This window comes from Pseudomonas sp. SA233 (assembly GCF_054792385.1).
This window is the reverse complement of record NZ_CP096449.1, coordinates 400,575-457,462: the sequence shown is the minus strand read 5'-3', so window position 1 is coordinate 457,462 and position 56,888 is coordinate 400,575. Positions and strand designations below refer to the sequence as shown.

Annotated in this window: 50 protein-coding genes and 1 tRNA gene (1 of these 51 only partly in view); 25 read left to right on the top strand and 26 right to left on the bottom strand. The window is 63.3% G+C overall.

Annotated features, from left to right (window positions below):
* Positions 1-24: 24 nt before the first annotated feature.
* The 5 genes from M1D87_RS02075 to M1D87_RS02055 all read right to left on the bottom strand — a co-directional run bounded on the left by M1D87_RS02075 (position 25) and on the right by M1D87_RS02055 (position 4,797).
* On the bottom strand, positions 25-1,296 hold the full coding sequence (locus M1D87_RS02075) for a site-specific integrase (protein ID WP_421091533.1): 1,272 nt from the start codon (positions 1,294-1,296) through the stop codon (positions 25-27).
* 69 nt (positions 1,297-1,365) lie between these two features.
* Positions 1,366-1,809 carry a hypothetical protein gene (locus M1D87_RS02070; protein ID WP_421091532.1) on the bottom strand — a complete coding sequence of 148 codons (444 nt, stop codon included), beginning with the start codon at positions 1,807-1,809 and terminating at the stop codon, positions 1,366-1,368.
* Positions 1,810-2,121: 312 nt separating this feature from the next.
* Positions 2,122-2,487 carry a hypothetical protein gene (locus tag M1D87_RS02065; protein ID WP_421091531.1) on the bottom strand — a complete coding sequence of 122 codons (366 nt, stop codon included), beginning with the start codon at positions 2,485-2,487 and terminating at the stop codon, positions 2,122-2,124.
* A gap of 517 nt (positions 2,488-3,004) precedes the next feature.
* The gene (locus M1D87_RS02060; RefSeq protein ID WP_421091530.1) at positions 3,005-3,433 is read right to left on the bottom strand and encodes a hypothetical protein; all 429 of its coding nucleotides are present in this window, start codon (positions 3,431-3,433) and stop codon (positions 3,005-3,007) included.
* Positions 3,430-4,797, bottom strand: coding sequence for a tyrosine-type recombinase/integrase (locus M1D87_RS02055; RefSeq protein ID WP_421091529.1), 1,368 nt, complete (start codon positions 4,795-4,797; stop codon positions 3,430-3,432). The genes M1D87_RS02060 and M1D87_RS02055 overlap by 4 nt, the downstream gene beginning before the upstream one ends.
* A 75-nt stretch (positions 4,798-4,872) precedes the next feature.
* Here M1D87_RS02055 and M1D87_RS02050 point away from each other — a divergent pair.
* Positions 4,873-4,947 (top strand) — tRNA-Ser (locus M1D87_RS02050).
* A 70-nt stretch (positions 4,948-5,017) separates the two neighbouring features.
* Here M1D87_RS02050 and nicB read toward each other — a convergent pair.
* Positions 5,018-5,956: a 6-hydroxy-3-succinoylpyridine 3-monooxygenase gene (gene nicB, locus M1D87_RS02045; RefSeq protein WP_123084606.1), complete on the bottom strand. Its 939-nt coding sequence runs from the start codon at positions 5,954-5,956 to the stop codon at positions 5,018-5,020.
* Positions 5,957-6,414: 458 nt separating this feature from the next.
* On the opposite strand from nicB, the gene M1D87_RS02040 reads away from it, so the two are divergent.
* On the top strand, positions 6,415-6,876 hold the full coding sequence (locus tag M1D87_RS02040; protein ID WP_013970574.1) for an Lrp/AsnC family transcriptional regulator: 462 nt from the start codon (positions 6,415-6,417) through the stop codon (positions 6,874-6,876).
* Between the two features lie 13 nt (positions 6,877-6,889).
* Here the strand turns inward: M1D87_RS02040 and M1D87_RS02035 are convergent, their stop codons facing one another.
* On the bottom strand, positions 6,890-7,321 hold the full coding sequence (locus M1D87_RS02035; RefSeq protein WP_232880970.1) for a hypothetical protein: 432 nt from the start codon (positions 7,319-7,321) through the stop codon (positions 6,890-6,892).
* 460 nt (positions 7,322-7,781) lie between these two features.
* Between M1D87_RS02035 and M1D87_RS02030 the strand changes: the two genes are divergently transcribed.
* The 9 genes from M1D87_RS02030 (at position 7,782) to M1D87_RS01990 (ending at position 18,053) form a co-directional block, all read left to right on the top strand.
* On the top strand, positions 7,782-9,464 hold the full coding sequence (locus M1D87_RS02030; RefSeq protein ID WP_123084607.1) for a flavin monoamine oxidase family protein: 1,683 nt from the start codon (positions 7,782-7,784) through the stop codon (positions 9,462-9,464).
* Positions 9,465-9,478: 14 nt separating this feature from the next.
* Positions 9,479-10,273 carry a carbon-nitrogen hydrolase family protein gene (locus M1D87_RS02025; RefSeq protein WP_123084608.1) on the top strand — a complete coding sequence of 265 codons (795 nt, stop codon included), beginning with the start codon at positions 9,479-9,481 and terminating at the stop codon, positions 10,271-10,273.
* 157 nt (positions 10,274-10,430) lie between these two features.
* Complete coding sequence (gene pqqF, locus M1D87_RS02020) at positions 10,431-12,731, top strand: pyrroloquinoline quinone biosynthesis protein PqqF (RefSeq protein WP_123084609.1); 2,301 nt, start codon at positions 10,431-10,433, stop codon at positions 12,729-12,731.
* A 158-nt stretch (positions 12,732-12,889) separates the two neighbouring features.
* A complete protein-coding gene (pqqA, locus tag M1D87_RS02015; RefSeq protein ID WP_003243383.1) occupies positions 12,890-12,961 on the top strand; it encodes a pyrroloquinoline quinone precursor peptide PqqA in 72 nt (23 codons plus the stop codon).
* 78 nt (positions 12,962-13,039) lie between these two features.
* Positions 13,040-13,951 (top strand): pyrroloquinoline quinone biosynthesis protein PqqB, encoded by a 912-nt coding sequence (gene pqqB, locus M1D87_RS02010; RefSeq protein ID WP_024086143.1) that lies wholly within the window; start codon positions 13,040-13,042, stop codon positions 13,949-13,951.
* A gap of 153 nt (positions 13,952-14,104) precedes the next feature.
* Positions 14,105-14,860 carry a pyrroloquinoline-quinone synthase PqqC gene (pqqC, locus tag M1D87_RS02005; protein ID WP_003255592.1) on the top strand — a complete coding sequence of 252 codons (756 nt, stop codon included), beginning with the start codon at positions 14,105-14,107 and terminating at the stop codon, positions 14,858-14,860.
* Positions 14,857-15,132: a pyrroloquinoline quinone biosynthesis peptide chaperone PqqD gene (gene pqqD / locus M1D87_RS02000; protein ID WP_004375207.1), complete on the top strand. Its 276-nt coding sequence runs from the start codon at positions 14,857-14,859 to the stop codon at positions 15,130-15,132. The genes pqqC and pqqD overlap by 4 nt, the downstream gene beginning before the upstream one ends.
* A complete protein-coding gene (gene pqqE, locus M1D87_RS01995) occupies positions 15,104-16,264 on the top strand; it encodes a pyrroloquinoline quinone biosynthesis protein PqqE (protein WP_039613237.1) in 1,161 nt (386 codons plus the stop codon). Before pqqD ends, pqqE begins: the two co-directional genes overlap by 29 nt.
* Positions 16,230-18,053: a S9 family peptidase gene (locus M1D87_RS01990; protein WP_123084610.1), complete on the top strand. Its 1,824-nt coding sequence runs from the start codon at positions 16,230-16,232 to the stop codon at positions 18,051-18,053. The genes pqqE and M1D87_RS01990 overlap by 35 nt, the downstream gene beginning before the upstream one ends.
* A 132-nt stretch (positions 18,054-18,185) precedes the next feature.
* On the opposite strand, the gene M1D87_RS01985 is transcribed toward M1D87_RS01990, so the two are convergent.
* Both M1D87_RS01985 and M1D87_RS01980 read right to left on the bottom strand, forming a co-directional pair.
* Positions 18,186-18,344: a YqaE/Pmp3 family membrane protein gene (locus M1D87_RS01985; RefSeq protein WP_009681539.1), complete on the bottom strand. Its 159-nt coding sequence runs from the start codon at positions 18,342-18,344 to the stop codon at positions 18,186-18,188.
* 152 nt (positions 18,345-18,496) lie between these two features.
* Positions 18,497-19,777, bottom strand: coding sequence for an aspartate aminotransferase family protein (locus M1D87_RS01980; protein WP_039613235.1), 1,281 nt, complete (start codon positions 19,775-19,777; stop codon positions 18,497-18,499).
* 208 nt (positions 19,778-19,985) lie between these two features.
* On the opposite strand from M1D87_RS01980, the gene M1D87_RS01975 reads away from it, so the two are divergent.
* A complete protein-coding gene (locus M1D87_RS01975) occupies positions 19,986-20,909 on the top strand; it encodes a LysR family transcriptional regulator (RefSeq protein WP_004375209.1) in 924 nt (307 codons plus the stop codon).
* Positions 20,910-21,161: 252 nt separating this feature from the next.
* Here the strand turns inward: M1D87_RS01975 and M1D87_RS01970 are convergent, their stop codons facing one another.
* The 9 genes from M1D87_RS01970 to bioB all read right to left on the bottom strand — a co-directional run bounded on the left by M1D87_RS01970 (position 21,162) and on the right by bioB (position 31,699).
* Complete coding sequence (locus tag M1D87_RS01970) at positions 21,162-22,940, bottom strand: acyl-CoA dehydrogenase C-terminal domain-containing protein (protein ID WP_123084612.1); 1,779 nt, start codon at positions 22,938-22,940, stop codon at positions 21,162-21,164.
* A 123-nt stretch (positions 22,941-23,063) separates the two neighbouring features.
* Entirely contained in the window at positions 23,064-24,347 is a 1,284-nt protein-coding gene (locus M1D87_RS01965; RefSeq protein ID WP_039613233.1) for a GGDEF domain-containing protein, read from the bottom strand.
* A gap of 269 nt (positions 24,348-24,616) precedes the next feature.
* Entirely contained in the window at positions 24,617-26,422 is a 1,806-nt protein-coding gene (locus tag M1D87_RS01960; RefSeq protein WP_102083373.1) for a phenylacyl-CoA dehydrogenase, read from the bottom strand.
* Between the two features lie 291 nt (positions 26,423-26,713).
* On the bottom strand, positions 26,714-27,010 hold the full coding sequence (locus M1D87_RS01955; RefSeq protein WP_003258614.1) for a hypothetical protein: 297 nt from the start codon (positions 27,008-27,010) through the stop codon (positions 26,714-26,716).
* 230 nt (positions 27,011-27,240) lie between these two features.
* Entirely contained in the window at positions 27,241-27,921 is a 681-nt protein-coding gene (gene bioD, locus M1D87_RS01950; RefSeq protein ID WP_039613231.1) for a dethiobiotin synthase, read from the bottom strand.
* A gap of 10 nt (positions 27,922-27,931) precedes the next feature.
* Complete coding sequence (gene bioC, locus M1D87_RS01945; RefSeq protein ID WP_015268699.1) at positions 27,932-28,750, bottom strand: malonyl-ACP O-methyltransferase BioC; 819 nt, start codon at positions 28,748-28,750, stop codon at positions 27,932-27,934.
* Positions 28,743-29,474: an alpha/beta fold hydrolase gene (locus M1D87_RS01940; protein WP_039613229.1), complete on the bottom strand. Its 732-nt coding sequence runs from the start codon at positions 29,472-29,474 to the stop codon at positions 28,743-28,745. Before M1D87_RS01940 ends, bioC begins: the two co-directional genes overlap by 8 nt.
* Positions 29,467-30,639, bottom strand: coding sequence for an 8-amino-7-oxononanoate synthase (gene bioF / locus M1D87_RS01935; RefSeq protein ID WP_123084614.1), 1,173 nt, complete (start codon positions 30,637-30,639; stop codon positions 29,467-29,469). Before bioF ends, M1D87_RS01940 begins: the two co-directional genes overlap by 8 nt.
* A gap of 1 nt (position 30,640) precedes the next feature.
* The gene (gene bioB / locus M1D87_RS01930; RefSeq protein WP_013970556.1) at positions 30,641-31,699 is read right to left on the bottom strand and encodes a biotin synthase BioB; all 1,059 of its coding nucleotides are present in this window, start codon (positions 31,697-31,699) and stop codon (positions 30,641-30,643) included.
* Between the two features lie 89 nt (positions 31,700-31,788).
* Between bioB and M1D87_RS01925 the strand changes: the two genes are divergently transcribed.
* The 4 genes from M1D87_RS01925 to rarD all read left to right on the top strand — a co-directional run bounded on the left by M1D87_RS01925 (position 31,789) and on the right by rarD (position 35,531).
* A complete protein-coding gene (locus M1D87_RS01925) occupies positions 31,789-32,520 on the top strand; it encodes a ComF family protein (RefSeq protein WP_421091528.1) in 732 nt (243 codons plus the stop codon).
* 157 nt (positions 32,521-32,677) lie between these two features.
* Positions 32,678-33,442 (top strand): TOBE domain-containing protein, encoded by a 765-nt coding sequence (locus M1D87_RS01920; RefSeq protein ID WP_123084616.1) that lies wholly within the window; start codon positions 32,678-32,680, stop codon positions 33,440-33,442.
* Positions 33,443-33,604: 162 nt separating this feature from the next.
* Positions 33,605-34,579 (top strand): serine/threonine protein kinase, encoded by a 975-nt coding sequence (locus tag M1D87_RS01915; protein WP_013970553.1) that lies wholly within the window; start codon positions 33,605-33,607, stop codon positions 34,577-34,579.
* A 64-nt stretch (positions 34,580-34,643) separates the two neighbouring features.
* On the top strand, positions 34,644-35,531 hold the full coding sequence (gene rarD / locus M1D87_RS01910) for an EamA family transporter RarD (protein ID WP_123084617.1): 888 nt from the start codon (positions 34,644-34,646) through the stop codon (positions 35,529-35,531).
* A 333-nt stretch (positions 35,532-35,864) separates the two neighbouring features.
* On the opposite strand, the gene M1D87_RS01905 is transcribed toward rarD, so the two are convergent.
* Positions 35,865-36,383: a glycine cleavage system transcriptional repressor gene (locus tag M1D87_RS01905; protein WP_061550883.1), complete on the bottom strand. Its 519-nt coding sequence runs from the start codon at positions 36,381-36,383 to the stop codon at positions 35,865-35,867.
* A gap of 451 nt (positions 36,384-36,834) precedes the next feature.
* Here M1D87_RS01905 and M1D87_RS01900 point away from each other — a divergent pair, with 451 nt between their 5' ends.
* Positions 36,835-39,012: a malate synthase G gene (locus M1D87_RS01900; RefSeq protein ID WP_123084618.1), complete on the top strand. Its 2,178-nt coding sequence runs from the start codon at positions 36,835-36,837 to the stop codon at positions 39,010-39,012.
* A 147-nt stretch (positions 39,013-39,159) separates the two neighbouring features.
* On the opposite strand, the gene M1D87_RS01895 is transcribed toward M1D87_RS01900, so the two are convergent.
* The gene (locus tag M1D87_RS01895) at positions 39,160-39,699 is read right to left on the bottom strand and encodes a response regulator (RefSeq protein ID WP_123084619.1); all 540 of its coding nucleotides are present in this window, start codon (positions 39,697-39,699) and stop codon (positions 39,160-39,162) included.
* A 116-nt stretch (positions 39,700-39,815) separates the two neighbouring features.
* Here M1D87_RS01895 and M1D87_RS01890 point away from each other — a divergent pair, with 116 nt between their 5' ends.
* From M1D87_RS01890 to M1D87_RS01855, 8 genes are all read left to right on the top strand, one after another.
* A complete protein-coding gene (locus tag M1D87_RS01890; protein ID WP_123084620.1) occupies positions 39,816-41,753 on the top strand; it encodes a DUF294 nucleotidyltransferase-like domain-containing protein in 1,938 nt (645 codons plus the stop codon).
* The gene (locus M1D87_RS01885) at positions 41,750-42,460 is read left to right on the top strand and encodes a 3'-5' exonuclease (protein ID WP_039613220.1); all 711 of its coding nucleotides are present in this window, start codon (positions 41,750-41,752) and stop codon (positions 42,458-42,460) included. Before M1D87_RS01890 ends, M1D87_RS01885 begins: the two co-directional genes overlap by 4 nt.
* Positions 42,461-42,856: 396 nt before the next feature.
* The gene (locus M1D87_RS01880; RefSeq protein ID WP_061303854.1) at positions 42,857-43,375 is read left to right on the top strand and encodes an RNA polymerase sigma factor; all 519 of its coding nucleotides are present in this window, start codon (positions 42,857-42,859) and stop codon (positions 43,373-43,375) included.
* Entirely contained in the window at positions 43,372-44,328 is a 957-nt protein-coding gene (locus M1D87_RS01875) for a FecR domain-containing protein (protein WP_123084622.1), read from the top strand. Before M1D87_RS01880 ends, M1D87_RS01875 begins: the two co-directional genes overlap by 4 nt.
* Before the next feature lie 219 nt (positions 44,329-44,547).
* A complete protein-coding gene (locus tag M1D87_RS01870) occupies positions 44,548-46,983 on the top strand; it encodes a TonB-dependent siderophore receptor (protein ID WP_123084623.1) in 2,436 nt (811 codons plus the stop codon).
* A gap of 141 nt (positions 46,984-47,124) precedes the next feature.
* Complete coding sequence (locus tag M1D87_RS01865; protein WP_123084624.1) at positions 47,125-48,237, top strand: PepSY-associated TM helix domain-containing protein; 1,113 nt, start codon at positions 47,125-47,127, stop codon at positions 48,235-48,237.
* A complete protein-coding gene (locus M1D87_RS01860; RefSeq protein WP_039613215.1) occupies positions 48,234-48,419 on the top strand; it encodes a hypothetical protein in 186 nt (61 codons plus the stop codon). The genes M1D87_RS01865 and M1D87_RS01860 overlap by 4 nt, the downstream gene beginning before the upstream one ends.
* Before the next feature lie 66 nt (positions 48,420-48,485).
* Complete coding sequence (locus M1D87_RS01855) at positions 48,486-51,305, top strand: dermonecrotic toxin domain-containing protein (RefSeq protein WP_123084625.1); 2,820 nt, start codon at positions 48,486-48,488, stop codon at positions 51,303-51,305.
* Here the strand turns inward: M1D87_RS01855 and M1D87_RS01850 are convergent.
* The 6 genes in view from M1D87_RS01850 to waaC are tightly spaced (each overlapping or abutting the next) and all read right to left on the bottom strand, a layout consistent with a single transcriptional unit that may run on beyond the window.
* Positions 51,266-52,708, bottom strand: coding sequence for a lipopolysaccharide kinase InaA family protein (locus M1D87_RS01850; protein ID WP_123084626.1), 1,443 nt, complete (start codon positions 52,706-52,708; stop codon positions 51,266-51,268). The two genes, M1D87_RS01855 and M1D87_RS01850, sit on opposite strands and share 40 nt — an antisense overlap.
* Positions 52,708-53,460: a lipopolysaccharide kinase InaA family protein gene (locus M1D87_RS01845; RefSeq protein WP_123084627.1), complete on the bottom strand. Its 753-nt coding sequence runs from the start codon at positions 53,458-53,460 to the stop codon at positions 52,708-52,710. Before M1D87_RS01845 ends, M1D87_RS01850 begins: the two co-directional genes overlap by 1 nt.
* Positions 53,457-54,191, bottom strand: a complete 735-nt coding sequence (locus M1D87_RS01840; protein ID WP_123084628.1) for a lipopolysaccharide kinase InaA family protein — start codon at positions 54,189-54,191, stop codon at positions 53,457-53,459. The genes M1D87_RS01845 and M1D87_RS01840 overlap by 4 nt, the downstream gene beginning before the upstream one ends.
* The gene (gene rfaP, locus M1D87_RS01835) at positions 54,191-54,997 is read right to left on the bottom strand and encodes a lipopolysaccharide core heptose(I) kinase RfaP (RefSeq protein ID WP_421091527.1); all 807 of its coding nucleotides are present in this window, start codon (positions 54,995-54,997) and stop codon (positions 54,191-54,193) included. The genes M1D87_RS01840 and rfaP overlap by 1 nt, the downstream gene beginning before the upstream one ends.
* Complete coding sequence (locus tag M1D87_RS01830) at positions 54,994-56,118, bottom strand: glycosyltransferase family 4 protein (RefSeq protein ID WP_013970538.1); 1,125 nt, start codon at positions 56,116-56,118, stop codon at positions 54,994-54,996. The genes rfaP and M1D87_RS01830 overlap by 4 nt, the downstream gene beginning before the upstream one ends.
* Positions 56,118-56,888 carry the 3' portion of a lipopolysaccharide heptosyltransferase I gene (gene waaC, locus M1D87_RS01825; protein ID WP_015268679.1) on the bottom strand. The gene runs 288 nt beyond the window's last position, so the window shows 771 of its 1,059 coding nt (coding positions 289-1,059); its start codon lies off the right edge, out of view; it ends in the stop codon at positions 56,118-56,120. The genes M1D87_RS01830 and waaC overlap by 1 nt, the downstream gene beginning before the upstream one ends.

Here is a 56,888-nt window from a genome sequence, read left to right as displayed (position 1 = left end):
TCACGCTTTTTTTGCGCTATCCCTCTAGAATGCCCCTCTCGGGAGCCGATTCGAAAGGTTCAAACCGGGACAATTGGCAGTACCCTGACCATGCCATACCTCCAGCACCGCCCGCATCTGCTCAAGCGGCTTTTCTTGCATATACGCCTTGAGCAAGGCTGATTGAGCGTGGTTCAACAGCGCTTCAGCTGCATCGGTATTGGCACCTTGGAACGTCCAGCAGACGCGCACCAGCTTGCGCAGGTCGTGACTTGACCATCTACCCGTGGGCAACCCCGCCGAGCGCGCCGCCGCCGCCACCCATGCCCGCGCCAGGCTATCCGACAATGGCCGCCCTCGCTTGTCGCAAAACAACCATGGTCCCTCAAGCCCATTGCGGAACAGCCAGCGGCGATAGTCGCTTAGGCATTGCACCAGCGCATCAGTTAGCGGCAGAACGTGGCGCGTGCGCGTTTTCGTCGTTTCCGCTGGAATGATCCACACACGCGCCTCTAGATCGAAGTTCTCCCACCGCGCCTGCCGCGTCTCTCCTATGCGGACGCCAAAGGACAGCATCAGCATTAACAGCATGCCAAGCATCGGCTCGCGCTCGACAGTAGCCACCATATGATCGGCCACCTGACCAACCTGGTGCGCGTGTAATCGCGCCTCTTTCGGTTCGATATCGCGTATCGGGAGGTCAGCCAGGCGCAGTAACAGGAAATCACCGCCCCCCGTCAGACCTGCATCACGCGCCGCCCCCACCGCCGCCCGCAGGGTTTTGAAAATAGCGCCCTGTGTCGAAGGTTCCAGACCAGCAGCGCGCATGCGTTCGAATAGATGGTGCTCCAGCACCCTGCGCGACAGGTCATTGACCCTAACCACATCCAGCGACGGCAGCAGCCAGCATTTTAGGTGCGACCTGATAGCCGCCTTGCGTGCCGGCGACACCTGGCTATCAGCACTCCCCGCCTGCCGTTCACCATACCAACGCAGCACATCACCGCAGGTCGGCAGCACCACCCCGCCGCCTCGATCTGCTCGCCTCTGCCAGGCCTCGACCAATAAGCCCGGCAGCATTGACCACACATCGTCCGCGCTTAGGTCAGGGTAATAACCCAGATGCACCCAGGCCGCACCATTCCACAACTCCCATGTGCCGCGTACCTTGATCCTGCCACACCCAGGTAGCCGGTAACGTAAACGCACCTTTGATCGTATACCGTTGCTGCCTTCGCGTATGCAATTGCCATGGCCAATCACGCGGTTTGCCGCGATTGTGTAAACGTTGATTTGCTCGACTCGACGCGTATGCATACAGCCTCCAAAGCCGGCGAGGCTGGCCGGCTCGTTCAGGTAGTTAGGGAACGCTCCGCCCTGTTGTCGTCACTCAATCGCCCTAGCCGCTGCAATGGGCGGCAGGCATAACGCCCAAGCCCGGTCCCGCACAATCTCGATGGCCCCGATTGGCACCAATAACCCTTCGTCGATTGTCTCTATGGTTCGCCGCTGGGTGCCGGCAGCAACAGGTGTGGCCAGCACCATGCAGCCCATTGCACCTGCCCGTACCGCTTGCACATCAACACGCCACAAGTCACAGGTGGCAGGATGGGGCAGGCCCAGCATCAGCCATGTAGCGCCATCGACGTACCGCATCAAGTCACGCCAAACCAGCAAGTAGCGATCACCACGCCCATTGCTGGCACTGCTCGATAGACGCTTGTCAGCCAAGGGGGCCTGTAGCCGGTCGAATAGCTCGACAGCTTGAACGTTCGGCGTGATCGTATAGCTGTTGATCGACTTGTAAACACTCGCATCTATTGCGTTCATACACTCACCCTCAGGGCGTTACGCTAGGTATGCCTGCGCGGTCACTTATCCCCCGTTTTTACAATGCTCAGTACAGGAGGCGCTGCGCGCCTCCCGGCGCCGAAAGGCGCCGAACCTCAAGAGCCGCCCTCAACCCCGCAAGCGGGGCCCCTTTCGGGCAAGATCAAACGCCCCGGTCTTTGACCGTTACGCGATCAAGAGCAAAAGCCAAAAGCAGAGCGAAGCGAATGCTTTGGCTTTTGCTCTTCTTCTGTTTCTCTTCTCTTTCTCTTCTCTGGTAACGCTCGCAGCGTGACTCCTGAGTGATGAGTGTCACGCTCCGTGCGTTACGCTTTTCTCCCGGTATTTTTGCTGACGGCGAGCATCTACAAGACGCTTTTTGGCGCACTTCCCGTTGTGCCGGTCAAAATTCGGAAGGGTAATCCCTTCCTTTTCTTCTCTCAGCCAACCCACCTTTTCCAAAGCCTCTGCGAAGCCCACATGACACACGTAACGATCAACCCAGCTTTTCGTCACGCCACTAGCATGACCGTCGCGTGACTGCGCATCAGCCCAAGACCAGAGGCGATGCAGCATTCCAACCACCGCGCAATCAGTAACATTGAGAATTGTGCTCATCTTGATAACAGCTGGGTCTCTATCCAAATCAGAGCGCATCTTTATCCAATCCCCAGCCATGACTCAGCCATCCGGCATTTGAATTGCGAGAATGGCTCGACAGTCAGCGGACCAATGCATGGTGCCTGCCATTGCAGTTCCCATTGGTTTAGCTCCTAGTCGGGTTGAAATTGATTGCTGTTAATCTGCGTTCAACCGGGCCCTTGCAGCCCGGTTTTCTTGTTGCCCAACGCTTGAGCTCAAGACTCCACTTACAACAGCATACTCAGCCTCAGCGCTAGCCAACATGGCTTTGATTGCGACAGTCGGCCATGCCAGACGCCCCGCAATGCGAACGCACTTCACTGGACCGCTATTCATCTGCGCCCAATTTCGTAGCGTTTGCGGCTTACGATTCAGAAAATACGCGGCCTCAGCTGTCGTCAGAAACTTACGGTCAATTGAGTCAAGTGAATTAGGGGTAATTAAGTTAGTCATTGTATAGACTCCCGATAGGTATTTTTTTGCCCTTCGGTTACCTATTATTCATACAAACAAAGCCATGTCATGGACAGCCACTGCCGCGAGTGACTGTCCCCTATATGCTTTTCTTAAGTCGCGCTTTCTTACGATTGAATGTTCGAAGTACAGTGTCAGGGTCTCGATCTTCGTCGCCACCTCTCTCCCCTTTCACTTCGTCATAATCCTCCAGCCGCTTGGCGAGCTTCTGTCTGGATCTGCGACGAAATTCGCGCAGCGCAGACAACAAGTCAGGGCCCGTGGGGTCGTCTACCAATAGGCTCAACAGTGTCTGCATGCCCTCGCTATCGTCTCGGTTGATAGGTACTACCTCGTCGATCAGCTGCCCACAGAACCTATCCCACAAGTCGTTCAGACTTTCGATTGACCGGAACGGCTCAAGCCTTGGGTGCAGCGTTCCGTCAGCCTGGAGTGGTAGCCTGAACTCATCAATTCCAGCACGCGCAACTTTCAGCCGCACAATGATGTATTGCTGTTCCTCACTCATTGCACAGCCCTCAAGCGCGGGCTTTCAGTGACAGGCATCGGCACCCCTGCCTGTTCCAACATCCACGCCTCGAAACGCTCGTGATGCATGCGCAACAGGTCCAAGGGGCGCACCTTGTAATGCCGTTCCTGTGTCGCGCTGGGCTTGTGCCCGCCGATCTGCGCGATCACACCGGAGGGCAGTTCCAGCCATTCCGACAGGCTCACAAACGAGCGGCGCAAATCATGGGGAGTGACTGAGACACCCGCAACAGCACAGGCGCGATCTAGGGCATGGTTGGCTTCGGAAATGCGCCCATTGGCGCTGGCAGGGCTTGAGAACACCCATTGATTACGGCGCGGCAGATCATCCAGCAGCCGCTGCACATATGGCGTCAACGGAATGGTCCGCATGCCATCGCGCCCGCCCTTGCTGGCATCCTTGTCACGGATAGTTAGCGCCGACCACTTCCAATCAATGTCCGCCCACTTGAGTTCCAGCAGTTCGCCAGGCCGCGAACCAATCAGCAGCAGCGTTTGCAGGTAGGCAGCAATCACTGGGTTATCCAGACCGCGCACCGCTGCGAACCATGCCGGCAATTGTTCCTTGAGCAAGCAGCCTTGCTTGGCCTCAGACCGGCCCAGGCGCTCGCGGGCGCGCTTGGTTATGGCCTGGTCGCCTGGTACGACAGACCGATAGCGTGGCTCGACAGCAGCCCAGCGCAGGAAGGCTTTCAGGCAGCGCATGGCCAAGCGCGCACGGGTTGGCCGTGCCGCACCCTCGGTTGCCGCCCAGCGCTCGACCTGATCCGCGCTCAGCGATGAAAGCGGTAACGTCATCAAGGCATGCAGCGGCCCCGCCACCGTCTCACCCTTACCGCGCTTGCGCTTCTCGCCGCCCGCTTGGGACAAGCTCAGATGGTCTTGGTAATGCATATCGCCCCAGTGCGGGCGACGGTCGGCCAAGTAGTCAGCCCAGGCACCGGCCACCGTGACGGCCTCAAGCCTGGCCCGCTCACTGGCAGCAACAGCCGCCGCCTGGTTGTCCTTTTTCAACTGGCGTGGGTCGCGCCCGGCGTCAATCTCGGCTTGGAACGTGCGCGCCACCTTCTCGGCATCGCCAATGCTTTTGCCTGGCCAATCACCAATGGTTATCCGCACCACCTTGCCCAGATAGCGGCCTTGCCAGATGAACGCCTTTTTGCCCGCCGTCACTCGCACGGCCAAGCCGGCCTGGTCGGCGCTCCAGTAGAAATCCTGGCCTCCGATCTCAGCGGGCGGCAACAGGTCATTGATGCGTTTCACCGTTAACGACAGCCGGCTTTTCTGCCCCATACCACCCCCAAATCTTTGTAAGCACTTTGTAAGCATTTGGCGATGATACATCGGTAAACCAATGGATACTACGGGAGGCCGACAGCCCGTACTTATTGGCTTACAGGCCAGCTAAATCAACGCTTCGGGATATTTTTGGAGCACTGTTTGCCAGGACTCATAATCCTTTGGTCCACGGTTCGAGTCCGTGTGGGCCCACCAGATAATCAAAGGCTTACGTTGCAGAACGTAGGCCTTTGTCTTTTCGGGGACTGCAGTCATGTTCTCCTGACTAGGGCAACTCCTCTTGCTGGGCTATCCAGCTGTGTATGTACTGAAGAACCCGTGTCGCACCTTCGGCAGTTTCCACCAGCTCTATCGGCCGCTCACCACTGAGGAACTGATTGGGCTGCTCCATCCACTTGAACGCTGCCGCCCTGCTTCCGCGTACAGGAATGGCCAGATCCAGAATTTCCTGCAGCAGTTCAGGTTGCCCATACCAGGACTCCGACTTGATGGTTGGTTTCCTCCCTGGAATCACTCTCGGTAGCTGACAGGCCGCAAGCTCGCCTGAATTGATGTGCTCTCGCTTCCAGTGCGCAAACTTGATCAGGTCGGTATTCGCCGAGCGGTTTTGCCCCGACGTCGGCACAACCACGCCAATCCGCACATCTGTGTGAGCACGAATCATCTGAAGTGCAGGAGCGATGTCAGTATCGTTGGTAACGATGACGGCATGGTCAACCTGCCCCGTGATCGAATCATGGTAAGCCTGGAGGGCCAGATTCACGTCGCTCTGTTTCTCCTCCACCTTCCAGGCCTGGATTTCCCGGCACTCACGCGGAGCCTTGTCCGGATTTTCAGGGTCGACGATCTTCACCTTCATTTTATTGACGGCGTAATAACCTTCGATGAGCTCTATTCGACCGTCATGCAGCTTGCGCAAAGCGGTGTGGTAGCGAGCTTGTGACGACACCGAATCGCCAGCACGGGCGACCGACTCGATGATCTTTGCCGTGAAATATTTGATCGAGGGGGATTCCAGGAGCCGCGATGCCCTGATCTGGCCATGGTTGTCCGTGACCAGTATGGAAGGCAAGATGTGCTTTTCAAAGAGAGGCAACAGGTCGAGCCACTTGTACGGTGTGCCGCGCAAGCAGCCGTAGTAGAAGTTGTAGCCGTCGATATAGATACGAGTGCGCAGAGGCTCAGAATCAAGCTTTCTCTGCATTTTTTGCACTCCAGAAACGAAAAAACCGGCTTAAGCCGGCTTTTTCCCCCTCCAACCAGATGGTCATGCCACGCCGGTCGTGAGGGTTAGTTGTTGTCGGCAGTATTGCGCAATGAGGGAGCTGATGCAAGGTGGTAGGCTGGCATCCTCGTCCTCCGAAACACAACGTTCGTGAGAGGGCCATTCTCTGCTCAGGCATGGCTATCTAAACAGCTATAAATCGTTAGATTTTGTGAGTTCCTATTCCACTCTAGACCGCACCTCGACCTGCCGGACCAATCGAGCAGTTCTGTCATTGCGCCCGATGCTTACATGCCGGCGCAGCAGCTGTAGGAGCGGCCTTGTGTCGCGAAGCGGCCCCGGGATTGCAGCACTGATGCAAAGCATGGACAACTGTCTACCCTTGCCCTGCTTACCGCAGGCTAGCTAGGCTAGCGGGTCAACCGTAGAGACTCGCCATGTCGGATTCCCGCTCCATCACGCTGGATGAAATCGATCGCCAGCTGATCGCCCTGTTGCAGATAAACGCACGCGAAAGCGTCGCCACCCTCGCCCGCCAGCTGGGCATCGCTCGTACTACCGTCAACTCGCGTCTGGAGCGGCTGGAGAAGAACAAGGTCATCTCCGGCTATGGCGTGCGCCTGGGCCAGCGGGTGATGGGTGGGGGGCTGCAGGCGTATGTGGGGATCAAGGTGCAGCCGCGCTCAGGCAAGGAGGTGGTGCGGCGCCTGAGTGCCATGGGCCAGGTGCAACAGCTGTGCGCAGTGAGCGGCGAGTTCGATTATGTGGCTTGGCTGCGTACGGATTCGCCCGAGCAACTGGACCAGTTGCTCGACCAGATCGGCAGCGTCGACGGGGTGGAGAAGACCACCACGTCGATCATTCTCAGCAGCAAGGTGGACCGCGGGCAGCCGTTCTGAACCTGGCTGGCGGTCAGGCCTCCTGGCCGTCGAGCAGGCCTTCCAGAATCGCCGAAAGGCTTTCGGCGGAATGCTGCATCGACCAGACGATGTCACGGCTGCGCTCGGGGGCGTGATGCTGGGCGTAGTCGGTGGCGATCTGATTGAGGCCACGGGCCAGCAGGCAGGCGTGGACCAAGGCGTCTGCAGCGTCGATGCCGGGGCGTATGGCGAATAATGGCGGATGGCTGGATTCGCAGTTGCAAAAGGTTTTTTCTGCGGTGGGTTTCAGTTTTTCGGGTTGGTCGGAATAAGTCTTCTTCATGATGCAATTTCCAAATTGAGTCTTGAGGAAACCGCCTACCAACTCCTTCTCACGGGAAATAGGTGGCAGCCATGCACGGGGTGAGAACCGGCCAACTTGGAAATCCGGCCAGGCGAAAGCCTGCCCGCGCACAGCTGCCATGACATAAGCCTTGGTGCGAAGTTGGAGATGGGTTCTCACACCCAGTCGACCGAACAGCGGCGACCCAGTGAAGTTAACGATGAGGCGTTTCCCACGCAGCCAGACCGAGGCTATAGCGGGCGTAGGGTAATTCTTTAATTCATGGCATGGGTGTAGGAACTGTCTGATCACACCCTGTGGGAGCGGGCGTGCCCGCGAACACGGGCGCAGCCCGTGCCATACACCGCGGGGGCTTCTTCGCGGGCTCGCCCGCTCCCACAGAGGGCAGATGCTGTGCTTGAGATTGGCAGGCTTCCTTTTCGTCATAAATCTATCTTGCTTATACATTTCGACGATAGAAGCTACATTCAGACAACAATCTGCACCTTAATAACGAACACCCCACTCCCTAAAATGGCCTCCAGGCATCTCCTATACTCAGGCTCCGCCCGCTGCGCAGCCTCTTTGGCAAGGTCACTTCATGAACAAGAAAAACCGCCACCCCGCCGATGGTAAAAAACCCGTCACCATCTTCGGCCCGGATTTCCCCTTCGCCTTCGACGACTGGCTGGAACACCCCGCAGGCCTGGGCAGCATCCCGGCCGGGCGCCATGGTGAGGAAGTGGCAATCGTGGGCGCCGGTATCGCCGGCCTGGTGGCGGCCTACGAGCTGATGAAGCTGGGCCTCAAGCCGGTGGTGTACGAAGCATCCAAGCTGGGTGGCCGGCTGCGCTCGCAAACCTTCAACGGCACCGACGGGATCATCGCCGAACTGGGTGGCATGCGCTTCCCGGTGTCATCCACTGCCTTCTACCACTACGTGGACAAGCTGGGCCTGGAGACCAAACCGTTCCCCAACCCGCTGACCCCGGCCTCGGGCAGCACGGTGATCGACCTGGAAGGCCAGACCTACTACGCCGAAAAACCCACCGACCTGCCCAAGCTGTTCCACGAAGTGGCCGATGCCTGGGCCGACGCGCTGGAAAGCGGTGCGCAGTTCGCCGACATCCAGCAGGCCATCCGCGACCGTGACGTACCGCGCCTGAAAGAGCTGTGGAACAAGCTGGTACCGCTGTGGGACGACCGCACGTTCTACGACTTCGTCGCCACCTCGCGCTCGTTCGCCCAGCTGAGCTTCCAGCACCGCGAAGTGTTCGGCCAGGTCGGCTTCGGCACCGGCGGCTGGGACTCGGACTTCCCCAACTCGATGCTGGAAATCTTCCGCGTGGTGATGACCAACTGCGACGACCACCAGCACCTGGTAGTCGGCGGTGTAGAGCAGGTACCGCAAGGCATCTGGCGCCATGTACCGGAGCGCTGCGTGCATTGGCCGGAAGGCACCAGCCTGAGCGGGCTGCATGGCGGCGCACCGCGTACCGGGGTCAAGCGCATCGCCCGCGCTGCCGATGGCCGCCTGGCGGTCACCGACAACTGGGGCGACACCCGTCACTACAGTGCCGTGCTCGCCACCTGCCAGACCTGGCTGCTGACCACCCAGATCGACTGCGAGGAATCGCTGTTCTCGCAAAAGATGTGGATGGCCCTGGACCGCACCCGCTACATGCAGTCGTCGAAGACCTTCGTCATGGTCGACCGGCCGTTCTGGAAGGACAAGGACCCGGAAACCGGCCGCGACCTGATGAGCATGACCCTCACCGATCGCCTCACCCGTGGCACCTACTTGTTCGATAACGGTGACGACAAGCCGGGGGTGATCTGCCTGTCCTACTCGTGGATGAGCGACGCGCTGAAGATGCTGCCGCACCCGGTGGAAAAACGCGTGCAACTGGCTCTGGATGCACTGAAGAAGATCTACCCGAAGACCGACATCGCCGGGCACATCATCGGCGACCCGATCACCGTTTCCTGGGAAGCCGACCCGCACTTCCTCGGCGCCTTCAAGGGCGCGTTGCCTGGGCACTACCGCTACAACCAGCGCATGTACGCGCACTTCATGCAGCAGGACATGCCTGCCGAGCAGCGCGGCATGTTCATCGCCGGTGACGATGTGTCGTGGACGCCGGCCTGGGTGGAAGGCGCGGTACAAACATCGCTGAATGCGGTGTGGGGTATCATGAATCACTTCGGTGGCCGCACCCACCCGGACAACCCCGGCCCAGGCGATGTGTTCGACGAAATCGGCCCGATCGCCCTGCCGGACTGAGACAAGGAGGCAGCATGCGCATCGCTCTGTTCCAGGGCGCACCCAAGCCACTGGACGTGCCCGGCAACCTGCAACGGTTGCGCCACCAGGCGCAACTGGCGGCCGAACGCGGGGCCAGTTTGCTGGTGTGCCCGGAGATGTTCCTGACCGGCTACAACATCGGCCTGGCCCAGGTCGAGCGCCTGGCCGAGGCCGCCGATGGCCCGGCGGCCATGGAGGTGGTGGAAATCGCCCAGGCGCACCGCATCGCCATCGTCTACGGGTATCCGGAGCGTGGCGATGATGGCGCGATCTACAACAGCGTGCAGTTGATCGATGCGCACGGCCGCAGCCTGAGCAACTATCGCAAGACCCACCTGTTCGGCGAGCTGGACCGCTCGATGTTCAGCGCAGGTGCCGATCACTTCCCGGTGGTGGAGCTGGATGGCTGGAAGGTCGGCCTGCTGATCTGCTACGACATCGAGTTCCCGGAAAACGCGCGACGCCTGGCGCTGGACGGTGCCGAGCTGATCCTAGTGCCGACTGCGAACATGTCGCCGTACGACTTCATCTGCCAAGTGACCGTGAGGGCGCGGGCGCAGGAGAATCAGTGCTACCTGGTGTATGCCAACTACTGCGGCTCGGAAGACGAGATCCAGTATTGCGGGCAGAGCAGCATCGTCGGCCCGGATGGCAGCCTGCTGGCCATGGCCGGGCGAGACGAATGCCAGTTGCTGGCGGAGCTGGAGCATGAGCGGGTGGTACAGGGGCGGGCGGCGTTTCCTTACCTGAGCGATCTGCGCCAGGAGCTGCACCTGCGTAAGGGCTGACTGGGGCCGCTGTGCGGCCCATTCGCGGGTAAACCCGCTCCCACAGGGTAAATCACAGGCCTGAAAGCTATGCAGTGCCTGTGGGAGCGGGTTTACCCGCGAAGAGGCCGGCCCTGCAAACAAATGGGTTAGCATGAACACCTGCCCTGGAGTTTCCATGCCTGACGCCACCCGCCACCTCACCCTCGCCAACGGCCTGCAGCTGACCCTGCGCCACGCCCCGCGCCTGAAGCGCTCGGCCGCGGCCCTGCGGGTGCACGCGGGTAGCCACGACGCGCCGACCAGATGGCCCGGCCTGGCCCACTTCCTGGAGCACCTGTTCTTCCTCGGCACCTCGCGCTTCCCTCTCGACGACGGCCTGATGCGCTATGTGCAGGCCCTCGGCGGCCAGGTCAATGCCAGCACCCGCGAACGCACCACCGACTTCTTCTTCGAGGTCCCGCCCAGCGCCCTGGCCGGCGGGCTGGAGCGCCTGTGCCAGATGTTGGCCGAACCAGACCTGGGCATCGAGCGCCAACGCCGCGAACGCGAAGTAATCCATGCCGAGTTCATTGCCTGGTCGCGCAACCCTCAGGCCCAGCAGCAGTTCGCCTTGCTGCAATCGGCAGCGCCCGGCCATCCATTGGGCGCTTTTCATGCCGGTAACCGGCATACCCTGGCCTTGCAAGATCCTGCCTTCCAGCAAGCGCTCGGTGGCTTTCACCAGCGCTTCTACCAAGGCGGCCAGGTCACCCTGAGCCTGTGCGGCCCGCAATCGCTGGATGAACTGGAATTGCTGGGCCGGCAGCATGCCAAGCTGTTCGCAACAGGTGAACGGGTGCCACAAGCTCTGCCACCGCCTTTATCGACGTCCGATACGCACCTGCTGTTCAGCCACGAAAACCTGCCGGCAGGTGCCGAGCAGGCCCTTGAGTTGCTCATCGCCTGCCTCGGCGATAGCCGCCCAGGCACCTGGCTGCATGCACTTCGCCAGCGTGGCTGGCTGCAAAGCTTCAAGGCCGAGGCGCTGTATGCCTTCGCCGGGCAGTTGCTGTGGCACATTGACCTGAAGCTGGGCGAGGACGCCTGCCCAGAAGAAGCCGATGCCCTGTTGCAAGGCTGGTTCGGCTTCATCCGCCAGGCCGCCCCTGAGCAATTGAGTGCCGAATTCGAGCTGCTGCAGCAAAGCCGCGAACGCAGTGCCAGCGCGCTTGAGCTGGCCCGCCGGGACTGCGCCGGCCAGCCGTTCAGCGGTTTGGACACACAAGGCTTGCAGGCGCTCCGTGCCCTGCTGGAAGGCCTGCCGGGCCGCGCACATGGGCATTGGCAACTGCCCGCAGTCGACCCCTTGCTTCTGGCCGACTTGCCTGATGCCAGTCCGCACCCACTGCCAGCGGCACTGAAAGTCAGCGACCAGCTGCCTGGTGCTCGTCAGTACGCGGCGCTGTACCTGCGCTGGCAGGTCCCTTCGCCGTTGCGCCAACGCCTGCATGCGCTGCTCGAACGCGCCTTGCACCCCCTGCAGGAGCGCTGCGAGCGCGTATCGGTGCAGTTGCAGTTCAGTGCCGCTGGCGAATACTGGCAACTGCGCTGCACCGGGCTGCCGGCAGCGGTACTGCGCACTGTGGACCAAGCCTTGGCGCTGATGCGCAAGCCCCGGGCAGGCAGCTGGCTGCCCAGTTCGACGCAGCCTCCGGCACTGATTCCCATCCGGGCCCTGCTCAAGCAGCTGCCCGACGCCGTGCTGGGCGCCATGCCTGCACCTGCTGCGGCCTGCACCCTGGCACAGACGCATCTCGACAAACTGTGGCAGCAAGCACGCTGGCACGGCCTGGCTACTGGCTTCGACGATGCCGCCCTGAACGCATTGGGCACCGTGCTGCAGCACTGCCCTGGCCAAGGCTCGGCGCCTGGCCCTCTGCCCGCCTGGGCCAACCACCGTTGGCAACATGCCGAAGTACCTGGCAGTGAGCATGCCCTGCTGCTGTTCTGCCCACTGCCAGCGGCCATGGAAGCCGCTGGCCGCCTGCTCGCGCAATTGCTGCAAGGGCCGGTTTACCAACGGCTGCGGGTAGAACTGCAACTCGGCTATGCGGTATTCAGTACCTTTCGTCAGGTAGAGGGTGTCGGCGGCCTGCTGTTCGGGGTCCAGTCGCCTCATGCCAGCCAGGTACAGATCCTCGACCACCTGCTCACCTTGCTGCGCCAGGGCGTTACCCTGGCCCCTGCCGCTCGTCAGGCCCTGGCCGGGCAATTCGATGAACCGGCGATGGGCAACGCCGAAGTCGCCGAATGGGCGTGGCAGACATTCCTGGCCACACAACCCGGCAGGCTGGATGCGCTGCGCAGGTCTATCCTGAAAACGCGGCAGACGGATCTGGACCAGTTGCTGAACCACTTGCTCGATAAAGATTCCACTTGGCTATGCCTTGCCAACGCAGTCGCACCAGATACTTCCTGGCTGGGTTCAAACCCATGATTGTTACGAAAAACGCAACGGAGTTTTCGAATAATTAACCTTTCGGTACAAATTTTTCTTGTAAGATAGCGCAATCCCAACCTTGGGAACCTCCAGCCAATGGCGGTACCCAAGTAGTAGCTGACAAACCCACCCCCTCATCCGGAAGGAGTAATTCCATGTGGACCAAACCTGCATACACTGATCTGCGCATCGGCTTCGAAGTCACCATGTACTTCGCCAACCGCTAAGCCCGGCTTACGGTTCAACGCCTCGGCCTGCCGGGGCGTTTTCGTTTTTTCGCTACGGTTTCTGCAGAGAGAGTGGCCATGTACATCCAGGTTCTCGGTTCCGCCGCCGGCGGCGGGTTCCCCCAGTGGAACTGCAACTGCGTCAACTGCAAGGGCTTGCGTGACGGCACCTTGCGGGCCACGCCGCGCACCCAGTCCTCCATCGCCCTGTCCGACGATGGCGTGCACTGGGTGCTGTGCAATGCCTCGCCCGATATTCGCGCCCAGCTCCAGGCCTTTGCGCCGATGCAGCCGGCCCGCGCCCTGCGCGACACCGGCATCAACGCCATCATCCTGCTGGACAGCCAGATCGACCACACCACCGGCCTGCTCAGCCTGCGCGAAGGCTGCCCGCACCAGGTGTGGTGCACCGACATGGTCCACCAGGACCTGACCACGGGCTTTCCGCTGTTCAACATGCTCAGCCACTGGAACGGCGGCCTGCAGTGGAACCGCATCGAGCTGGAAGGCAGCTTCGTCATCGACGCCTGCCCCAACCTGCGCTTCACCCCGTTCCCCCTGCGCAGCGCCGCGCCGCCCTACTCGCCGCACCGCTTCGACCCGCACCCGGGCGACAACCTTGGCCTGCTGGTCGAGGACACCCGCACCGGCGGCAAGCTGTTCTACGCCCCGGGCCTGGGCCAGGTGGACGACAAGCTGCTGACGATGATGCACGGCGCCGACTGCCTGCTGGTCGACGGCACCCTGTGGGAAGATGACGAGATGCAACGCCGTGGCGTGGGCACCCGCACCGGCCGCGAAATGGGCCACCTGGCGCAGAACGGCCCAGGCGGCATGCTGGAGGTGCTGGATGGCTTCCCGCGCCAGCGCAAGGTACTTATCCACATCAACAACACCAACCCGATTCTCGACGAAGACTCGCCCGAGCGTGCTGAAGTGCTGCGCCGGGGTGTGGAAGTGGCCTTCGATGGCATGAGTATCGAGTTGTAACAGCCAGATCGCACAAGCAACACAGGCCCTGTGGGAGCGGGTTCACCCGCGAAGAATCCCACACAGTGTATGGCACCGGCTTCGCCGGTGTTCGCGGGTAAACCCGCTCCCACAGGGATCGCGCCGAGACTCAGCTATACAGGAGCCAGCCGAATGAGCGACGCACTGCCAATGTCCCCTGCCGAATTCGAGCAGGCCCTGCGCGCCAAGGGCGCCTACTACCACATCCATCACCCGTACCACGTGGCGATGTACCAGGGTCGCGCCACCCGCGAACAGATCCAGGGCTGGGTAGCCAACCGCTTCTACTACCAGGTCAACATCCCGATGAAGGATGCCGCGATTCTGGCCAACTGCCCGGACCGCGAAGTACGCCGCGAGTGGATCCAGCGCCTGCTCGACCACGATGGCGCGCCCGGCGAAGACGGTGGTATCGAAGCCTGGCTGCGCCTGGGCCAGGCCGTGGGGCTGGACCCGGACCAGTTGCGTTCCCAGGAGCTGGTACTGCCCGGTGTGCGCTTTGCCGTGGACGCCTACGTCAACTTCGCCCGCCGGGCCAGTTGGCAGGAAGCGGCCAGCAGCTCGCTGACCGAGCTGTTCGCCCCGCAGATCCACCAGTCGCGCCTGGACAGCTGGCCGCAGCACTACCCGTGGATCGACCCGGCCGGCTACGAATACTTCCGCACCCGCCTGGGCCAGGCCCGGCGTGACGTGGAGCATGGCCTGGCGATTACCTTGCAGCACTACACCACCCGCGCGGGCCAGGAGCGTATGCTGGAGATACTGCAGTTCAAGCTGGATATTCTCTGGAGCATGCTCGACGCCATGAGCATGGCTTACGAGCTGAACCGCCCGCCCTATCACTCCGTCACCCAGGAACGGGTGTGGCACAAAGGGATCACCCTATGAGTTTCGACCGTAATCAAGTGCCAGCCTGGCGCCCCGGCTACCGCTTCCAGTACGAGCCGGCGCAAAAGGGCCATGTGCTGCTGTACCCAGAGGGCATGATCAAGCTCAACGACAGCGCAGCCCTGATTGGTGGCCTGATCGACGGCCAACGCGACGTTGCCGCGATCATCAGCGAACTCGAACAACAGTTCCCCGGTGTCCCGGAAGTGGCCGATGACATCGAGCAGTTCATGGAGGTGGCCCGTGCCGAACACTGGATCGTCCTCGCCTGAGTTACCGCCCACGCCTGCAGTCGGCCTGCCGCTGTGGCTGCTGGCCGAGCTGACCTACCGCTGCCCGCTGCAGTGCCCGTACTGCTCCAACCCGCTGGACTTCGCAGCCCAGGGCCAGGAGCTGAGCACCGAGCAGTGGTTCAAGGTGATGGCCGAAGCCCGGGAAATGGGTGCCGCGCAAATCGGTTTCTCCGGCGGAGAGCCGCTGGTACGCCAGGACCTCGCCGAACTGATCGGCGAGGCCCGCCGGCTGGGCTACTACACCAACCTGATCACCTCGGGCATCGGCCTGACCGAAGCGCGCATCGCCGACTTCAAGAAGGCCGGCCTGGACCATATCCAGATCAGCTTCCAGGCCAGCGACGAGCAGGTCAACAACCTGCTGGCCGGCTCGAAGAAGGCCTTTGCGCAAAAGCTGGAAATGGCCCGTGCGGTGAAGGCCCATGGCTACCCGATGGTGCTCAACTTCGTCACCCACCGGCACAACATCGACAAGATCGACCGCATCATCGAGCTGTGCATCGCCCTGGAGGCCGACTTCGTCGAGCTTGCCACCTGCCAGTTCTACGGCTGGGCCCACCTCAACCGGCTGGGCCTGCTGCCAACCCGCGCGCAGCTGGAACGGGCCGAACGCATCACCAACGAGTATCGGGAAAAGCTCAAGGCCGAGGGCAACCCGTGCAAGCTGATCTTCGTCACCCCGGACTACTACGAGGAGCGCCCCAAGGCCTGCATGAATGGCTGGGGCAGCCTGTTCCTCACCATCACCCCGGACGGCACCGCCCTGCCCTGCCACGGTGCGCGCCAGTTGCCGGTGCAGTTCCCCAACGTGCGCGACCACGACCTGCACCACATCTGGTACGACTCGTTCGGCTTCAACCGCTTCCGCGGCTATGAGTGGATGCCCGAACCCTGCCGTTCCTGCGACGAGAAGGAAAATGACTTCGGCGGCTGCCGCTGCCAGGCCTTCATGCTCACCGGCGATGCCAGCAACGCCGACCCGGTGTGCGCCAAGTCGGCCGACCACGGCATCATCCTCAAGGCCCGCGAGGAGGCGGAAAGCGCCCAGCTCACCATTGAAGAGATGACCTTCCGCAATGAACGAAACTCCCGTGTTATCGTCCGCGGCTGAGTTCAGCGCGGCCCAGGCAGTTGCCGCCGGCACCGACTTCGCCGAACTCAAGGTCAGCGCCGCGGGGCTGTTCTGGAACGAGTTTCGCCCGGCCGATGGTGCCTGTCGCATCTGGCACTGGCAGCACCAGCAGGCCCGCTGCCTGACACCTGATGGCTTCAGCGTACGTAGCCGGGTGTACGAATACGGCGGTGGCAGTTTTTGCCTGGGTGGTGATGGGCTGCTGTTCGTCAATGAAAAGGACCAGCAGGTCTATACCCAGACCCTGGAAGGCGCGGTACCGCGCGCCCTGACTGATGATGCCAGCTGCCGCTACGGCGATGTGCAGTGGCACGACGGCCTGGTGCTGGCGGTCGAGGAGCAGCATGGCGAACGGGTCGAGCATCGCTTGGTCGCCCTGGGTGAACAAGCCCGCGAAGTGCTCGCCGAGGGGGCCGACTTCTATGCATCGCCTACGGTAAGTATCGACGGCCAGCGCCTGGCGTGGGTCGAATGGGACCGCCCGGCACAACCCTGGACCATCACCAGGCTAATGTGCCGCACACGTGATGCAAGTGGCCACTGGGGGCCCGCGCAATGTGTGGCCGGCGCTGACGAATCGCTGCAGCAGCCGCGCTTCGATAGCGAAGGCCGACTTTACTGCCTGTCTGACCGCAATGGCTTCTGGCAACCCTGGGGCGAGGTCGATGGCTGCTGGCAGGCCCTGCCTGCCGAACCGGCGGACCACGCCGCAGCCCCCTGGCAACTGGGCGCCAGTACCTGGTTGGCGCTGGGGCCGCGAAGCTATCTGGCCAGCTGGTTCGAAGAGGGCTTCGGGCAACTGGGGCTGCGCACAGCCGAAGGCCGCCTGGAGCGTTTCGCCAGCGCCTACACGCGTTTTCGCAGCCTGGCCATGGATGCCGAACACCTGTTTGCCATTGCCGCCTCGCCGATCAGCCCGCCGGCGGTCATCGCCATCGCCCGCAGCAACCACGAGGTCAGCGTATTGGCTGGTGGCGCCGAAGTGCTGCCGGCAAGGCATATCAGCCTGCCGCAGTCGATCCACTACGGCAGTGACGGCCAGCGCGCCCATGGCTTCTTCTACCCAGCAGCCCGCTCGCAAGGTGCCGCGCCGTTGGTGGTGTTCATCCATGGCGGGCCGACTTCGGCCTGTTATCCCGTGCTCGACCCGCGCATCCAGTATTGGACCCAACGCGGCTTCGCCGTCGCCGACCTGAACTACCGGGGCAGCACCGGCTATGGCCGTGAATACCGCCAGGCCTTGCATCTGCGCTGGGGCGAAAGCGATGTGGCCGATGCTTGCGCGGCGGTGGAATACCTGGCCGGACGTGGGCTGATCGACAGCCGCAAGGCGTTCATCCGCGGCGGTAGCGCAGGCGGCTACACCACCCTGTGCGCCCTGGCGTTCCATGATGTGTTCCGCGCCGGCGCCAGCCTGTACGGGGTCAGCGACCCGGTTGCCCTGGGCCGGGCCACCCACAAGTTCGAAGGGGACTACCTGGACTGGCTGATCGGCGACCCGCTGCAGGATGCCGAGCGCTATCGCCAGCGTACGCCGCTGCTGCATGCGGGGCAGATCAAGGTACCGGTGATTTTCTTCCAGGGCGAACTGGATGCGGTGGTGGTGCCGGAGCAGACGCGGTCGATGCTGGCGGCACTGCAGGCTAACGGGATCGAGGCTGAAGGGCACTTCTACGCGGGGGAGCGGCACGGGTTCCGCAAGGCGGAGAACCTGGCGCATGCGCTGGAAGAAGAATGGAAATTCTATTGCCGGGTGTTGGGGAGCTGAGATTTTGGGGCCGCTTTGCGGCCCATCGCGACACAAGGCCGCTCCTACAGGGATCGCACAAGCCCGAATGTGGCGCTGTACCTGTAGGAGCGGCCTTGTGTCGCGATGGGCTGCAAAGCAGCCCCAAAAATCTCAGCGCTTGGCGATGATGTACACCGCATGCACGATCCCCGGAATGTACCCCAGCAAGGTAAGCAAGATATTCAGCCAGAACGCCCCGCCAAACCCCACCTGCAGGAACACGCCCAGCGGTGGCAGGATGATGGCGATGATGATGCGTATAAAGTCCATGCGAGTCTCTCCTGAAGGGGTTACATCAGAGACTAGCCGCCCGCCACAGAGGTTCAACAGGCAAAAAAAACGCCCCGGGCCGAATGAAACAGGCCAAGGGCGATGCGCAGGAACGCCAGACGGTTCGTAGAATTCTCGATGTCACCAGGCCGCTAGGCTGGCATTTCGCGGCGGGCCTGCTGCTGGGCATGCAGGCGGGCAAAGGCACGGGCCAGGCGCAGCAGCATTTCGTCGATGTTGCCCTTGCTCACGGTCAACGCTGGCGAAAAACGCACCACATCCGCCTGCGGTGCGTTGAGCAACAGGCCTTCATGCAAGGCAGCCGCCACCAGCTCGCGGGCCAGGTTTTCTTTCATCTGCAGGGCCCACAACAGGCCTTGCCCGCGCACTTCGCCCTGGCCATAACGCCCAGCCAGCCGGCTCAGGCCTTCACGCAGGTGGCGGCCGTTGTCCTGCACCTGGGCGAAGAAGCCAGGCTCCAGCACGGTATCCAGCACGGCCAGGCCGGCAGCGCACATCAGCGCGTTGCCATGGTGGCTGCCTTCCAGTTCGCCAGGCTCGGCGCAGCACGCCGTGCCCCGGGCCAGCAAGGCCGCCAGCGGCACGCCACCGCCCAGGCCCTTGCCCAGGGTGATGATGTCGGCGCGCACGCCGTAGGTTTCCTCGGCCAGCAGCGCGCCACAGCGGCCGATGCCGGTCTGCACCTCGTCGAGGATCAGCAAGATGCCGAGTTCCCGGCACAGCGTTTCCACACCCTTGAGGTATTCCTGCGTGGCCGGGATGACACCCGCCTCGCCCTGGATCGGCTCGAGCATGATCGCCACGGTGCGCGAGTCCACCTCCGCGTGCAGCGCCGCCAGGTCGTTGAACGGCACCTTGCTGAAGCCAGGCAGGCCCGGTTCGCAGCGGTTGCAGGGCAGCGGGTCGGACGCCGACAACGCGCCCAGGCTGCGGCCATGGCAGGCTTGGGTGGCGGTGATGATGTGATAGGCGCCGTTGCGGTGCAGCTGGCCCCACTTGCGCGCCAGCTTGATCGCGCCTTCGCAGGCTTCGGCACCGCTGTTGAGCAGGTAGGCCTGGTCGCTGCCGGTGCTCTGGCACAGGCGGTTGACCAGCCCCAGCAGGCCACGGCTGTGGAAGCCCGAGCCCGGGTTGATCAACGCCTGGGCCTGGCTGCCCAGCGCCTTCACCAGCACACTGGGGCTGTGGCCCAGGCTGTTGACCGCACCACCCTGGGTGAAGTCCAGGTAGGCATGCCCTTCGTTGTCCCACAACCAGGAGCCCTGGCCACGCACGAATACCTGCGCTGCGCGTTCGTTGCTGGGCATGAGGCACTCACGCGACAGCTGTGGCGCTTCCGGCACGATTACCGGCGCACGCTTGGGCTCGGCGACGGCGGCAGGGGCCGGGCGGCGCAGGTTGAACAGGTTCATCAGGGCTCCAACCAATCACGACAGGGGCGGTCACGGTGCGGTCTTGGTGCGGCACTCGATATTTTGCCTTGCCTATCAAAAGTGTTTTTCATCCGGAGTAACAATCGATCGATTCATCGCTGTAACCCGTTGGAATACGGCGATAGACTAGGCCTCGCGAGGGTTTTCGACCATTTCGTTTTTCCAGCATTTTCGATAAGTATCACTTATGGATTTCCGCCAACTGCGTTATTTCGTCGCGGTGTATGAAGAAGGCCACGTGGGCCGCGCCGCCGAGCGCCTGTCGCTGTCCCAGCCAGCGCTTTCCCAGCAGATCCGCCAGCTGGAGCACAGCCTCGACCTGAGCCTGTTCGAACGCAGCAACAAGCGCCTGCTGCCGACTCTGGCCGCCCACACCCTGTACAACCACGCCCTGCCGTTGCTCGACGGCCTGCAGCGCGCCCACGAGGCCATGCGCAACTTCAAGGGCCAGTCGCTGCGTACCTTGGCCATCGGCGTCCTGCAGACCGTGCGGCCGAGCCTGGTGCCGCAGCTGCTCGAACGCCTGCGCAGGGCACAGCCGCACCTGGTGGTGCAGATCTACGAATTGTCAGGGCTGGAGATTGAACGGCGCTTGCTCAATGGCAGCCTGGACATCGGTATCAGTTACCTGCCGCCACGCCAGCCGGGGCTGCATGGTCTGCTGCTCTATGAAGATGAACTGCAACTGGTCATCCCCGCCACCCACCCGCTGAAGGACTTCAAGAAGGTGTCCATTCGCCAGGCCGCCGAGCTGCCCATGCTGATGCTGGGCGAGGAATTCCAGATCCGCCAGATCTGGCAGGCGCAGCTGGCCAGCCAGGGGCGTCGGCCGCAGGTGCAGGCAGAGATGAACAACATGGCGGGGATTCTCGACAGCCTGGCCCATACCGCGCTGGCTACCATCTTGCCGGGGCGGGCCAAGGAGGCCGCCGAGGATGACCAAGGGCTGCTGTGGAAGCCGTTGAGCGAGCCACGGGTACCGCTGAAGGTTGGCTTGGTGTTCCGCGATGCCCAGCGCCAGCAGGCCTCTGTGGAGCTGCTGCGCACGTTGCTGGAGGAAGAGACGGACGCCCGCCTGTTGGGTGCATCACCGCTGGATGTGCTGGGCTGAAAAACCCGCGCACAAAGAAAACCCCGCCGAAGCGGGGTTTTCCAGACTGTTTCCCTGTGACATCCGTATCGCCCCGCCATCCTGGCAGGTGGTCCTTCGTCGTCGTCCCTGATCTGTCCTTTGCGCTTCCTGCGCAACGTCCATGTGGTAAAGAATAACCGTGGATCCAATCTGAGAACAGTGGTGAAAAGTCACCACGTTGTGTAGGAAAAAGCTTACACGGCAGGGACTGCTACGCAGTCCCCATATCTGTCAGAATTGTTCGGCATCCAGCAGGTACAACGACTCACTCCCCGCCTTCACCGAAGCCACCAGCGAATTCACCCGCGGCAGCAACCGCGCAAAGTAGAACCGCGCCGTACCCAGCTTGCCCGTATAGAACGCTTCATCCCCCTCACCCGCCTTCGCCGCCCGCGCCATCAGTGCCCACATGTAGGCGTAGGCGACATAACCAAAGGCATGCAGGTACTCGACCGAAGCCGCCCCGATTTCGTTCGGGTTGCCCTTGGCCTGTTCCAGCACCCACTCGGTCAGCCCGTCGAGCTGATCGAGACAGGCACCCAACGGCTTGGCAAATTCATCCAGCTCGCTACCTGCGCTGGCAATGAACTGGCGAATCTCGTCGGAGAACAGCCGGTAGTACGCCCCACCACTGGCCACCACCTTGCGCCCCATCAGGTCGAGGGCCTGGATGCCGTTGGTGCCTTCGTAGATCTGCGTGATACGCACATCACGCACCAGTTGCTCCTGCCCCCACTCGCGAATGTAGCCATGCCCGCCGAACACCTGCTGGCCGTGCACCGCGCACTCCAGGCCCAGGTCGGTGAGGAAAGCCTTGGCAACCGGCGTCAGTAGTGCCACCAGTTCTTCGCTGCGCTTGCGCACGGCGGTGTCTTCGCTGAACTTGGCACTGTCCAGCTGCATGGCCACGTAGCTGGAGAAGGCACGGCCACCCTCGATCAGCGCCTTCATGGTCAACAGCATGCGGCGCACGTCCGGGTGGACGATGATCGGGTCAGCGGCCTTGTCCTTGGCTTGTGGCCCGGTCGGGGCGCGGCTCTGCAGGCGGTCGCGGGCGTACTCCACGGCATTCTGGTAGGAGCGCTCGGCCGACGCCAGGCCCTGGATACCAACGCCAAGGCGCTCGTAGTTCATCATGGTGAACATGGCCGCCAGGCCCTTGTTCGGCTCACCGACGATATAGCCGACCGCTTCATCGAAGTTCATCACGCAGGTGGCCGAGGCCTGGATACCCATCTTGTGCTCGATCGAGCCGCAGGTGGCCGGATTGCGCGCCCCCAGGCTGCCATCTTCATTGACCAGGAACTTCGGCACCAGGAACAGCGAAATGCCTTTCGGCCCCGCCGGTGCGTCCGGCAGCTTGGCCAGCACCAGGTGGATGATGTTCTCGGTCAGGTCGTGCTCGCCGCCGGTGATGAAGATCTTGGTGCCGCTGACCTTGTAGCTGCCGTCGGCCTGGGGCTCGGCCTTGGTGCGGATGATGCCCAGGTCGGTACCGGCGTGCGGCTCGGTCAGGCACATGGAACCGGCCCACACGCCGGCGTACATGTTTGGCAGGTACTTTTCCTTCAGCGCTTCACTGGCGTGGGCGTTGATCGACAGACAGGCGCCAGCAGTCAGCATCGGGTACAGGCCGAAGGACAGGCTGGAGGCGTTGACCATTTCCTCGACCTGGGCCGAGATGACCTTGGGCATGCCCATACCGCCGAACAGCGGGTCGCCACCCACACCCACCCAACCGCCTTCGGCGTAGGTTTTGTACGCCTCAATGAAACCGGCTGGGGTACTTACCGCGCCGTTTTCCCAGTGACAGCCCTCTTCATCGGCGGCACGGCTGAGCGGTGCGATGGACTTGGCGGTGACCTTGCCGGCTTCTTCCAGCACGGCCATGGCTGTGTCGACATCGACAACCTCGGCCAACCCGGGCAACTGCGCCCACTGCTCGGCCACGTTGAAGACTTCATTCAGAACGAAGCGCATGTCGCGCAGGGGCGCTTTATATTCAGCCATGACAACCTCTCGCTACTCGGGTCGGGGCGGTCTCGGGGAACCGCGACACTGGGTTGAAGGCAGTGTAACCGAACAACTTTTACGAGACATAGGGTCATCAATAGACCGTATAGTCTAACTCGGTCACGCCGTGCGCACCGCCCCTCGCTGCGCTTGTTGCCCATGCACCATGACACAATTGCGCCCTGCGCCCTTGGCGCTGTACAGCGCCTGGTCGGCGGATTTCAGCACCGCTTCGGGGTTACGATGATCGGCCTGGCGCTCCGCCACACCGATGCTGATGGTGACCGAAACCGTACCCCCACTGCTGCCCGCCCGCCGCTGGCGCCCGGCGGTATCGTCCTGCGGGCGGTTGTGCTGGTCGCGCAGGTGCATCACGTAGTTGGCGATCATTTCGCGCACGGCTTCCACATGGGGCACGCATTCCTCGGCAGTCTTGCCGGCAAACACCAGGGCGAACTCCTCGCCGCCATAGCGGTAGGCACGGCCACCCCCGGTGACCTTGGACAGACGGCTGGCAACCAGGCGCAGCACCTGGTCGCCGACGTCGTGGCCGTGGGTGTCGTTGAATTTCTTGAAGTGGTCGACATCGGTCATGGCGATCACATAGTTGCGCCCCAGGCGCTGCATGCGCTCATTCAGCGCACGGCGCCCCGGCAGGCCGGTCAGTTCGTCGCGGAAAGCCATCTGGTAGGCCTCGTGCGCCACCGCTGCGGCGATCATCAGCATGACCTGGCTGCACATGATGTTCAGGGTAAACGGCAGGATGAAGGTTTGCGGCAGCATCCAGAAAATGCCCAGCAGGCCCATCACCTGCGCAGCGTGCAGCGGCCGTGGTGCACGCAGGTATTGCACCACCAGCAGGATGAACACGCCGAGGAACAGCGGATAGACCATCTGGATCAGGCTCATCCATTGGCCATGCAAGGTTGGCCAGCGGATTTCCGCCAACCAGGTCAGTAGTGCTTGGGGGTAGCTTTGCTCCAGGGCCACCGCCACGCTACCCACGGCGAACAGCACGGCGCCACGGGCGACCAGGTCCTGCAGCAGGTGGGTGCGCTCCTGCCAGGCACCATACAGCCCGAACAGGGCGGGTAGCAGCAGGCACACGAGATGGAAGATCACCGCCGCGTCCTCGCGAACGCGGCCATGGTCACGGTAGAAGTCGGTCTGGGTGTCGAGCAGGTAGTAGGCGATGTACACCGTGAGCATCAGGAACAGCTCGCGCTGGCGACGGTACACCGCACAGTAGGCGCCACCCAGCAGCAGGACCAAGGTGGGCAGGACGTTGAACAGCGATGTGAAAAAGACACTGAGGTCTCTCACATAGGCCGCGGCGAGTCCTGCCAGCAAAAGAATCAGCGAAGGCAGGAAGTGACTCGCGCGAACAGCGTTAAAACGAAACAAGGGTAATCTCCAACCCGGCAGATCAATGGTGGCATTGTGCCCTTACTACATCGGCAGTGCACATGAACAGTTGAATATCGAATCAGACGCTTTTCCTGTAGGAGCAGCCTTGTGCTGCGAAAAGGCCGCAATGACAAAAGATTTTCTGTGGCAGCTATGGCCTATTCGCAGCACAAGGCTGCTCCTACAAAGAGATAGGCATCAGGCCGCAGAATGAAAAAACCCGCCTGACGTTGAAGGCAGGCGGGTTTCGTTTTACAACGGCAGGATCAGTACGACAGGCCGAAGCTCTCTTCGTCCATCGCCATCAGGTTGTTGGCACCCGACAGCATGGTCGCCACGTGGGTACGGGTACGCGGCAGGATGCGCTGGAAGTAGAAGCGCGCGGTCTGCAACTTGGCGGTGTAGAACGCTTCTTCGCTGGTGCCGGCAGCCAGTTTCTCGGCCGCCAGGCGGGCGATGTCGGCCCAGAAGTAGGCCAGGCAGGCGTAGCCGGAATACATCAGGTAATCGACCGAGGCCGCACCCACTTCTTCGCGGTCCTTCATGGCGGCCATACCCACTTTCATGGTCAGCTCGCCCCATTCCTTGTTCAGAGCCGCCAGCGGTTCGACGAACTCCTTGACCGCTTCGTTGCCTTCCTGCGCCTGGCAGAACTTGTGCACGATCTTGGTGAAGCCCTTCAGCGCTTCGCCCTGGGTCATCAGCACCTTGCGGCCGAGCAGGTCCAGGGCCTGGATGCCGGTGGTGCCTTCGTACAGCATGGAAATGCGGCTGTCGCGCACGTTCTGCTCCATGCCCCATTCGGCGATGAAGCCGTGGCCACCGTAGATCTGCACGCCATGGTTGGCGGCTTCGAAGCCGACCTCGGTCATGAACGCCTTGGCGATCGGGGTCAGGAACGCCAGCAGGGCATCGGCCTTCTTGCGCTCTTCTTCATCCTGGCTGTACTTGACGATGTCCACCTGCTTGGCAGTGAAGTACACCATCGCGCGGTTGCCTTCGGCGAAGGCCTTCATGGTCAGCAGCATGCGACGCACGTCCGGATGGACGATGATCGGGTCAGCAGCCTTGTCCGGTGCTTTCGGGCCGGTCAGGGAGCGCATCTGCAGGCGCTCACGGGCGTACTTCAGGCCACCCTGGAACGCTACTTCGGCGTGGGCCAGGCCTTGCAGCGCGGTACCCAGGCGAGCGGTGTTCATGAAGGTGAACATGCAGTTCAGGCCTTTGTTGGCCGGGCCGATCAGGTAGCCGGTAGCGCCGTCGAAGTTCATCACGCAGGTGGCGTTGCCGTGGATACCCATCTTGTGTTCGATCGAGCCGCAGCTCACGCCGTTGCGCTCGCCCACACCGCCTTCGGCGTTGGGCAGGAACTTCGGCACGATGAACAGCGAGATACCCTTGGTGCCGGCTGGTGCGTCCGGCAGGCGGGCCAGGACGATATGGACGATGTTGTCGGCCATGTCGTGCTCACCGGCCGAAATGAAGATCTTGGTACCCGACACCTTGTAGCTACCGTCGGCCTGTGGCTCGGCCTTGGTGCGCAGCATGCCCAGGTCGGTACCGCAGTGCGGCTCGGTCAGGCACATAGTGCCAGTCCACTCGCCGGATACCAGCTTGGTCAGGTAGGTGTGCTGCTGCTCGGGGGTGCCGTGCGCAGAGATGGTGTTCATCGCCCCATGGGACAGGCCCGGGTACATGCCCCACGACCAGTTCGCACCGCCGACCATTTCGCTCAGCGCCAGGCCCAGCGACTCCGGCAGACCCTGGCCGCCGTGCTCGACGTCATGCGCCAGGCTCGGCCAGCCGCCTTCTACGAACTGTTCGTAGGCCGCTTTGAAGCCGGTCGGGGTTTTAACGCCCGACTCGCTCCAGGTGCAGCCTTCCTGGTCACCCACGCGGTTCAGCGGCGACAGCACCTGCTCACAGAACTTCGCGCCTTCTTCGAGGATCGCGTCGACCATGTCGGGCGTGGCGTCCTGGCAACCCGGCAGGCTCTGATAGTGCGCCTCATAGCCGAGCAGCTCGTCGCGAACGAAGCGGATATCACGCAAGGGGGCTTTGTAATCAGGCATTGCGATGAACCTCTAGGTGAGTTCTGTGGGGGTGACCAGCACGTGGCGGCCGTCGATCAAACAGTTGTTTGAAACTTACGTTTAGCTCCGCCTTATGTCAAGGATGGACTATGGTGCCATTTGCGCCACGAAAAATGGCATTCATGCCAAGCCTTGAAAAATAAAGACGCCCCTGTGGGAGCGGGCGTGCCCGCGAAAGGGTCAGGCCAGGCAGTAGAGGTGCCTGATCTGACGCATTCGCGGGCACGCCCGCTCCCACAGGGGCTGCGTGTAAATCGGGTGAGCGCCCTGTCAGGCGTAGGTGTCGATGATCCGGCCGAGCATTTCGTCGGATGCCTTGGCGACCTTTGCGCCAAGCTCGACTTCGAGTTTGCCCACGGCCAGCTGCACGGTGCTGGTGGCCAGGTCCATCTGCTGGCTGCGGTCGACCGCGCGCAGGCGTTCGGCCTGAAAATCGCTGGACTGGCTGGTGGCGCTTCGTTCGGCGGTGGTGCTGGCGATCTGGCTGGCAGCCTGATCGACGCGGTTCTGGCCGGTCTGGATTGCGCTCAGGCCCGCGTAATAGGCGGAGCTACCGGTGATTTCCATGTCAGGACTCCATTGACGCTGGATGACGAACAGGCCCAATTAAAGCAGGCCAGGGGAGAAAAGGCCCGTTTAAATCCCTAATGGCCTGATGCCATTTGATAGGCCTTGGGTATTCCTGTACCGGCCTCTTCGCGGGCTTGCCCGCTCCCACAGGGTCCGCACAATATCTGGACCCTGCGCTGTACCTGTGGGAGCGGGCAAGCCCGCGAAAGGGCCAGGCCTGGAAACGGTTAATCCAGCAGATCCAGCTGAAGGTGTTCAGCCACCATGTCGGCACTGGCCTGCTTCAATTTGGGCACCCGCCCCAGGCATGGCGCCGGCAAACGCTCGGCCAGGCTGGCCAGGTTCTCTTCCAGGCGCGAAGTACGCGGCTCGATGATGTTCGCCACCCATCCCGCCAATTGCAGCCCGTCACGCTCGATCGCCTCAGCGCTTAACAAGGCATGGCTGATACAGCCCAGCCGCACCCCGACCACCAGAATCACCGGCAGCCGCAGGGCCACCGCAAGGTCGGACAGGTTTTCCAGCCCCGACAACGGCACGCGCCAGCCTCCGGCTCCCTCGATCAGGGTGAAATCGGCATTTTGTTGCAGCACATTCCGCATCGCTGCCAGCAGGTCCGACACGGCCAGCGTCACCCCTGCCTCACGTGCTGCCACATGCGGCGCAATCGCAGGCTCGAAGGCAAACGGGTTGACCTGTTCGTAGGGCAGCTTGATCGTGCTTTCATCGATCAGCGCCTGTGCGTCGCTGTTGCGCAAGCCTTTGGGCGTCATCGTGCAACCGGAGGCCACCGGCTTGGCCCCCAGCGTGCTCATGCCCTGCAACCGTGCCGCATGCAACAGGCCGGCAGCGATGGTGGTCTTGCCTACATCGGTATCGGTACCGGCAATAAAATAGGCCTGGCTCATCTCGCTCCCCTTAAGCCTGTGGCTTGCGCAACACACCATAGACCACCTGGTAGGTGGCTGGCAGCCCCTCGGGCTGGCGAAACGCCTCGTAAGCCTGCAGCAGGCCCTGCATGCGGGCCCGGCCGGTAAGCCCGGAAGGCCGGCCAGGGTTCAGGTTGTGGGCGCCGAGTGCCTTGAGCTCATGGGTCAGGCTGCGTACATCCGGGTAGTGCAACACGTGCGGGCAGCGCTGCAGCCCAAGCTGCTCGAAGCCGCTGGCTGCGCACAGGCGTTGATAGTCCTCGAAACGGCGGAAGCGGTTCACATGCACCAGGCCATCCACCGCCTGCCAACTGGCGCGCAGTTCATCGAGGGTACCCACACACAAACTGCTGAAGGCCAGCACGCCGCCCGGGCGCAGCACTCGCAGCGCTTCTGCCAGCACGCTGGCGAACTGGCCGCACCACTGCACGGCCAGGCTGGTGAACACCAGGTCGACACTGGCATCACGCAGCGGCAAACGCTCGGCGTCACCGGCCACGTGATAGAGCGCCCCGCCCTGTTCGTTGCGGGCATGGCACAACATGCCTTCGGCGATATCCACCGCAACGCCGCTGGCCTGGGTGAACCGCTCGGCCAACGCCCTGCTGAAATGACCGGTGCCGCTGCCCAGGTCCAGCCAGCGTGACGGCTGCAGGCCTTCCGGCAACTGCTCCAGCAAGCTCGAACCCACCGCACGCTGCAAGGCTGCCACGCTGTCGTAGCTGGCTGCGGCGCGGGAGAACGAGGCCGCTACCTGGCGCTTGTCGGGCAGCGCGCCGGGCAGGGTCGGACGGGAAAGGTCAGTCATCGCCACTCTCATGCAGGAAACTCTTGATGCCCGCCGCCAGTTCCTGCGGGTATTCCAGCAGGAACGCGTGGGAGCTTTCTTCGACCAGGCCCACTTCCACATCGGGCAGCAGCTCGCTCAGCGCCTTTGCCGCCTCTGCCGGCACCAGCGCATCGCTGCCGGCGAACAGGTGCAACTGCGGGCCTCCGTAGGCCTGCAGTGCTTCGCGGGTGTCCAGCTTGGCCAGCACTTCAAGGCCGGTGGCCAGGTACAACGGGTCGGTGTCCGGTACGCCGACACCCAGTTGGCGCAGCAGGGTGCGCGGTTGCAGGGCACCGTCACTGCACAAGGTACGGAAGCGCTTCAGGGTGACCTGGGTATGGCTGCGGCAGCCGTCGAGGAAGGTGCCGAAAGTGTCTTCGGCCATGCCGTGGGGCCAGTCGGGGCGAGCCACGAAACTGGGGTTGCTGGCCAGGGTCAGCAGGCCGCAGCAATGGTCGCCGCGCTTGTGCGCCAGCGCGCTGGCCAGCATGCCGCCTAACGACCAGCCACCCAGCCAGACATCACTCGGCAGCTTGCGGTCGAGGTGGTCGACCCAGGCCTGCACATCGCTGTGGGCCAGTTCCGGCAAGGGCACCAGCTCTACCTGCAGGCGGGCGTCCTGGGCACGCAGGCTGGCGGCCAGCGGCTCCAGGGAAGCAGTGCCCAAGCCCCAGCCAGGCAACAGAACAAGTCGATTACGCATCGGCGCTCTCCAACTGTGGATAACACTCGGCCAATGCATTCAACAATAGCTGCACCTGCGCCTCGCTGTGCGCGGCGCTCAATGTTACCCGCAGACGTGCGCTGCCCGCCGGCACGGTGGGCGGGCGGATGGCCGTCACCAGCAAGCCGCGCTCGCGCAGCATGCGTGACAGGCGCAGGGCCTTTGCGCTGTCGCCGATGACGATGGGCTGGATCGGCGTCGGGCTGTCCATCAACTCCAGGCCGATCTGCTGCGCACCTTCACGGAACTGGCGGATCAGCGCGGCCAGGTGCTCGCGGCGCCAGGTTTCGCGGCGCAGCAATTCCAGGCTCTTGAGGGTGGCGCAGGCCAGCGCCGGTGGCTGGCTGGTCGTATAGATGTACGGGCGGGCGAACTGCACCAGCGCCTCGATCAGCTCTTCGCTGCCGGCCACAAAGGCACCGGCGGTACCACAAGCCTTGCCCAGCGTACCGATCAACACCGGCACATCCTCAACGCCCAGACCGAAGTGCTCGACGATACCGCCGCCCTGGGTGCCGAGGGTGCCCAAGCCATGGGCATCGTCAACCATCAGCCAGGCACCGCGAGCGCGGGCGACATCGGCCAGCGCCGGCAGGTCGGCCAGGTCGCCGTCCATGCTGAACACGCCATCGGTGACTACCAGGGTATTGCCGACGGCCTTGTCCAGGCGGCTGGCCAGGCTGGCTGGGTCGTTGTGCAGGTAGCGGTTGAAACGGGCACCACTGAGCAACCCGCCATCCAGCAGCGAAGCGTGGTTCAGGCGGTCCTGCAGCACCGTGTCGCCCTGCCCCACCAGCGCGGTGATGGCGCCCAGGTTGGCCATGTAGCCGGTGGAGAACAGCAGCGCGCGCGGGCGCCCGGTGAGTTCGGCCAAGGCCTCTTCCACCTGGTGGTGCGGCGTACTGTGGCCGATCACCAGGTGCGAGGCACCGCCACCGACACCCCAGTGCTCGGCGCCGGCCTGCCAGGCGGCAATCACCTCGGGGTGGTTGGCCAGGCCCAGGTAGTCATTGCTGCAGAAGGCCAACAAACGCTGGCCATCGACCACCACTTCCGGCCCCTGCGGGCTTTCCAGCAGTGGCCGCTGCCGATACAGGTCTGCGGCGCGCCGTTCGGCCAGGCGCGCCGCCAGGTCAAAGGCCATTTCAGGCGGTCGCGGCGTTGTAGAACATCTCGCTGCTGCGCTGCTCGACCAGCGCCTGCTCGATAGCCGCCTGGTGCACTTCGTCGGCGTGCTCTTCACGCGCTTCGGGCTTGATGCCCAGGCGTGCGAACAGCTGCATGTCCTTGTCGGCCTGCGGGTTGGCGGTGGTCAGCAGTTTTTCGCCGTAGAAGATCGAGTTGGCGCCAGCCATGAAAGCCAGGGCCTGCATCTGCTCGTTCATCTGCTCGCGGCCGGCGGACAGGCGCACGTGCGACTTGGGCATGAGGATACGGGCCACGGCCAGCATGCGGATGAAGTCGAACGGGTCGACGTCTTCTTCCTCGGCCAGCGGCGTACCGGCCACCTTGACCAGCATGTTGATCGGTACCGACTCCGGGTGCTCGGGCAGGTTGGCCAGCTGGATCAGCAGGCCGGCGCGGTCGTCCAGCGACTCGCCCATGCCGAGGATGCCGCCGGAGCAGATCTTCATCCCGGCATCGCGCACGTAGGCCAGGGTCTGCAGGCGCTCGCTGTAGGTGCGGGTGGTGATGATGCTGCCGTAGAACTCAGGCGAGGTGTCGAGGTTGTGGTTGTAATAGTCCAGGCCGGCCTGGGCCAGGGCCTTGGTCTGCTCCTGGTCGAGCTTGCCGAGGGTCATGCAGGTTTCCAGGCCCATGGCCTTCACGCCTTTGACCATCTCCAGCACGTAGGGCATGTCTTTGGCCGACGGGTGCTTCCACGCCGCGCCCATGCAGAAGCGTGTAGAACCGATGGCTTTGGCGCGGGCGGCTTCTTCCAGCACCTTCTGCACTTCCATCAGCTTCTGTTTTTCCAGCCCGGTGTTGTAGTGGCCGGACTGTGGACAATATTTGCAATCTTCCGGGCAGGCGCCGGTCTTGATCGACAACAGGGTCGAAACCTGCACGCGGTTCGGGTCGAAATGCGCGCGGTGCACGGTCTGCGCCTGGAACAGCAGGTCATTGAACGGTTGCTGGAATAGCGCCTTGACCTCGGCCAGGGACCAGTCGTGACGTGTTGTTGCAGTTGTGCTGGCGCTCATTGGCGTTTCCTTGTTTAGGCTGAAGCAGGCGCCGGGACAGGAAAGCCCGCCAGCGCATCACGGATAGCTCGCATAGTCATGGAAGGCCTATGAACTGTCAACCACACTGGAAAAGACTGGTTTACAAGTGCTCACTTATTAACCAGTCGTGTTTGCTGTGCGATGAACCTGCCGAGCAGGCCTACCCGCTGTGCGTCGCCTGCGAGCAGGAACTGCCCTGGCTGGGCGATCATTGCCTGCGCTGCGCCCTGCCATTGCCGATGGCCGACCTGGCTTGCGCTCAGTGCCAGCGCCGCGCACCGGCCTTCGAGCAGGTGCTTGCACTGTGGCATTTCGGCTTTCCGGTGGACACGCTGATCAGCCGTTTCAAGCACAACCGCCAGTGGCCCTTGGGGCGCCTGATGGCCGAATTGCTCGCGCATGGGCTGCTGCACGGCTTTACCGAAGGGCTGCCGCGCCCCGACCTGTTGTTGCCTGTACCCTTGGCCAAACGTCGACTACGGGAGCGGGGGTTCAACCAGGCGGGGATGCTCGGGCGCTGGCTGTCGTCGCACGTGGGGGTACGTTGCGACGAGCGGTTGCTGCTGCGCACACGGGAGACACCTGCGCAGCAACAACTGGACGCCAAGGCCAGGCGACGCAACTTGCGCCAGGCGTTTACCGTCACGGGCAAGCTGACGGGCAAGCATGTCGCCATTGTCGATGACGTGTTGACCACCGGTGCGACCGCGCAGGCGGTTGCCGAAGTACTGCGCAAGGCCGGTGCGCGGCGGGTGGATGTGTATTGCCTGGCGCGTACGGCCAAGCCGGGGTATGTATGACTTGTGGGAGCGGCCTTGTGTCGCGAAAGGGCTGCGTAGCAGCCCCAGGATCTCTGCCACGGCAAAAATCGCTGGGGCTGCTACACAGCCCTTTCGCGACACAAGGCCGCTCCCACACAAGCTACACTTCGCTGCCACTTACAATGACCGAATGCCCATGTCCCTGCCCCCTCACCTCACCCAGCACATCGCCCGCCGCCCCCAGCGCATCGCGCTGCTGCAGCACATTGCCGAAGAAGGTTCGATCACCCGCGCCGCCAAGGCTGCGGGCATCAGCTACAAGGCCGCCTGGGACGCCATCGACGAACTCAACAACCTGGCCAGCCAGCCCCTCGTCGAGCGCAGTACCGGCGGGCGTGGTGGCGGTGGTGCCCGTCTGTCGCCGGAAGGCCAGCGGGTGCTGCGCCTGTACCAGAGGCTGCAGGCCCTTCAGGCGCAAATCCTCGAAGCGGCCGAGGAGTCCAGCGACCTCGACCTGCTCGGCCGGCTGATGCTGCGTACCAGCGCGCGCAACCAGTTGCAGGGCCAGGTCAGCGGCCTGCGCCGCGAGGGACGGCATGATCGCGTCAGCCTGGCGTTGGGTGGTGGGTTGGAGATCGAGGCGTTGATCACCCACGACAGCACCGCACGGCTGGAACTGACGCTGGGGACGACGGTAGTGGCGCTGCTCAAGGCGGGGTGGGTGAGGTTGCTGGCCGACGAGGAACAGGCCGAAGCGGATAGCAATTGCCTGCGGGCGAAGGTGGAGGAGGTACTGGCGGAGGCTGATGGGCCTGGTGAGGTCCGGTTGGCGTTGGGGAATGGGCAGACGTTGTGTGCGTTTGCCGAGACGGATTGGTTGGCTGGGCAGCGGGTAGCAGCAGGCAGTTCGGTGCGGGTTCAATTTCATCCCTCTTATGTATTGCTTGGGATTCCTGCATAGCCTGGCCGCGCTTTGCGCGGTTCGCGGGTAAACCCGCTCCCACAGGTGCATCGTTTCCCCGGCAGCTGCGCCGTCCATGTGGGAGCGGGTTTACCCGCGAAGAGGCCGGTACAGGCATAACGCGTTACCATGGTCCCCACGCCGCCTATCCCCGGAGCCACCATGTCCCACCCCTTCGATACCCTCACCCCCGACCTGGTCCTGGACGCCGTGGAAAGCCTGGGCTTTCTCAGCGATGCCCGGGTGCTGGCGCTGAACAGCTACGAAAACCGCGTCTACCAGGTGGGCATCGAGGGCGCGCAACCGCTGATCGCCAAGTTCTACCGCCCAGGCCGCTGGAGCGACGCGGCCATCCTCGAAGAGCACAGCTTCACTGCCGAACTGGCCGAATGCGAAGTGCCGGTGGTCGCCCCGCTGCAGCACGACGGCCGCACCCTGTTCGAACACCAGGGCTTCCGCTTCACCCTGTTCCCCCGCCGCGGCGGCCACGCGCCAGAGCCGGGTAACCTCGACCAGCTCTACCGTCTTGGCCAGTTGCTCGGCCGCTTGCATGCCGTGGGCGCCAGCAAACCGTTCGAGCACCGCGAAGCGCTGGCTGTGGACAACTTCGGCCACGCCTCGCTGAATACCCTGCTGGAAGGCGATTTCGTCCCTCGCGAACTGCTGCCGGCGTTCGAATCGGTGGCCCGCGACCTGCTCAAGCGAGTGGAGGACATCTATGCCCGCACCCCGCACAAGCTCATCCGCCTGCATGGCGACCTGCACCCCGGCAACCTTATGCACCGCGACGAGGTGTACCACGTGGTCGACCTCGACGACTGCCGCATGGGCCCGGCGGTGCAGGACCTGTGGATGATGCTGGCCGGCAGCCGCGAGGAGCGCCTAGGCCAACTGGCCGAACTGATCGACGGCTACAACGAGTTCCACGATTTCGACCCGCGCGAACTGGCCCTGATCGAACCCTTGCGCGCCCTGCGCCAGCTGCACTACAGCGCCTGGCTGGCGCGGCGCTGGGACGACCCGGCGTTCCCGCCGAGCTTCCCCTGGTTCGGCCAGCCACGCTACTGGGGAGACCAGATTCTCGCCCTGCGCGAGCAAATGGCCGCACTGGATGAAGCGCCGCTGAAATTGTTCTAGAAGCACGCCCGCCTCTGTCTACAATAGGCGTCGCTTTATTTAGCTACCTAAGCAAGGATTCTGCATGCACGCCGCAAACCCGCGTCGCGGGTACCTACTGGGCCTCAGCGCCTACATCATCTGGGGTCTTTTCCCCCTGTACTTCAAGGCAATCCAGAGCGTTCCGGCGGTGGAGATCATTGTCCACCGGGTGCTGTGGTCGGCACTGTTCGGCTCGCTGCTGCTACTGGTGTGGAAACACCCCGGCTGGTGGCGTGAACTGCGTGACAACCCGCGCCGGCTGGGCATCCTGGCCCTGAGCGGGGCGCTGATCGCCGGCAACTGGCTGACCTACGTATGGTCGGTGAACAACGGGCGCATGCTCGAGGCCAGCCTGGGTTACTACATCAACCCGCTGATCAATGTGCTGCTGGGCATGCTGATTCTTGGCGAGCGCCTGCGTCGGTTGCAATGGCTGGCCGTGGCCATGGCCGCCGTGGGTGTGGCTCAGCAGGTGTGGCAGGTGGGCAGCCTGCCATGGGTGTCGCTGGTACTGGCGCTGAGCTTCGGCTTCTATGGGCTGATTCGCAAACAGGCACCGGTAGCGGCGCTGCCGGGCCTGGTGGTGGAAACCTGGATGCTGGTACCGCTGGCCCTTGGTTGGCTGTTACTGCATCCGGCGGCGACAAGTGCCCAGGGCGCGTTCTACACCAGCAGCGAAGCGTTATGGCTGATGGCTGCGGGGCCGGTGACACTGGTGCCGCTGGTGTGCTTCAACGCTGCCGCGCGGCACTTGCCGTACACCACGCTGGGCTTCCTGCAGTACCTGGCGCCGACCCTGGTGCTGCTGCAGGCGGTGCTGCTGTTCGATGAGCACTTGTCGCCGAGCACTTTGGTGGCGTTCATGTTCATCTGGGCAGGTTTGGCGATCTACAGCGTCGATGCGTGGGTCAGTTTGCGCAAGCGTGGTTGATCAGAAAATGATCACAACTCTGCAAGCCTTGTGATTCGTGGCCTGCAGAGACATCTCCAAAGGTTATCCACACCCTCGTCCCCGTGCTTTGTGCACAAGCTGCTGATTTTTGGGTGTTTTTTGATCAAGGCCGTGCAAGGCGCGCGCGGCCTGGGCTGGAGAGGGGAACCCCCAGGTTATCCACAGGGCCTTCCCCGTGATATCGGGATAACCGCAGGGGGCTGCTTTGCAGCCCATTCGCAGCACAAGGCTGCTCCTACAGGGGAATGCATATCCTTGTAGGAGCAGCCTTGTGCTGCGAACGGGCCGCGAAGCGGCCCCGGCAATCTCGGATCAATCCTCCGGCCGCAGCTTCAACTCCACCATCAAGTCGTCCGCCAGGCTCTCCAGCTTCTGCTGCAATTCCTCCAGCGACAGGGTCAACGGCAATGCCAGCAAGGCATCGGCATGGAACAGCGGCTCGCTGCTCATGGGCGCCGGCCGCACCTCAGTGGTAAACCGCTCAAGGTTCACCCCAAGGTCCGCCAGCAAACGGGTGATATCACGCACGATCCCTGGCCGGTCATTACCTACCAGCTCCATGGCAATCGGCTTCCAGGTGCACGACGGCTCGATGCCGCTCTCGGCGATCAGCACGCGAATGTCATATCGGACCAACCCCTGCAGCGAAGCCACCAGCTCGTCGTAGTTTTCCGCCGGCACCGCCACCCGCAGGATGCCGGCAAACTGCCCGGCCATGCGCGACATGCGGCTCTCCAACCAGTTGCCACTGTGGTCGGCGATGCACTGGGCAATGCGCTCGACCTGGCCGGCCTTGTCAGGGGCAATCACAGTCAGTACAAGATGATCCACAAGCCCTTCCTCGTGTCGGACCGCGCCGTGCGGCAGAAAATCGGGGGATCAACTCAGTATAGGCAAGGCGCGGCAACCTGCCGCAGGGCAATCCGCACAACGAATCGTGTACTGTTTCAAGATTTATCTGGAACAATCCACCCGTTTTTTGCGAACATACTCACTCCCAGCGTGACCATACGCGACCAACGGGTCGCATAACGGCGCTTTTAGTCTGATTTTGCCCCGCCTACTGCTTCATGTAGTATCCCGTGGCGCGGACTACAAAACGTCGTTTGGATGTCTGCCAAGGCGCCTGTGAAAATACGCACACTGTCTGCCAGCCGGTCTGGCAGGCCGCACCCAGCCGCGCTCGGGGCTTTACTCGGGGGCATGCACTGGTGCCGTGTTTAGAGAAGCGCTACAGGCTTAATACAGAAGAGCGAAATAGCTGAGCAGAGTGAGGCAAGCAATGACTGGATATGTTCAAGTCGGTGGCCTTCAGGTCGCCAAGGTCCTGTACGACTTCGTGAACAACGAAGCCATCCCAGGGACCGGCATCGTCGCCGAGCAGTTCTGGGCCGGTGCAGAGAAGATCATCAATGACCTCGCTCCAAAGAACAAAGCCCTGCTCGCCAAGCGCGACGAGCTGCAAGCCAAGATCGACGCCTGGCACCAGGCACGCAAAGGCCAGGCCCACGACGCCGTAGCCTACAAAGCATTCCTCCAGGAAATCGGCTACCTGCTGCCACAAGCCGACGATTTCCAGGCAACCACCCAGAACGTGGACGAAGAAATCGCCCACATGGCCGGCCCGCAGCTAGTCGTACCGGTGATGAACGCCCGCTTCGCCCTGAACGCCGCCAACGCCCGTTGGGGTTCGCTGTACGACGCACTGTATGGCACCGATGCCATCAGCGATGAAGGCGGCGCCGAGAAAGGCCAGGGCTACAACAAGGTACGTGGCGACAAGGTCATCGCCTTCGCCCGCGCCTTCCTCGACGAAGCCGCGCCACTGGCGGCCGGCTCGCACGTCGACTCCACCGGCTACCGCATCGAAGGCGGCAAGCTGGTAGTTGCCCTGAAAGGCGGCAGCAACAGCGGCCTGCGTGACGATGCCCAGCTGATCGGCTTCCATGGCGATGCCGCTGCGCCGACTGCCGTGCTGCTCAAGCACAACGGCCTGCACTTCGAAATCCAGGTCGACGCCAGCACCCCGGTCGGCAGCACCGACGCCGCCGGCGTGAAAGACATCCTGATGGAATCGGCGCTGACCACCATCATGGACTGCGAAGACTCGGTTGCAGCCGTCGACGCCGACGACAAGGTAATCGTCTACCGCAACTGGCTGGGCCTGATGAAAGGCGACCTGGCAGAAAGCGTTAGCAAGGGCGGCAAAACCTTCACCCGCACCATGAACCCGGACCGCGAGTACGCCGCGCCCAACGGCGGTAGCGTGACCCTGCATGGCCGTTCGCTGCTGTTCGTGCGCAACGTTGGCCACCTGATGACCAACCCGGCGATCCTCGACGCCCAAGGCAACGAAATCCCCGAAGGCATTCAGGACGGTCTGTTCACCAACCTGATCGCCCTGCACAACCTCAATGGCAACACCAGCCGCAAGAACACCCGCACCGGCAGCGTGTACATCGTCAAGCCGAAGATGCACGGCCCGGAGGAAGTAGCCTTCGCCGCCGAAATCTTCAGCCAGGTCGAAGACCTGCTGGGCATGAAGCGCAATACCGTCAAGGTCGGCATCATGGACGAGGAGCGCCGTACCACGGTCAACCTCAAGTCGTGCATCAAGGCCGCAGCCGAGCGCGTAGTGTTCATCAACACCGGCTTCCTCGACCGCACCGGCGATGAAATCCACACCTCGATGGAAGCCGGCGCCGTGGTGCGCAAGGGCGCCATGAAAAACGAGAAGTGGATCGGTGCCTACGAGAACAACAACGTCGACGTTGGCCTGGCCACCGGCCTGCAAGGCCGTGCGCAGATCGGCAAAGGCATGTGGGCCATGCCCGACCTGATGGCAGCCATGCTCGAGCAGAAGATCGCCCACCCCCTGGCCGGTGCCAACACCGCCTGGGTGCCGTCGCCGACTGCAGCCACCCTGCATGCCCTGCACTACCACAAGGTGGACGTACAGGCGCGTCAGCGTGAACTGGCTTCGCGTACCCCGGCGTCGGTGGACGACATCCTGTCCATCCCGCTGGCCGCCGACACCAACTGGTCGGCCGAAGAGATCCGCAACGAACTGGACAACAACTCCCAGGGCATCCTCGGCTACGTGGTGCGCTGGATCGACCAGGGCGTAGGTTGCTCGAAGGTGCCAGACATCAACAACGTCGGCCTGATGGAAGACCGCGCCACCCTGCGCATCTCGGCCCAGCTGCTGGCCAACTGGCTGCGCCATGGCGTGGTCAGCCAGGAGCAGGTGCTGGAAAGCCTCAAACGCATGGCGGTGGTGGTGGACCAGCAGAACGCCAGCGACCCTCTGTACCGCCCGATGGCACCGAACTTCGACGACAACGTCGCGTTCCAGGCGGCGGTAGAACTGGTGGTGGAAGGTGGCAAGCAGCCGAACGGCTATACCGAGCCGGTACTGCACCGCCGTCGCCGCGAGTTCAAGGCGCGTAACGGGTTGTAAGCGACATCTGCGACAGCGGGCCGCTTTGCGGCCCTTTCGCGACACAAGGCCGCTCCTACATGTACCGCGCAAGGCTGAGGTCTGGCGCGGTACTTGTAGGAGCGGCCTTGTGTCGCGAAAGGGCTGCAAAGCAGCCCCACTCCTGCACTACTCGATCTTCAGTTCTTTCTTCACCAGTTCCAACAGCCTGCCCAGATCCACCGGCTTCAACAGAAAATCCACAACCCCCAGGTGCATCACGTCCACCGCCTCTTTGACGTCGGTATCGCCCGACACCACGATGATCGACAACGCCGCCCGCTCTGATTCGCGAACCTTGCGGATCAGGTCCAGGCCATCCTCGGGTTGCATGCGCAAATCCGTAATCATCAAGCCAATCCGTTGCTGGTAGTGCAGGTACAGCCTGGCCTCCTCGGCCCCATCCGCCCCGACACAGTCGATTCCCCGGCTTTTAAGGTACAGGATCAGCGCCTCACGATTCACCGCATTGTCATCCACCACCAGCACCAGCGGCTTGGCAGCCACGGGCGCACTTACGACGGCCAATGCCTCGCGCTCGGCGTCGCTCAGGATGTCGTGTTGCTCAGGCATGCTCATCTCGTCAAAAAATTTCCGCTTCAGCATTAGGACCGCAGAACTTGCGTAACCCGGCTGGCCTTTCGTCGGGTCTTTGACAGGAGCGCTCATAGACTTACGTCCAATGGGCACCATCCCGCCGCAAGCCGACCATGGAGGCAGAGAACAACATGGCCGGCACCTATATATATAGATATATAGTTCGGCATAGCGATACGGTCAGTTTCATGAGCAAAAAGGACGCCTACAGCCAGGCGGGCAGGACGGCAGTGCTGCAGAACATCCAGGGCACCCTGCAGTTCCTGCAGCGTTTTCCGCCGTTCAACCAGATGGAACACAGCCACCTGGCCTACCTGGTCGAACAGTGCCAGCTGCGCTTCTATGCCAGCGGCGAAAGCATCGTCAAACCTGCTGACGGGCCGGTCGAGCACTTCTACATCGTCAAGCAGGGCCGCGTGGTCGGCGAACGCCAGCATCTGGTCAAACCTGGTGTGGAGACTACCTTCGAGATCACCAGCGGCGAATGCTTCCCGCTGGCTGCCCTGCTCGGCGAGCGGGCGACACGCACCGAGCATCTGGCAGGTGAGGACACCTTCTGCCTGCAGCTGAACAAGGCCGCGTTCATCCGCGTGTTCTCGATGTCGGAAGTGTTTCGGGATTTTGCCCTGCGCGGGGTCAGCAGCCTGCTCGACCAGGTCAACCAGCAGGTACGCCAGCGCGCGGTGGAAACCCTCGGCACCCAGTATTCGCTGAACACACCACTGGGTGAACTGGCCATGCGCCACCCGGTAGTGTGCAGCCCCGACACTCCCCTGCGCGACGCCGTGCGGCTGATGCACGAGCAGCAGGTTGGCAGCATCGTGGTGGTTGACCCGCAGCGCTACCCCACCGGTATCTTCACCCTGCGCGACCTGCGCCAGGTGGTGGCGGCGGCCGATGCCGACCTGGGCGCGCCCATCGCGCGGCACATGACCGCCCAGCCGTTCTACCTCAGCCCCCAGGCCAGCGCCTTCGACGCAGCCATGGCCATGACCGAGCGGCACATCGCCCACGTATGCCTGGTGGAAAACCAGCGCCTGTGCGGTGTGGTTTCGGAGCGCGACCTGTTCTCCCTGCAACGGGTCGACCTGGTGCACCTGGCACGCACCATCCGCCATGCGCCACGCCTGGATACCCTGGTCTCGCTGCGTGGCGAAATCAGCCAGCTGGTCGAGCGCATGCTGGCCCATGGCGCGTCCTCCACGCAGATCACCCAGATCATCACCCTGCTCAACGACCACACCGTGTGCCGGGTGATCGAACTGGCGCTGGCCGAGCGCGGTGACCCGGGCGTGCCGTTCAGCTGGCTGTGCTTTGGCAGCGAAGGGCGACGAGAACAAACCCTGCACACCGACCAGGACAACGGCATCCTCTTCGAAGCCGCCAACGGCGCCGAAGCCGACGCCATCCGCGCACGCCTGCTGCCGCTGGCGCAATACATCAACCAGTGCCTGGCCCAGTGCGGCTTCACCCTGTGCAAGGGCAACGTCATGGCCGGCAACCCCGAGCTGTGCCTGTCGCGCAGTGAATGGGCGCGGCGTTTTGCCGGTTTTGTCCGCGAAGCCAGCCCGGAGAACCTGCTGGGCTCGAACATCTATTTCGATCTGCGTGTGGTATGGGGCGACGAGCAAGGTTGCGAGCAGCTGCGCCAGGGCCTGCTGGACCAGGTGGCCGACAACCGCATCTTCCAGCGCATGATGGCTGACAACGCCCTGCGCCAGCGCCCGCCGGTGGGCCGCCTGCGCGAGTTCGTGCTGACCCGCCAGGGCAACGACAAGGCCGCCACCCTCGACCTCAAGGTCCAGGGCCTGACGCCCTTCGTCGATGGTGCGCGGCTGCTGGCCCTGGCCAACGGCATCGGTGCCTGCAATACCTTGGAGCGCCTTCGCCAGCTCGTGGCCAAGGGCGTGATCGAGGCACTGGATGGCGCAGCGTATGAAGAGGCCTACCACTTCATCCAGCAAACCCGCATGCAGCAGCACCAGCGCCAGACCCGCGACAACCTGCCCTATTCCAACCGCCTGGACCCGGACAGCCTCAACCACCTGGACCGGCGCATCCTGCGCGAGTCCCTGCGCCAGGCCCAGCGCCTGCAAAGCAGCCTGGCCTTGCGGTACCAGCTATGAGCCTGTTCGCCTGGCTGCGCCCCAGTGCGCCGGAACTGGACCACGCCACGCGCCAGCGCCTGGCCCGGCTGCCCAAGCCAGCGCCATTGGGGGTGTGTACCCTGCGCGAGCAACGCTGGGTGGTGCTGGACCTGGAGACCAGCGGCCTGAACACCAACCGTGACCAGGTGCTATCGGTTGGTGCCGTCGCCATCGAAGACGGCGCCATCGACTTTGCCCAGCAGTTCGAACGCACCTTGCACCGGCCTTTGCAGAAGACCAACGCCAGCGTGCTGATCCACGGCCTGGGCCCGAGTGCCCTGGCTGCCGGTTGCGACCCGGCCGAGGCCTTGCTCGATCTGCTCGACTTCATCGGCAACAGCCCGGTGTTGGCATTCCATGCGCCGTTCGACCAGCGCATGCTCGCCCGCGCGCTGAAGGAAAGTCTGGGCTATCGCTTGCAGTCACCTTTCCTGGATGTTGCCGAGCTGGCGCCGATGCTCAACCCCGACACAGTGCTGCGCGAGGCCGGGCTGGATGACTGGGTGGCGCGGTTTGGCCTCCAGGTCGAGGAGCGCCATCACGCCAGCGCCGATGCGCTGGTTACCGCCGAACTGGCGCTGATCCTGTTCAGCCAGGCCCGGCGCCAGCAGCTGGACAGCCCCCTGCAGCTGGAGCAGCGCTTGCGCGGGTGGCGCAGGCGCAAGGTGCACAACCACGGTTTGTAGGGCGTGAGCGCTGAGTCGCCTGTGAGATCGAGCGCCGCCCGCGCGGCGCTTCGCAGCACAAGGCTGCTCCTACATATGTTTCGGGCCAATTTTTTCTGAGAGATTAGCGCGCGGTCCCTTGGCATCCACCTCGATATCGCGTCGGACAACCAAGGCGGTCGCGCGCATTGGCACAGGCGTTACTGGCCTGAAACAGATGTAGGAGCAGCCTTGTGCTGCGAAGCGCCGCGCGGGCGGCGCTCGATCTCATAAGCGCTACATCACCCACGCCCTACACCCCGTCAGCCCCAACCATGATGGCCATCCGATAAGCGTCCATTGCACCCACCCCCTCCCCTCTGCAACAATCGCGAATAATTATCGTTAGTTAATGCATTCGTTCCGGGGGGACGCTGCTTGTCTTCTGCACAGAGCCCACACGCCGATCTGGTCGGTGCGCTGTACCGCGACCATCGCGGCTGGCTGCTCGCCTGGCTGCAACGCAGCATGGCCTGCCGCCAACGTGCCGAAGACCTGAGCCAGGACACCTTCGTGCGCCTGCTCGGCCGTGCGCAACTGGATACGCCCCGCGAACCCCGCGCGTTCCTGGCCGCCGTGGCCAAGGGCCTGATGTTCGACCACTTCCGCCGCGCCGCGCTGGAACAGGCCTACCTGGCCGAACTGGCCCTGATGCCGGAATCCGAACAACCTTCCCCGGAAGTGCAACACCTGATCCTCGAGGACCTCAAGGCCATCGACCGCCTGCTCGGCAAGCTGTCGAGCAAGGCCCGCGCAGCATTCCTGCACAATCGCCTGGACGGTATGAGCCATGCCGAAATCGCCGAGCGCATGGGGGTTTCGGTTTCGCGGGTGCGCCAGTACATCGCCCAAGGCATGCGCCAGTGCTACGTGGCCCTGTACGGGGAGCCGACGTGAGCAGTTCACCGGTTTCGTCCCGGGTGCTGGAAGCCGCCATTGCCTGGAAGCTCAGCCTCGACAACGGCAGCGGCACACCTGACGAGCGCAGCGAATTCATGCGCTGGCATGCTGCCAGCGAGGAGCATGCCCGCGCCTGGCGCCAACTCGGCGCCATGGACCAGCGTGTGAGCGCCGCTGCCGGCCCGGCACGCCAGGCCCTGCTGCAATCGCGCGCCGGGCTGCGCCGACGTATCGGCAAGGTCGGCGGCGGGCTGGCCGGCATGTTTCTGCTGGGCTCGCTGCTGGCCTGGGTCGGCGCACCATCGCTGGCACCGAGCTACTGGCTGGCCGACCAGCGTACCGCCACCGGCGAACTGCGTACCCTGCGCCTGGAAGACGGCACCTTGTTGAGCCTGAACAGCCACACTGCCGTGGATATCGACTACGCCGGCGAGCAACGGGTGATCGTGCTGCACCAGGGCGAGATCTCGGTCGAAACCGGCCATCAGGACCCGCGCCCGCTGCTGGTGCGCACCGACGATGGCCGCATGCGCCCGTTGGGCACGCGCTTCCTGGTGCGCCGCGAGGACGACGGCACGCGACTGGAAGTACTGCAAGCCTCGGTCGCTGCCATGCCGCTGAACAGCGGTGACGAACAGGTGCTGCGCGAAGGCCAGCAGGTGCTGATGAACGCCAACGGCCTTGGCCGGATCGGCACTGTGCCAGCCGGTGCCGACGCCTGGACCCGCGGCATGCTGGTGGTGGACAACGTGCGCCTGGCTGACCTGCTGGCCGCGCTCGGCCAGTACCGCAGCGGTTACCTCGGGGTGGACGAGCAAGTCGCCGACCTACGTGTGACCGGCAGCTTCCCGCTGACCGACACCGACCTGGCGCTGTCGTCGCTGGTGCCGGTACTGCCGGTCAAGGTCGAGCGGCATACGCCGTGGTGGGTGACCGTCGTTCCCAAGTAGGCCTGCACCGGCCTCTTCGCGGGTAAACCCGCTCCCACAGGATTGCACCAGCCTCAAAGCCCCCGCGATCCCTGTGGGAGCGGGTTTACCCGCGAAAGGGCCGGTACAGGCAAAAACCAACCTCAAATAATTCTCAATTTTTTTCAGATTCGCCCTGTCACTTTTCAAATCTCGCTCGGCAAGGAAGCAGAAAGCACTTATCCGTCGAGGAGCCTCTGCATGTCCCGCGCTGTTGATCGTATCCTGCGCCCCAGCCTGATGGCCCTGGCCATCGCCGTGACCGCACCATTGGCCAGCCCTGCCCTGTTCGCCGCCGAGCAATCCGCTCAGCGCGCCTACGACCTGCCCAGCGCCCCGCTGGCCACCACCCTCAACCAGATCGCCAGCCAGTCCGGCATCGCCCTGGCCATCGACCCGGCACTGGTCAGCGGCCGCACCTCGGCCCCGGTGAGCGGGCAGTACGATGGCCTTGGCGCCCTGCAGGCCGCCCTGCGCGGCACCGGCCTGCAACTGCAGCAAAGCAGCGTGGGCAGCTACAGCCTGGTGGCTACGCCGGAAGGGACACTGGCGTTGCCGGAGACTGCGATCAATGCGACTTCCAGCTATGAAAGCGCCTGGGGACCGGTAGAGGGTTACACCGCTACCCGGACAGCAGCAGGCACCAAGACCGACACCGCCATCGCCGAACTTCCCCGCTCGGTAAGCGTGATCACCCGCCACCAGATGGAAGACCGACCGGTGCTCAGCCTGAACGACGCCCTTCGCTACACCGCTGGCGTGCAGAGCAGCGGCTATGGTTCCGACTCGCGCAGCGACTGGTTGCTGGTACGGGGTTTTGTGCCTACCCAGTTCCTCGATGGCCTGCCATTGCCCAAGGGCAACTACGCCACCCCCAAGATCGAGCCCTGGAACCTGGAGCGCATCGCCGTGCTGCGTGGCCCGGCCTCTTCGGTCTACGGCCAGACTCCACCAGGCGGCCTGCTGGACATGACCAGCCGTCGGCCGCAATTGGAAAACAGCCACGAAGTCGAAGCCCAGGTTGGCAGCAACAACCACAAGCAGATCAACTTCGACAGCACTGGCAAGCTCGATGATGCAGGCCAGTTCCTGTACCGAGTGAGCGGCACCGTGCGTGACAGCGGTTCGCCGGTAGACCACATCCCGGACAAGCGCTACAACATCGCGCCCAGCCTGACCTGGAACATCAACGACGACACCAAGCTGACTCTCATCAGCCAGTACACCCGCGATGACACCGGCATCACCGGCCAGTTCCTGCCACTGCAGGGCACCAAACTGGATAGCCCCGCAGGCAAGATATCGCACCACAAGAACCTGGGCGACCCGGATTGGGAATCTTACGACCGCACCTACTACCACCTGGGCTATGCGTTCGAAACACGCCTGAACGACACCTGGCAGTTCCGTCAGAACCTGCGCTACGCGCGTAACGAACTGGACTTCAAGGGCATTACCGCCGGTGGTTCGATCTGGCCAGCCGGCCCGGACGAAGCTGTCAGCGCCGATGGCACCGTGCAACGCACCGCCGGTATCGTCGAGGAGGACATCTCCCAGTTCGCCTTGGACAACAACTTCCAGGCCGACTTCCAGACCGGGCAGGTTGCCCATACCCTGCTGCTGGGGCTCGACCACCAGCGCTCGGACAGCAATGCCCGCTGGCGCTGGGGCTCGGCGGGTGTGCCACCGAGCAATATCCACAACCCCATCTACGGTCAGGATTTCTCGAACGTTCAGTACTTCGACATGTACGACTACGACCAGAAAACCCAGCAGACCGGCCTGTATATCCAGGACCAGATGGCGTTGGACAACTGGCGCCTGACCCTTGGTGGCCGTGAGGACTGGGTGCACACCGGCACCACCTTCCACAATCAAGGCGACGCAACCAACACCCAACGCGACAAGAAGTTCAGTGGTAACGCAGCTCTCAGCTATGTATTCGATAACGGCCTGACGCCTTACATCTCCTATGCCGAGTCGTTCCAGGCTGCCACCGGTTCCACCGTCAACAGCACCGATGCCTTCGAACCGACCGAAGGCAAGCAATACGAACTGGGCATCAAGTACCAGCCTCCAGGCAGCAATAGCCTGTTCACCGCTGCTGTGTTCGACCTGACACAGGAGAACATGTCGGTGACCGAGGGTGGTGTCACCCGCCAGGTAGGCGAAGTGCGCGTAAAAGGCCTGGAGTTGGAGGCTACCTCGGATGTGACCGAGAACCTCAAACTGGTGGGCTCGTACACCTACAACGACAGCGAAATCATCAAAGGCACCAGTGACGAGAAAGGCAAGCGCATGGCGCAGGTGCCGCGCAACCAGGCTACTGCCTGGGCTGACTACACCTGGCACAGCGGACCACTGGATGGGTTCGGGGTCGGCGTTGGCGTGCGCTACGTGGGCGACACCTACGGTAATACCACTAACACCGATTGGGGGCATGTTGGGTCCTACACCGTGTACGACGCTTCGGTGCACTACGACCTGGGCCGCCTGAACAGCACCCTCAAGGGGGTGACCGTAGCCGTGGATGCGAAGAACCTGTTCAACAAGGACTACTTCTCTACCTGTGACGGGTACTACTGCTACTACGGCGACGAGCGCAACGTGGTGGCCAGTGTCAATTACAAGTTCTGAGTGAATGGGGGCCGCTTTGCGGCCCTTTCGCGACACAAGGCCGCTCCTACAGGAAAACACGCCCCCTTGTAGGAGCGGCCTTGTGTCGCGAAAGGGCTGCGCAGCAGCCCCAGCTTCCAACAGGCAAAAATCGGTACCGTGATGAAAAGCCCAACCATCCGCCGCTGGTCGGTGATCCACACCTGGAGCAGCCTGGTCTGCACCCTGTTCCTGCTGTTGCTGGCAGTCACCGGCCTGCCGCTGATCTTCCACCACGAGCTCGAACACCTGCTCGGCGACGCCCCCGAACTGCGGGAAATGCCGGCCGATACGCCACACCTCGACCTGCAGCAGTTGGTGATCAAGGCCGAGCAGCACCGCCCCGGCGAGGTCATGCAGTACTTCGGCTACGACGAGGACGAAGCCAACGGCGTAGTGGCCATCACCGCCGCCACCGCCGGCACCGAACCCAATTCGTCGCACACCTTCATGCTCGACGCCCGCACCGGTGAAGCCGTGGCCATGCCGGCCGCCAACGGCGGCTTCATGATGACCATGCTGCGCCTGCACGTTGACATGTTCGCCGGCCTGCCCGGCAAGCTGCTGCTTGCCTTCATGGGCGTGCTATTCGTCGTGGCGATCATCTCCGGCACAGTGCTCTATGCACCATTCATGCGTCGCCTGGACTTCGGCACGGTGCGCCACGGCAAATCCCGTCGCCTGCGCTGGCTCGACCTGCACAACCTGATCGGCGTGATCACCTTGGCCTGGGCACTGACAGTAGGCGTGACCGGTGTCATCAGCGCGCTGTCGGACCTGGTCATCGCCGCCTGGCGCAACGACAGCCTGGCCGCCATGGTTGCCCCGTACCGTGATGCCCCACCGCTCACCGAACGCGCTCCGGCCACCCACCTGCTGACCATCGCCGAACAGGCCGCCCCCGGCATGCGCCCGGACTTCATCGCCTTCCCCGGCACACGCTTTTCCAGCGAGCACCACTATGCGGTGTTCATGAAGGGCGCCACGCACCTGACCTCGCACCTGCTCACGCCCGTACTGATCGATGCGCGAACACTAACGGTGACCGCCGTCGACGAACGCCCCTGGTACATGGATGCCATGGGCCTGTCGCAACCGCTGCACTTCGGTGACTACGGTGGCCGGCCAATGCAAATCCTGTGGGCGCTACTCGATGTGCTGACCATCATCGTCCTCTGCAGCGGCTTGTACCTGTGGTGGGGCAAACAACGCACGAAGCGGGAGGCGCGGGCATGAGCCACAAGTCACAGCCGACCTGGCGTATCTTCATATGGCCGACGGTCGTGGCCCTGCTCACTGCCGTGGGGCTATTTGCCGCCTTGCTGGGGGACGGGGTCTGGGACAGCCTGGCCTGGCTCGGCCTGGGGGTGTCGGCGGCTCTTGGCCTGCAAGGTTTCTACCCTCGTCCACGGCAGTAGCCGGGTAATACCCGCACCCTCTTTTGCCGCGACATGGTTGGCTGCCATTTTCCAAGGAGCCATACCATGACACCTTTGCAGCGCCTCGAAGCGCTCGATCAACAACTGATCGCCCTTGAGCAAGGCAAGCCCGAACTGGCGGGCGAAACTGAACCGGCCGCCATGCGTCAGCGTTTTTTCGGTGACCTGGCAGCGTTCTGGAACGACCCTGTCGAAGCAGGCCACAGCCGCGCCCGACAACTGCGCGAACTGCGTCATGAGCAACTTCTGGCCGAGCTGGAACTGCGCCTCGCCGACCAGACCCTGGACTACAGCCACATCAGCCTGCTGCGCACCTCCCTGGAGCTGCCGCTACCCTGGCAGCGCAACCACCTGCCAGACACCCACCGGGCCCAGGTTTATCGGCCGGTATTCAACCGTTCAAGCCCCCATGGCCGGTTACCGTTACCCGGCGTGCTGGTACTGGTGGCAGAAGCACCGGAAGGGGCCATTGCCGAGCCTGCAACAGTCACAGGCCAGGCACTGCTGTGCAGCGTGTCTCATGGCGTTGAAGGCTTCGCCAACCTGGCCGAACTGCACAGGGAGCTGTGCGAGCGTCTGGACGACCCCATGCAAAGCCGGCCAATGCTGCAATTGCTACCCCGCCTGCAGGACCAGCAACTGGTCCGGTGTGCCGACCGGCTGCGCTACGAGTGGTTTACCGGTGACCTGGTCGAACAACAGGCCACTGACGTGATCGACGCGCAGCATCAACGGCTTACCATCGCCTGGCACGCCGCCTGGGCGCTTGACCAGAACCCCAATCTACCGGCACTGAAAAGCACCCTGGCCAAACAGCAGTCACTGACCGATCTCATGGGCAGCCAATATGCGTTGTCCACCCGTTATGCGCTGCTGCTGGAAAAACACCTGCCCGCCTGGCTGCGCCAGAGCTCCACGCAAAGCCTGACGCACATCATGCAAACGATCCAGGAGCTCGCCGGGGCCATCACACAGGCCGCTGCACCCGGCCTTTTGACCCTTGAGGCGTTCGGCAATCGCCACCACCTGCTGGCATGGGTGCGCGAACGCCTCGGCAAGGCGCTGCGGCGCGAATTCTCCATCGAATTGCCTGCCGAAAAAGTCTGCATAACCGTCACACTTGCACACCGCACCGGCCCGCTGATCAACCCGCTGGCACCTTCGGGTTACGTGGCCGTTGCCAACCGTCGCCATGTCGGTGGCACCATCGAACTGGTAACCACCACCTACCGCCTGGACGAGCTGGCCCTGTTGAACATCGGCTGGTTCGACGTCGATTACTGGCTGACTGCCCGAATACACCACGAAGACGGTTCCACGCTGGAATCAATATCCGCGGAAGGGGTAAAGCGCCTGGTGCGTGAGCTAGACGCCGGCAGTGGCTACATCCGCTACCTGCGAACCCACCTGCTGGAGTCTCCAGGTGCGCGCTGGCGCATGCAATGCCACGGCAACATGAACCGCGCCCGCATGCGCGCCGAGGCGGCCAAGGCCCGCTATGCCAGGCACTTTCTGAACGATACCCACGAGCGGGGCTATCGCTGGGTCAAAGCCGTCACCGACCACCCCGACAACAATTGGCGCCCTACCATCGACGAGCATCGTATCGCGGTGCGCCAACTGATCATCGACGGGCACACGCTGCAAGGGGTACTGCTGCTCAATGCCGAGAGCGACAACCAGCCGTCGCTGGTGCTGTATACGCCGGACGCTCCCGATCGGCGCGCATGGCGTGAATACCCCGATACCCGGGCGCTGCTCAGAACCCTTCGCAGCACGCCTTCCTTGCGAAAGTACCTGATCCAGCGCGCGCCTCTGGCTGATGGCAAGCGGCTCGACAAGTTGGTGCGCAAGGGCCGCCTCGGGCCATACGTGCAAAGGCCAATGATCAACGGCAACCTCTTCGATGCCCTTTACAAGGCCCAGGTCCACGCCATGATCGCCGAGGCCGATACCAACAGCCGCAGCAACCGCGAGCTGCTCGGCGAGTACGGGCTGTCGACGCTGCGCCTGGTTCTCGACATGATCAGCCTCGTGCTACCGGCCCCGACAATGTCAGCCCTGGCCTTCGGCCGTATGTCGATTTCGCTGTGGGACGGCTTCGAAGCCCTGGAAAAAGAGGACTATGCAGCAACCTTCCACCACGCCATGGCCGCTTTGAGCCACAGCGCCGATGGGTTGTCCAGTTTCGCTGGTTCGCCCCTCATGCGCAGGGCGATGCGCGGCCTGCCGCCGCAACCTCCGCGCCCACTGCCGAATACCCACGAAGCGGCCGTGGATGTGAGCAAGCTGCGCTACCGGATCGACGGCGTTCATGGCGAGGAAGTGTACGAACAGATCAACAGCGTGCCGGGTCCGGACCGGTACTTCGTCAAGGACAGCCAGGGGCGGTTGTACAACGTCCACTTCGACGGCTATCGCTGGCGGGTACTCGACCCCAGGCAGCCGGATGCCTACGCGCAACTGCCGATCAAACGGCTGCGCAACGGCAATTGGGTGGTCGATTCCATCGTGCTTTGGCATGACGGGTTGCCTGACATAGCTCAGCTGTTGGAAGAGGTACGCCTGCAACAACCATTAGCGGGCGAACCGGTGGCAGGGGACGCCGACCTGCACGACGCTGGGGGGCAACTCTATCTGCAGTTGGGTAACCATCAGTTGTCGGTTCGACGGCACCTGCTTGCCGGGCAATACCATTTGCTGCTGCCCGAGAAGGCACTGGGCGCAGTCCACGCCTGGGCAGTACTGCGCCAACAGGGCGGCCAATGGCGCATTCGCGTGCGCCAGCCAGGCCGCAGCAGCGACTGGCTGGCACTGCCGGCGGATTACTCGGCCAGCTTGGGCAGCAGCCGGTCCAGCCGCTGATGCAAGGCACTGCCACTCGGCCAGTTGCGCAGCAGCCGCGCCCGATCACGGGCGTAGGCCGGGGCGAAGCTGAGCTGGGTGGCGTGCTGGCACATGGCGTCAAGGTCGATCAGCGACCATTGGCCGTTGTGCCAGAACAGGTTGTGGCCCTTGAAGTCACCGTGACTGATACGCTCGCGAATCAGCTGCTGCATCACATGCACCAGGGCATCCACCTGCTCCTCGGGCGCATCGCCGTTATCCACGTAGGGCGCGAAGCATTCGGCCAGGTCTGGGCCATCGATATACTCGGTGACCAGGTAGGCACGGCTTCGCAGCCCCATCACCCGTTGCTCCAGCACCGCCAGTGGACGCGGCGTGGCAATGTCGAGGAATTCCAGGCGATGGCCTTCGATCCAGGAATGCCAGGCCCGGCTCGGGCGCCAGAAGCGCTTGAACCAGTGCGCGGTGTTCTTGATGTTGTAGCGCTTGAGCACCAGCGTGCGGCCGCCAACCTCGATGCGCGCCACACTGGCCGCACCACCGGTCTTGTACAGGTGACCCTGATCGATCAACGCGTCGGCCTGCTCCAGTACCGGCAGCATGGCTTCGACCTCGTCGCGGCGGATTGCCCGCAAGCCCGAAAGGCTGCGCTCGACACTGAACAGGCTGCATTCACGACCAGCCTTTTCCAGGTAATCCTTCTGGCGCCAGCTGCGCACCTTGTCCACCTGCTTCTGCAAGGCTTCCAGCGGCAGCGCATGCTCGGCGTTGGCCAGCAGGTAGTGAACCAGCAGTTCTTCGATGAAAGGCTCCAGGCGCTTGGGGAGCTGAGCGAAGAACACCCCCAGGTTTTCCAGCACACGCGGGCGTGACAGCTGCTGGCCAGGCGTTTCGGCCTTGATGCCGGCGCCGTCGATCAGGTACAGCTTGCCGCCGTGGCGCAGCAGGTTGTCCAGGTGCAGGTCTTCCTGCCACAGGCCCCGGGCGTGCATGTGCGCCACTGCAGTGAGCGCCTCGCCCAGCACCAGATGCTGCTCGTCTGCCAACACCGGCAAGCTCTCCACTGCCGCCCAGGCATCGGCCAGGCTCTCGGCGCCGTCGAGGAATTCGAACAGCAGCCAGCCGCCCTCGCCTTCCTTGAGGCCGTCAGCCAGCAGCTTCGGCGTGGTCAGGCCCTGCTCGGCCAGCAGTTTCACGCCTTGCAGTTCGCGCTGGAAATGCCGTGCAGCGCTACCACCGACCAGCAGCTTGGCCAGCACCGGGGTACCGCGCCACACGCCGGCACCCACATAGCGCTGGCCCGGCAGCACGCGCAGCAGGCTGAGCAATTGCAGGTCGGCCGTGCCGGCGGCATCGGCCAGGGTGATGCTCAGGGGCAACGAGGGGCTGCGCCCGGCCTCTTTCAATTCAGACAAACGCATCAGCGGGCCTCTTTTTCACGACGGCGTTGCGTCAGGCGTTGCAGCCAGGTATCGACCAGCGTGCCATCGGCAGGCTGCGCCAGGTAGCTGGCCAGCAAGGTACGTACATCGCGCTCGTCCCAGACCGGTGCGCGGCGCAGCAACGGCTCCAGGTCCTTGAGGCGGTCACGCATGCCGAACAGCAGGGGTCGGGTCTTCTCCAGGTCGATCAGTTGCGCGTCCCAGCCTTCGCGGCGCTGACGCAGGAAGATGTGCTTGGGGTAGAAGCAACCATGCACCTGGCCGGCGCTGTGCAGGGTGCGCGCCAGCTGGCCGCAGGCCTGCAGGACACCATTGCGTTCGGCATCGCTCAGTTGTGGCCACCGGGCCAGCAAGCTGTCGAGGTCGGCCCATTCGTCCAGAGCACGAGTCATCAGGATCGCCCGGTGCGTGCCGCCATTCTTGCGCTCGCCGTAGAACACCGCCTGCAAGGCCGGAATCTGCAGTTTCTGGTAACGGCTGATGTTGCGGAATTCGCGGGCGAAGGTCGGCTCGCCGAATGGCCGGTGCAGGGTACGGGTCAGGTAGTCGCTCTGGCGCTTGAGGTAGTAGCCCTTGCCCTCGAGCTCCAGGCGGTACACGCTGCTCCAGCCACCGCGGCCGGTGTTCGGTTCGTCCACGGCATCCAGTTGCAGCGCCCACAGTGCCTCGAAGTCGTCCAGGCCATGGCGCTTGAGCAGCGCGAGGTCCGCGCTGGCCAGGTAATCGGTCATTCCCTTCCCTCGAAAAAGCTCACCACCTGGCGAATGCGCTTCTTGTCACGCACATTCAGCCGGTCGCGGCCACGATATTGCAGGTAGAAACGCAGGCGCTGGGTCGCCGACAGGTGGTATTTGGCCACTTTGTCCAGGCATGCCAGGTCCTTGATCATCCGGTGCCGCCACATGAAGCCGCGCCAGAAATCGCCGGTGGGGCAGTCGATGAAGAATAGCGTGCCCTGGTCGTCGACCAGCAAGTTGCGCCATTTCAGGTCGTTGTGGGCGAAGTGGTGCTGGTGCATGACCCGGGTGTGGCGCGCCAGCTGGCTGCTGACATGCCCGACCCAGGCGCGATCGGCCAGGCGTGCATCGTTACGCTCGGCCAGCGCCGACAAGTCTTCGGTATGCGGCAGTTCGCGGGTGATCATGGCCCCCCGGCCAAAGGCCAGGCCATTGCGCTCCAGGCCCCAGGCCACCACTTCGGCAGTGGGAATGCCCCACTTGTCGAACTGCTTGAGGTTCTGCCATTCGGCCTTGATCCGCGGCCGGCCCAGGTAACGGCGCATGTGCTTGCCGGCCCCGGTGTAGCGCTTGACGTAATAATTGACCCCGTCACGCGTGATACGCACCACCTCACTGAGCGGGTCGCGGGTCAGGCGCTCGCCTTGCAGGGCAAATACAGCATCGAGGCTGCCGAAGTCCGCCGCCAGGTGTTTGTAGCCCGGCGCCAGTGTCCACCCCGCCATCAGAGTGCATCCCCATAGCGTTGCTTGCGGTCATAGAGTTTCTGCGCCTTGCGCTCCAGCCAGGCGAGCAGCGCGGCTTCATCCTTAAGGACCTGCCGCAGCGGGCGCTGGAAGTAACCGCGCAGGAAGCGCAGCTTGTCGCGCTGGGTCAGGCCGATGTCCAGCGCCGAGAAGTACAGCGCGGCCAGGTCCTTGTCGCGCCAGCGTCGGCTGATTTTCGCCCGGGTCTGCGCGCGGTGCAGGTCGATTACCGACAGTTTGAAGTCTTCCGCCGTCACCGGGCGGTCGGTGTGCAGCAGGAAGTGGCAGATGTAGCAGTCGCGGTGGTTGACCCCGGCGCGGTGCATGCCGCCGGTCATCTTCGCCACTTCGGCAATCAGCGCGCGCTTCAGGCGCGGCTCGGGCGGCTGCCTGACCCAGTCGATGCTGAAGTCTTCCAGGCTGGTGGTCGGCGCCAGCTCTTCGGTGATGATGAACGAGTGCTGCGCGGCCGGGTTGCTGCCACGCTCGCCATAGGCGACGGCTGTCATGGTCGGCACGCCAACCTGGTGCAGGCGCTGGATGGCCTGCCATTCCTGGCCGGCGCCGAGTACCGGCAGCTTGGCGGTAAGCAGGTTCTTGAAGATCTCGCCCCAGCCGATGCCGCGGTGGATCTTGACGAAGAAGCCCTCGCCCGCGACTTCGGTGCGCAGCGTGCGGCGCCCTTCCAGTTCGCGATAGACCTCGCCTTGCAGCGCCTCCACGGCATCGAAGGCATCACGCCCGGCCCACAGGCGCTTGAACGGTTCGGCCAGTATCAGCTTCATGCGGACTCCTGCCCCAGGATCACGTCGGCGGCATGCTGCGGCATGCTGTACAGATCGGCGGTTTCAGCAAACGCCAGGCCGTTGCGCGACCAGCTGGCGCGGGCCTGCTGGTCTTCGAGCATGCGCTGCAGGTAGCCATTGAGCTGTTCCTGCTCGAACGGCTCGTCCAGCACCAGGCCGCTGTCGGCCTCGGCAATGTAGTGGGCGTAGCCGCACACCTTGGAGACCAGCACCGGCAGGCCGGCCACCAGTGCCTCGAGCAGCACCGTGCCGGTGTTCTCGTTGTACGCCGGGTGGATCAGCAGGTCGGCGCCAAGCAGAAAGCGCGGGATGTCGCTGCGGCCCTTGAGGAACTGCACCTGCTCGCCCAGGCCCAAGGTAGCGCTTTGCAGCTGGAACACCTTGGGGTCATCCTGGCCGATCACCATCAGCCTGGTGCGTTTGCGCAAGGCCGATGGCAGCGCGGCCAGGGCCTTGAGGCTGCGGTCAACGCCCTTGGTCTTGAAGCCTGAGCCAATCTGCACCAGCAGCAGGTCGTCATCGCCCAGGTTGAATTCCTTGCGGAACTCGGCGCGGATTTCGCCGGCATTGGCCGGCGCGCGGCGGTCCTGGGAAATGCCCGGCGGCAGCAGGTGGAAACGCTCCACCGGGGTGCCGTAGTGCTTGATGAACAGCGGCTGCTGCACTTCGGAAATCATCAGCACTTCGGTATGGGCGTCCTTGGCGAACACCGCACGTTCGTACTCGGCAAAGTGCCGGTAGCGGCCCCAGCGGCGGTACAGACCGCCACGCAGGGTCTGCGCCTTGTCCTCGAAGCAGCCGTCGGCGGCGTAGTACACATCCAGCCCAGGCATCTTGTTGAAGCCGATCAGGCGGTCGACCGGGCGTTTGGCCAGGTCGGCGGCCATCCAGGCGCTGAGCTTCTCGTTGCGGCGGTGATTGAAAATCGCCTTCACCGGCGCCACCAGCACTTCGAAGCCCGGCGGAATGTCACCCTCCCAGATCAGCGTGTACACACGGATCTGGTGGCCCCGCTTCTGGCATTCCAGGGCAATGCGCATGAAGTCGCGCTGCAGCCCGCCGAAGGGGAAATATTTGTAAAGCACGAAAGCCAGTTGCATCAACGGACATCCTCAGCCAGCAGCAACGCGCTCAAGCGGCTCGCCACATGCTCGGGATTCAGGCGAGTGAAGCACAGCGGCCACTCGCGTTTCAGATCGAACCGGCGCAGGTCGTCGGCGCTCGGTTTGTAGGTGCACTTCTTCTGCAGGCAGGGCGCGCAGGGCCAGTCACTGGCCTGGTGAATCTGGGTCCGTCCGTAGGCGCCGGTCAGGCCCGGGTTGGTCGGGCCGAACAGCGAAATGGTGGGCACATCGAGTGCCGCCGCCAGGTGGCCGAGGCCGGTATCGACCGCCACACAGGCTTTTGCCGCCGCCAACACGCGTGCGACGCCGGCAAGGTTCAATTTGGGGAGTACCTGGCAGTTGTTCAAGCCCTGGGCGATGCGCTCGGCCCGCGCCTTCTCGGCCGGGTTGCCCCACGGCAGGCGCACTTCCAGCTTGCGCCGGCCCATGCGCTCGGCCAGTTCGCGCCAGTAGGCTTCGGGCCAGTGCTTGGTCGCCCAGGTGGTACCGTGCAGGAACACCACATAGGGGGCGGCCGGCGGCAGTTGCAGGCGCTCGAGGTCGAGGCCGTAGTTGCCGATGCCTTCCGGCAGGTCGTAGGCCAGGGCCATGGCGAACAGCTGGCGCACCCGCTCCACCGCATGCTGGCCGGTGGCAACCGACAGGCGCCGGTCATAGAAGCGGCTGGCCCAGCCCTCCCGGGCCGAGTAGCGGTCCAGGCCAGCCACAGGCGCCTTCACATAGCGGGTCAGCCAGGCCGACTTGAC

Excerpts from the sequence above, each read along its gene's own strand:
- M1D87_RS02075 (WP_421091533.1), bottom strand. The coding sequence starts at position 1,296 with ATGCATACGCGTCGAGTCGAGCAAATCAACGTTTACACAATCGCGGCA.
- M1D87_RS02070 (WP_421091532.1), bottom strand. The coding sequence starts at position 1,809 with ATGAACGCAATAGATGCGAGTGTTTACAAGTCGATCAACAGCTATACG.
- M1D87_RS02065 (WP_421091531.1), bottom strand. The coding sequence starts at position 2,487 with ATGGCTGGGGATTGGATAAAGATGCGCTCTGATTTGGATAGAGACCCA.
- M1D87_RS02060 (WP_421091530.1), bottom strand. The coding sequence starts at position 3,433 with ATGAGTGAGGAACAGCAATACATCATTGTGCGGCTGAAAGTTGCGCGT.
- M1D87_RS02055 (WP_421091529.1), bottom strand. The coding sequence starts at position 4,797 with ATGTATCATCGCCAAATGCTTACAAAGTGCTTACAAAGATTTGGGGGT.
- nicB (WP_123084606.1), bottom strand. The coding sequence starts at position 5,956 with ATGCAGAGAAAGCTTGATTCTGAGCCTCTGCGCACTCGTATCTATATC.
- M1D87_RS02040 (WP_013970574.1), top strand. The coding sequence starts at position 6,415 with ATGTCGGATTCCCGCTCCATCACGCTGGATGAAATCGATCGCCAGCTG.
- M1D87_RS02035 (WP_232880970.1), bottom strand. The coding sequence starts at position 7,321 with ATGGCAGCTGTGCGCGGGCAGGCTTTCGCCTGGCCGGATTTCCAAGTT.
- M1D87_RS02030 (WP_123084607.1), top strand. The coding sequence starts at position 7,782 with ATGAACAAGAAAAACCGCCACCCCGCCGATGGTAAAAAACCCGTCACC.
- M1D87_RS02025 (WP_123084608.1), top strand. The coding sequence starts at position 9,479 with ATGCGCATCGCTCTGTTCCAGGGCGCACCCAAGCCACTGGACGTGCCC.
- pqqF (WP_123084609.1), top strand. The coding sequence starts at position 10,431 with ATGCCTGACGCCACCCGCCACCTCACCCTCGCCAACGGCCTGCAGCTG.
- pqqB (WP_024086143.1), top strand. The coding sequence starts at position 13,040 with ATGTACATCCAGGTTCTCGGTTCCGCCGCCGGCGGCGGGTTCCCCCAG.
- pqqC (WP_003255592.1), top strand. The coding sequence starts at position 14,105 with ATGAGCGACGCACTGCCAATGTCCCCTGCCGAATTCGAGCAGGCCCTG.
- pqqD (WP_004375207.1), top strand. The coding sequence starts at position 14,857 with ATGAGTTTCGACCGTAATCAAGTGCCAGCCTGGCGCCCCGGCTACCGC.
- M1D87_RS01990 (WP_123084610.1), top strand. The coding sequence starts at position 16,230 with ATGAACGAAACTCCCGTGTTATCGTCCGCGGCTGAGTTCAGCGCGGCC.
- M1D87_RS01985 (WP_009681539.1), bottom strand. The coding sequence starts at position 18,344 with ATGGACTTTATACGCATCATCATCGCCATCATCCTGCCACCGCTGGGC.
- M1D87_RS01980 (WP_039613235.1), bottom strand. The coding sequence starts at position 19,777 with ATGAACCTGTTCAACCTGCGCCGCCCGGCCCCTGCCGCCGTCGCCGAG.
- M1D87_RS01975 (WP_004375209.1), top strand. The coding sequence starts at position 19,986 with ATGGATTTCCGCCAACTGCGTTATTTCGTCGCGGTGTATGAAGAAGGC.
- M1D87_RS01970 (WP_123084612.1), bottom strand. The coding sequence starts at position 22,940 with ATGGCTGAATATAAAGCGCCCCTGCGCGACATGCGCTTCGTTCTGAAT.
- M1D87_RS01960 (WP_102083373.1), bottom strand. The coding sequence starts at position 26,422 with ATGCCTGATTACAAAGCCCCCTTGCGTGATATCCGCTTCGTTCGCGAC.
- M1D87_RS01955 (WP_003258614.1), bottom strand. The coding sequence starts at position 27,010 with ATGGAAATCACCGGTAGCTCCGCCTATTACGCGGGCCTGAGCGCAATC.
- bioD (WP_039613231.1), bottom strand. The coding sequence starts at position 27,921 with ATGAGCCAGGCCTATTTTATTGCCGGTACCGATACCGATGTAGGCAAG.
- bioC (WP_015268699.1), bottom strand. The coding sequence starts at position 28,750 with ATGACTGACCTTTCCCGTCCGACCCTGCCCGGCGCGCTGCCCGACAAG.
- M1D87_RS01940 (WP_039613229.1), bottom strand. The coding sequence starts at position 29,474 with ATGCGTAATCGACTTGTTCTGTTGCCTGGCTGGGGCTTGGGCACTGCT.
- bioF (WP_123084614.1), bottom strand. The coding sequence starts at position 30,639 with ATGGCCTTTGACCTGGCGGCGCGCCTGGCCGAACGGCGCGCCGCAGAC.
- bioB (WP_013970556.1), bottom strand. The coding sequence starts at position 31,699 with ATGAGCGCCAGCACAACTGCAACAACACGTCACGACTGGTCCCTGGCC.
- M1D87_RS01925 (WP_421091528.1), top strand. The coding sequence starts at position 31,789 with ATGAACTGTCAACCACACTGGAAAAGACTGGTTTACAAGTGCTCACTT.
- M1D87_RS01920 (WP_123084616.1), top strand. The coding sequence starts at position 32,678 with ATGTCCCTGCCCCCTCACCTCACCCAGCACATCGCCCGCCGCCCCCAG.
- M1D87_RS01915 (WP_013970553.1), top strand. The coding sequence starts at position 33,605 with ATGTCCCACCCCTTCGATACCCTCACCCCCGACCTGGTCCTGGACGCC.
- rarD (WP_123084617.1), top strand. The coding sequence starts at position 34,644 with ATGCACGCCGCAAACCCGCGTCGCGGGTACCTACTGGGCCTCAGCGCC.
- M1D87_RS01900 (WP_123084618.1), top strand. The coding sequence starts at position 36,835 with ATGACTGGATATGTTCAAGTCGGTGGCCTTCAGGTCGCCAAGGTCCTG.
- M1D87_RS01895 (WP_123084619.1), bottom strand. The coding sequence starts at position 39,699 with ATGAGCGCTCCTGTCAAAGACCCGACGAAAGGCCAGCCGGGTTACGCA.
- M1D87_RS01890 (WP_123084620.1), top strand. The coding sequence starts at position 39,816 with ATGAGCAAAAAGGACGCCTACAGCCAGGCGGGCAGGACGGCAGTGCTG.
- M1D87_RS01885 (WP_039613220.1), top strand. The coding sequence starts at position 41,750 with ATGAGCCTGTTCGCCTGGCTGCGCCCCAGTGCGCCGGAACTGGACCAC.
- M1D87_RS01870 (WP_123084623.1), top strand. The coding sequence starts at position 44,548 with ATGTCCCGCGCTGTTGATCGTATCCTGCGCCCCAGCCTGATGGCCCTG.
- M1D87_RS01865 (WP_123084624.1), top strand. The coding sequence starts at position 47,125 with ATGAAAAGCCCAACCATCCGCCGCTGGTCGGTGATCCACACCTGGAGC.
- M1D87_RS01860 (WP_039613215.1), top strand. The coding sequence starts at position 48,234 with ATGAGCCACAAGTCACAGCCGACCTGGCGTATCTTCATATGGCCGACG.
- M1D87_RS01855 (WP_123084625.1), top strand. The coding sequence starts at position 48,486 with ATGACACCTTTGCAGCGCCTCGAAGCGCTCGATCAACAACTGATCGCC.
- M1D87_RS01850 (WP_123084626.1), bottom strand. The coding sequence starts at position 52,708 with ATGCGTTTGTCTGAATTGAAAGAGGCCGGGCGCAGCCCCTCGTTGCCC.
- M1D87_RS01845 (WP_123084627.1), bottom strand. The coding sequence starts at position 53,460 with ATGACCGATTACCTGGCCAGCGCGGACCTCGCGCTGCTCAAGCGCCAT.
- M1D87_RS01840 (WP_123084628.1), bottom strand. The coding sequence starts at position 54,191 with ATGGCGGGGTGGACACTGGCGCCGGGCTACAAACACCTGGCGGCGGAC.
- rfaP (WP_421091527.1), bottom strand. The coding sequence starts at position 54,997 with ATGAAGCTGATACTGGCCGAACCGTTCAAGCGCCTGTGGGCCGGGCGT.
- M1D87_RS01830 (WP_013970538.1), bottom strand. The coding sequence starts at position 56,118 with ATGCAACTGGCTTTCGTGCTTTACAAATATTTCCCCTTCGGCGGGCTG.